Below are 57,671 nucleotides of genomic sequence, written 5' to 3'. Positions count from 1 at the left end.
AGAGGGATCTCGGGTCACGGCGGGGCCACGCGCAGGAGGAAGCCATCCAACCCACCCTCGGATTTCAGCTTTTCCGCGCCGACGTCGAGCTCACCCAAAAACCAGCCCGCGACGAGCGCGAAGCCGTGCGCCGGGGCCGCGACGCCCGTGGCGAACGCTTTGTCCGAGCTCGAAAAGACCTTGCTCCAGCGGGGTTTGCCGTCGCGCTCGAGGATCGCGACGAACGCGTGGTCCGTGCCGGGCGCCGTGGCGGGCGCGCTCGCGCCGAACGCCGAGCCCAGGCTGATCTCGCCGCTGACCACGATGGATTCGTCCGCGGCGATCGCCACGTTCTCGCCTGTCCCGTCCCCGTCGCCGCCGAAGAGGTTTGCCCACGCGAGCTTCCCGCCCGTGTCGAAAGCCCCGACGAGCCCCGTCGAATCGGAGGCATCGAACACCTGATCGCCGATCCGGGTGCTCGCCGTGCCCCTGCCGGCAAACACGACGCGATCGCCGCGCACCGCGAGATCATGCAGTCGATCGACGGCGGCGCCGCTGACGAGCTGCATCCAGCGCACTTCGCCGTCCGCGTCGAAGCTCGTCACGAACGCGTCGGAGCCGGTGGCTTTGATGGGCATCGCCGGCATGGGCAGGCCAAAATCCACCGTGCCCTCGAAATAACCGGCCACGTACACATTCCCGGCCGCGTCCACCGCGGCGGCCGTGCCGCTGTCGTGGCCCAGCCCGCCAATCGACTTCGCCCAGCGGACCGATCCGGACGGCGTGAGGCTCAGCACGAAGAGATCGGATTCACCGACGGCCGTGAGCGTCTTGCTCCCGATGGCCGCGGATCCGTTGAATTGGCCGACCACATAGATGTTTCCGTCCGCGCCCACGGCGATGGCGCCCGGAACGTCCGTGAGCGCGCCTCCGAATGGGACGGACCATTCGAGTTTGCCCCAGCTCGTGAGCTTGAGGATGGCCACGTCGTGCCCGCCGGCGCTGACGAGCGGGCCGCCGCCGAAATCGACGGTCTGCTGGAACTGGGCGAGGACGTACATCGCGCCCTTTGCGTCGATCGCGGCCCGCGTCACGTCTTCGTCGAGTGCTCCGCCGAACGAGGTCGACCAGCGGTGCTGGCCTTCCTGGGAGTACGAGGCGATGAAGACGTCGTTTCCCCCTTTGGACGTCAAATCTTTGTCGCCGAGGTTGAGTGTGCCGTCGAAATGGCCGGTGAGGACGAGCGTGCCGTCGTCGCCCTGGGCGAGGTGGCGCGCCATCTGAAAGCCGGGCCCGCCGAGCTTCTTTTGCCAGGCGGGCGGAACGCTGGCCCCGGGGCCACATTCGTCGTCGTTTTCGCAGTCGATGGGATCCACCGTGGCGCTCTGGCACGTGCCGTCGACGCAGGTTTGGGCCTCGGGGCAAAGCACGCCGGCGCACGCCTGGCTCAGGCGCACGGGGACCCGGAACGAATTGTGCGGCACGAATCGCATGGCCCGACGCGCGATGATGCAGCCGGGTCCGTACGCGGGCGCGACGCAGGCCGTTTCGACGGGCGCGCCGAGGCTGCCGACGACCTTGAAAGCAAATGGCGCTTCCCGCTCGCTCTCGGGCGGCAGGAGCACGATGGATCCGATCTCGCCATTGTTTTGACAGAGCGATGTGGTCGTACCGTACGGACGGGTCTCGATCTCGCCGAGCAGCCCGGCGGTGATGCCCGTGCTGTCGAGGTCACCACAGGAGCTATTCGTCGAGATTTCCACGAAAGCCTCGGTCGGATCGAGGCAGCCGAGAGGAGCCGCGCAGACGAGAGCGGTGAGCCCCGCGCGGAGGAGCCGCGAATGGTTGACCATAGATGTTCACGATATCCCAGATCGTTATCGTGATGGTACAAATAGCGACGGGGAGCGTATCATCGGAGGATGATGTCTCCTTATCGTGTAAGACTCCGAGGATTGACCTTCCCCATCGTCGCCGTGCTCGCGCTGCTCGTCACAGAAAGGCCGGCTCGCGGCGCGGATCCCTGCGGCTTTCCCGAAGAATGCGCGTCGGGCTTTTGCGTCGGCGGCGTCTGCTGCGATACGGCGTGCACCGGTCTCTGCGAAGCATGCACCGCCGCGGCCAAAGGCAGCGGCGAGGACGGGTTTTGCGGACCGGCAAAAGAAGGAACGGTTTGCAAGAAGGCGTACTGCGACGACGCGCTTGCTTTCGTGTCCGCATCACTCTGCGACGCCGCGGGTAGCTGCGTGGACCCGACGACGCCCCCGGAATCGTGCATCCACGACGATCCCTGCAAAATCGATCTGTGCGGGGACAACGGTTGTGAGGTGGTGGTCAAGTTCGACGGGACCGAATGTGGTGCCGGAATGACGTGCCAGGACGGCATGTGCGCAGGCGGTGGCGCGTCGAGCAGCAGCAGCAGCAGCACGAGCGGAAGCGGAGGCGCAGGCGGTAGCGGTGGCGGTAGCGGTGGCGCTGGCGGAAGCGGTGGCGGCAGCGGCGGCGCAGGCGGCAGCGGCGGCGTCGGAGGTGATCCTTATCCGCCGATTCGGGATACCGGCTGCGGCTGTCGCCTCACGGAAACCTCTCCCCTCGGAGGCGCCGCCGCGCTCGTGATGGCCGCGCTCGCGCTCCTCGGACGAACCCGCAAGCTCAGAACTGGAACAACGTCGCGCCCCCGCCCCCGCTCGCCTCGGTCGTGAGCTGCCCCGGCGCGATCGTCCCCGCATGCGGCGCGCGCTCCGTGAACGCCGCGACCGTGACCGCGGCGCCCGCCGCAGCGACCGCGCCGAGCCCCGTCCAGAACCACCAGCGCGTCACGACCGACTTCGCCTCGAGCGCCGCCGTCACCGCCTTGTAGCCGCCGGCCGGGACCACGGCCGAGGTCTCGTACACCCGAAAATCCGGGTGGCGCACGGTGATCTTGTGCGTGCCCTTGGGCACGTTGAGCTCGACGGGCGCGACGCCGATCGGCTTGCCGTCGACGAGCACCTCGGCGGACGGCGCAGACGCGCGCACCGTGAGCACGCCCGTGGTCGCGCGGGAGAACAGCTCGAACCGCACGGTCTCCGCAGCGCCGCCTTCGAGCGTGACCGTCTTCTTCGCGCCGAAATAACCCTCCGCGTCGACCTCGATCTCGGCGGGCCCCGCGACGAGCTTCAGCGGCGCGGCGAGCGGCGATTTGCCGACGACCACGTTTCGCACGACGATCCGCGCGCCTTCGACGTTCGTGACGATGTCGAGCGTGGCGACGCGCTGCCGCAGCTCGGCGATGAGCGTGGGCAGCCGCGGCACGCGCGCCTTGAGGTCGAGCGGTGCCGCGGCGTCGAAGGCCATGAGCTTGTCGAGCGCCTCGGGAAAACGGTTCAACGCTTCGAGCGCACGGCCCATGTTGTAGAGCAGCGCCGGGTTCTTCGTGATCGCGTACGCCTCGCCGTACGCGGCGAGCGCGTCCTCGTACCGGAGCAGCTCCATGGCCTGATCGCCGGCCTTCTTGCGCTCGGCGGCGCGCGCTTGCGGGTCGTCCGCGGGCGCGGCCTGCGGGTCGGCGCGCAGCATCGACGGCGAGAACGAGAACGCGGTGGAGAGCGCGACGACGAGCGTGGTTCGTAGAGCTCTTTGGCGAGGTGAACGCACGGGACGATCCTCCGCGCTTCTGGCGCTCCTCGCAGAATACGCGCGTGGCGCAGGGTGGGAAGAGGCTCCCCTTACCGACGAAGCGTTTCGAGCTGCGAAACGATCACCTCGACGAACCGTGCCGCCGCACCCTCGCTCCAGCGGAAATACAGGCTCGGCTCGGTCAGCTCGAGCTCGATGAGCTGGAGCGCGCCGCCTTCGCCTCGCACGAGATCGACCCGGGCGTAGAGGAGCGGCTTGCCCACGGCCGCGAACGCGGCGCGGGCGACGTGAAGTGCCTCGGCTTCGATCGGCGCGGACGAGATGCGGCTCTGAAACTCCGGCTGCGAACGAAAATCGCCCGCGCACGGCACCTTCCGCACCGCATGGCTCGGCTCGCCGCCGAAAAATACGACGGAAAGCTCGCCCTCCGACTCGATCGAACGCAGGTACGGCTGCACCATCACCTCACCCGACACGACGAGCGACGCGGCATGCGCCTCCGCCTCGTCGGGGTTTTTCCGCGCGTCGATCCGCTTCGCGCCCACCGAGCCCGCCGAGACCGCCGGCTTGATCACGACCTCGGACCAACCACGCGCCTCGATGCGCCGCGCGAGCCCCTCGGCGCGCTCGCCATGCGCGAGCCAGAGCGTCGGGACCACGGGCACGCCGGCCGCTTCGAGCGAGCGCAAGTAGGACTTGTGCGTGTTCTCGCGGATGACGTCGGCCCCGTTCCAGAGCGGTACACGCGCGGCCGTCCGCTCGGCCCACGCGACGAACGCATCCCTGCGGCCGGGCCCGTCCCAGTAGTCCCAAGGATTGCGGAGCAGCGCGAGATCGGCCTCGTCCCAGGGCGCGTTCGGGTCGTCCCAGACGAGGCAACGATGAGCAATCCCTCGCGCTTCGAGGGCCTCGCGGAAGAGCGCGTCGTCGACGTCGAGCTCGGGCAGACGGGCGCACGTCGCGATGGCCAGGCGGGTTTTCGGCATGTCGCTTTCTTGCCTCAAACTCGCATGCGAAGCGAGCGATGCGAGCGCGCCGCCCCCTCTGATGTCAAACCTCCGCCCCCCATGCTGGACGCCGCGCACATCACGCCCGCCGCGCACGGTCCCTCGTTGCGGAGCCTCCTCAATCTCGCGTGGCCGATCATCATCTCACGCTCGGCGCAGGTCGTGGTCAGCGTGTCCGATGCCGCCATGGTCTCGCACCTCGGTCAGGACAGCCTCGCCGCCACGACCACGGGCGGGCTCAACTTGATGGCCTTCTTCATCCTGCCGATGGGTGTGGTCTTCATCGTGTCGAGCTTCGCGTCGCAGCTCTATGGCCGCGGCGATCATGCCGGGGCACGCCGGTACGGGTTTTATGGCCTCGCCGTGGCTGCGATGGCGCAGGTCCTCTACTTCGCGGGCATCCTCGTCATGCCACGCGCCGTCGCGGCGATCGGCTACACGCCCGCCGTTGCGACGCTCATGCAGCAATGGCTCACCGTCCGCCTCTGCACGGGCGGCGCGGCGATCGGGCTCGAGGCGCTCGGCAACTATTACGGCGGGCTTGGCAACCCGCGCCTGCCCATGGCCACGCAGGTCCTCTGCATGGTGCTCAACGTCGTGCTGAACTGGGTGTTCATCTCGGGGCACCTCGGCGCGCCCGCGCTCGGCGTGGTCGGCTCGGCGCTGGGGAGCGCACTCGCGACGTTGACCGCTTTCCTCGTGCTCCTCGGGTGTTTCCTTGCCGGCTTCGGCGAGCACCCGAGCGCCCGCCAAGGCAAGGCGAAGCTCCGTCTCTCGGAGCTCGGTCGCATGCTGCGGTTCGGCATCCCGTCGGGGCTCAACTGGTTCGTCGAGTTCGGCGCGTTCTCCTTGTTCATCAACCTCGTGATCAACGGGCTCGGCACGACCACGCTCGCCTCGTTCATGGCCTCGATGGAGGTGAACCAGGTCGCGGCCATGCCCGCGTTCGGCCTGACGAGCGCGGGGGCGATCCTCGTGGGGCAAGCGATCGGCGCGAAGGATCTCGATCAAGTGCCGAAGACGGTGAAGCTCACGGCCCTCGTGGCGTGCGGCTGGATGGGCTTCGTGGGCCTCGTCTACCTCGTGTTCGCGCGGTACTGCATGCTCCCCTTCGCGCCGCCCGGGGCGGAGCGCGAGGCCTTCCTCGACATCACGGCGCGTATCCTCACGCTCTCGATCACGTGGCAGATCTTCGACGCGACGGTGATGACGCTGGCCGAGTCGCTGCGCGCCGCGGGAGACACGGCCTTCACCGCCTGGGTCCGCGGGATCGTGGCGTGGTGCGTCTTCGTGCCGGGCTCGTTCATTTCCGTACGGGTGCTCGGCGGCGGCATCGGGTGGGTCGTCTTTTGGCTGACGGGGTACATCGCGCTCATGGCCGTCATCCTGCTCTTGCGCTTCCGGAGCGGCGTATGGCGCAGGCTCGATCTCACCGGCTCGGAGCTACCGCCCGTCTGAAGGGTCGTGCACGTATGAAAGGGGCCGTGGGCGCGCGTCGCAGATCCGCAACGCGCGCACCGCCCCGGGCCCTTGGATCTCGCGTCCTCCGTGCCGTGCACGATTTTCGCTTGTCCATTCCGCATGAGCTCCGAGGTTCGCTCCCCGCTGGACGAGCATCCCCTCGCCGCGTTTCGCGCGGCGCTGCTCGGGCGTCGTGACGTCCTGGTCGCACGTGAGATGGAGCGACTGCGGCGCATCCTGCCCTGGCTCGCGCAAGCCCCCGAGGAGTTCCTCGTCGCGCCCGTCACCGAGGACGTGCTCGCGTACGCAAACGCGCTCGCGGCCCCCGATTTCTCCGACCTCGAGACGCGCGCGCGGGGGTGGTGCGAGAGTCAGGTGACGCTCGGCGGAGGCGTGCACCTCGTGCTCCAGCTCGTCGAGGGGTGCCGGCAGGACTACCTCGACGTCGCGATGGACGCGGTCGTCGCGGGCGTGCCCGAGGCCCGGGCCGGCGTGCATCGGCTCATGGAAGCGTTCACCGCGGTGCTCACGGCGGTCGACGCGTTTTTCCACGGCCCGGACGCGCGCGAGGCGGCCGACGCCACGTTGTTCCGTCACTTCGTGGATGCCTCGCCCGACCCGGTCGTGCTCGCGGGCGGCGAGGGGACGATGCTCCTCTACGCGAACACGGCCTTCCAGGAAACGTTCGGCAGCGAAGGAATCCCGGGTCGCATGATGTCGACGCTCGTCCCGGACGAGCAACGAAGCGCGCTCGCAGCGCTCGCGAACACGGCCCTTCGCGAAGGCCGCGCGCGCGGCGAGCTCCATCTGTTTCGTGCGAACGGCGAGCTCTTCGAAGCGGACATCCTCTCGTTCATCGCGCCGGGCCGCAGCGATCGGATGCCCGCGCGCTTCTGGCTCTTGCGCGACAAGGGCCCGCTCATCGCGGCGGAGCAGGCGCGCGGAAAGCTCCAGGAGGAGATCATCGCCTCGCAAGCGGCAGCGATCCGCGCGCTCTCGACGCCGCTCCTGCCGATCGCCGAGGGCGTGATCCTGATGCCGCTCGTGGGCGCGCTGAACGAGCAGCGCACCGAGCAGATGCTCGAGACCTTGCTTCAAGGCATCTCGCGGCGGGGCGCGCGCGTGGCGATCCTCGACATCACGGGCGTGAACGACGTCGACTCGCACGTGGCGCACGGCATCCTGCGCGCGGCCCGCGCGGCGTCGCTCCTCGGCGCGCGTGTGTTCCTGACGGGCATCCGCGGGCCCGTCGCGCAGACGCTCCTCGCGCTCGACGCGAACTTCGGCTGCCTCGTCTCGTGCAGCACGCTGCAGGACGGGGTCGCTCGCGCGCTTCGCGGAACCCACGCCGAGGGGTATGCTCCCCGGCGATGGACCGGCTGATCCTCGCATCCACGTCCCGCTTCCGCCGCGCGCTGCTCGACCGCCTCGGCCTCCCCTACGAAGCCCGCGCGCCTCATTTCGACGAGATCCCGCCCGAGGGACTTTCGCCCCGGGACGTCGCCCGCGCGTTCGCCGAGGGCAAGGCGAAGAGCCTCGAAGCGGCGCCGGGGACGTGGGTCATCGGCGCCGATCAGGTGCCCGAATACGACGGTCACATCCTGCGAAAAACCGAGAGCCAGGACGACTGCCGGGCCCAGCTCGCCGAGCTCTCCGGACGCACGCACATGCTGCACACGGCCGTCGTGCTCTGGTCGCCGTCCGAGGGCCGAATGCTCGGCGAGACGGTCACGGTGGAGCTCACGATGCGGCCGCTTTCGCCGGCGCTCATCGATCGATACGTCACGCTCGACGATCCGGTGGGCAGCGCGGGCGGGTATCTCTTCGAGAAGCGTGGCATCGGCCTCTTCGAATCCGTGCGCGGCGGGGACGAGTCGGCCATCGTGGGCTTGCCCTTGCTCTCGCTTTGCCGCCTCCTGCGCGAAGCCGGGATCGAGCCGCTCGATCTCGCGAGGTGACGAGAATGGCCTCCATGGATCACGCGGAGATTCTGCGCAAAGGCGTCGAGGATTTCCGTCGATTCGTCAATCCGCTCGTCGCCGCGCGGGTCGCCATGACGGGCGAGCCGTATCGTATTGCCGGGACGCGCGACGGAAAACTCGTCGACGAGGGCGGACGGCTCATCGAGGATCTGCATGGCACGCAATCGCTCGGGCACCGTGTCGCGGCCGTGGCCGATGCCGTGCGGGATTGGCTCGCGACCGACGCGCCGTCCTGGTATCCGTCGCGGGTCAATCCTTACGCGGGGCGGCTCGGGCGCGCGCTTTTCGAGCGGACGGGCTACGACAACGCGTTTTTCGGGATGTCCGGCAGCGACGCGGTCGAGGCGTCGATGAAGCTCGCGCGCGCCGCGACGGGGCGCCCGCGCGTGCTCTCGCTGCTCGGCGCGTATCACGGCACCACGATGGGGAGCTGCGCGCTCATGAACCCCGGCATGTTCCGTGATCCCTTCGCGCCCCACCTTCCCGGCGTCTCGCCCGTCCCGCCCGAGGACGTGGACGCGCTCGCGCGCGCGCTCGAACCGGAGGACGTGGCCGCGATCATCGTGGAGCCGATCCAGCTCGAAGGCGGCGTGTTCCCTTTGTCGGACCGATACATAACGTCTCTCTGCGAGCTCACCACGAAGCACGGCACGCTGCTCGTGGCGGACGAGGTGCAGACCGGTCTCGGCCGGCTCGGTCGTTTCCTCGGCACCACGACCTGGCCACGCCGCCCGGACGTGATCGTGCTGGCGAAGGCGCTCGGGGGCGGCCTCTTGCCGTGCTCGGCCATGCTCACGCGCAAGGACACGTTTTTGCGCGCCTATGGCAAGGACATGGCCACGGCGGAGGCGCACAACGTGACGTTCGGCGGCAATGCGATGTCCTGCGTCGCGGCGCTCGCGATGCTCGACCTGCTCTCGCCCGAGGTCTTCGCCGTGGCCAAGGCGCGCGGCGACCATTTTCAAGCGGGGCTCAGGCGCGCACTCGCGGGCTCGCCGCTCGTCGTGGAGGTGCGCGGCGCGGGGCTCATCGCGGGCGTCGAGCTCAGCGCGACGGACCACCCGTGGCTCTCGTTCGAGCATTTCGGCATGGACGAGCTCGACGGGCATTCGCCGATTGGCCTACTCGTCTGCCATCGCATGTACAAGCGGGGCTATTATTGCTTCGTGTGCGGCCACCGTTGGAATACGCTCCGACTCCAGCCGCGGCTCGATATCGAGGAAAACGAGCTCGACGCGTTCGTGACGGCGCTGCGGGAGGAAATCGATACGATCGCGGAGCTCGTGTAACGGAAAAGGCAGCCAAAACGGAACCGGCGGCTCCGGCGCCCTCTTTGCATTCCCCCGCCGTGGGGAAGCCCATGCGCACGCCGCCCACGCCAAGCCTTCCGCGATCGCACGGATTCCGCATTTTGACCGGCGTGCTCTTGGCACTCGCCGCTTGCACGAACCGCGGCTATGCAGATCACGGCACGGACGTCACGCCGCCACGGCTCGCCGCGCCCTCCCCTGCCCCCGAGCTTCTGCGCTTCGACATCATGGCTGGATCCATCACCAATCACTTCTATCGCCGCGGCCCGATCGCGGCGCACCTCCTCACGACCTCCGGCCCCGTCCCCCGCCTCCTCGTCGCTTTTCCCGCGGGGAACGCCGGCATCGTCCTCGGATTCGCGCCCCTCGTGCAGCCTGCTGCATTCGAGCTCGCGCCTCTCACCACGCTCGACGGCGTCGAAGAGCCCGATGGCATGCGCGGCGTCACGGCGCACCTCGTCGCCCGTGCGCCCGCCTTGCGCATCCACCACGCCATGCTGGCCGGCATTCGATTCCTGCGAGACGAGATGGCCGGAGGCCTCGGTCCTGGGGCGCCCTCGCTCGCGCACGAGGTCGATCCCGGACCGCCTTTCGCCCTGCGCCGCACCATGCTGGACGGCCGACGTATCGAGCTCCGCATCGAGCCCCGAGAGGGCTCCACCGTCACACGCGAAAACGACGATATCGTCCTTCATGCGGGCCCCGAAGGCGAGGTTCACTTCCTCGCCACGGCCCTCCAGGACGAGGCGCCGCTCGCGCCGTTTCCCGTCGAGGATCTCCTCAATGTGCATGCGGCAAGCGACGCGCAGGCACGCCGGGCCCTCTCCTTCCTATCTTTTCAAGAAAAGCTCCTCGCCGGCTCCTGGCGCTTCCTGACCTATTTCGGACGCGACACCCTGCTCGCATTGCACATGCTCCTGCCCGCCCTCGAGCCCCCTGCGATCGAAGCGGGGCTCGGCTCGGTGCTCGATCGGCTCGCCCCGGACGGCGACGTCGCGCACGAGGAGGCCATCGGCGAGTATGCGGTGTGGCTCAATGCCATGGCGACCCCGCGGCCCGCGGATCTGCGCGCGCCCGTCCTCGATTACAAGATGGTCGACGACGATTTTCTCCTCGCCCCCATGGCCGCGGCCTATCTGCTCGACATGCCCGCGGGGAGCACGCGTGCCCGAGGATTCCTCGCCTGCAAGACGCCTTCGGGCATGCTTTATCGCGACGTGCTCCGGCAAAACCTCGCGCTGGTCCTCGCCCGCGCGGCCCCCTTCGCGAAACACCCAGGCCCCGAAACGCTGGTCTCGCTGAAACCAGGCCTTCCCGTGGGCAACTGGCGCGATTCGAATCAGGGGCTCGGCGGTGGGCACATCCCATTCGACGTCAACGTGGCCCTCGTCCCGGCCGCCCTGCGCGCCGCCGCGCGCCTCTTCGCGAGCGATCTCCTCGGCCCGGATCCGGCTGCGGCCAGCGAGGCACGCGCCCTCTCCGATGCATGGAAGGGGGTCGAGCGCTTTTTCAGGGTGGAGATCCCCGCGGAGGCGGCGCGCGCGCGCGTGAGCGAATACGCGGCCGCGGTCGGTCTCGACGGCGCTCTTGCGGTCGCATCGATCGACGTCCCGATCCGCTTCTTTGCCCTCGCGCTCGACGCCGCGGGCAAACCGATCCCGGTGATGCATTCGGACACGGCATTCGTCCTGCTCTTCGACGAGCCCTCGCCCGAGCTTCTCACGCTCGTGGCCCACGACCTCCTGCGCCCGTTCCCGGCCGGGCTTCGCACGGACGTCGGCATGCTGGTCGCGAATCCTGCGTATGCAGGCGATCCTGCCCTCGCCGCGATGTTCACGCGCGCCGATTATCACGGGACCGTGGTCTGGTCGTGGCAACAAGCCGCCATGGCCGCGGGTCTGTCCCGGCAACTCTCGCGCAAGGACCTACCGGACGCCACGCGCGAAGCGCTCCTCCTGGCCGAACGCGCGTTGTGGGAGGGCATCGAGGCCACCCACGCGCGGCGCGCCGAAGAGCTGTGGAGCTGGGAGCCCCGGGGCGGCAAGGCGGTGCTCATCCCGTTTGGCCAGGCGCGCGGCCACGTGGATGAATCGAATGCGCTCCAGCTCTGGAGCACCGTCTACCTGGCGCTCCGGCCCCCGTCCAGAAGCGGCCCGCGATAGAGAATCGTGCTCATGAGGGGCTTGTACCCCATGACCTCGTTGAGGTGCCGGATCGGTTCGTTCCCGACGGCGTTCTCCGTCACCAGACGCCGGAAGCCAGCTCGCTTCGCGGCGGCCACCTGCGCCCGCTTGAGCGCGCTTGCAATGCCTCGTCCGCGCCATGCGCGCCGCACACCGGTGAGGCTGTGGAATGCGACGCCGCCTCGACCACGCTGGAGCACCGCATACCCCACCACCTCGGCGCCTTCCATTGCGATGAACGTGAGGTCGTGCGTATGGATGGGCCTGTCCATGTCCGTCGCGAGCCATTCCTCGAACGAACCCACCTCGTCGGCCTCGTCCACGGGGATATCGGGAATGGCTTCCTTCGCGACCTGGTACATGCCGGCCAAGACGTCGGGCCGCTCGGCCCGTGTCACGAGCGTGATGCCGGCCGGCGGCTTCACCTCCGGCATGGGCAACGCATCGAGCTCCAGCACGAGCTCGACCTCTCGCCCGATTTCCTCGTAGCCGCGCCGTTCGAGGTAAACGCGGGCGTCGTGCTGGCTCTCATGGGCCTCGATCTGGAGCTCACGCAATCCGAGCCGCCGCGCGTGCTCCGAGAACGCGCGATGCATGGCCGATCCGAGGCCCTGGCAGCGAAACGCGGGAATCACCCAAAGGCCCGCGATCCCGCACGGCTCCGCGCTCTCACCGCCGGCAGGTCGAACGAAGGCCGCGCCCACGGGGCGCCCATCGAGCCGGAGCACCCCATCCACGCGGCCCGGGTGAAGGCCGCGCAGATGACGCGCATCCTCGAACGAGGGAATCCCCCAGACATCCGCAGCGTCGACGACGTCGACCCAGTCCCGAAGGGCCTCGTCATCCTCGATGATCTCGAGTGTCGCCATGGGGGAGGAAAACGAAGGCGCCTGCTACCGCCGAAGCCCCGGCGCCTCGTGCCCGCTCGTGGCCACGTATTCGAGGTACCCGCCGCCGTACTTGTGCACGCCTTCCGGGGTCAATTCGAGCACGCGGTTCGAGAGCGCCGCGAGGAAATGGCGATCGTGGGACACGAACAGCATCGTCCCCTCGAAGTTGGAAAGCGCCTCCACCAGCATTTCCTTCGTGGCGATGTCGAGGTGGTTCGTCGGCTCGTCGAGCACGAGGAAATTCGGCGGATCGTAGAGCATCCGTGCAAGAACGAGCCGCGCCTTCTCCCCGCCGGAGAGCACGCGGACGGGTTTGTCCACGTCGTCACCCGAGAAGCCGAAGCAACCCGCCAGCGTGCGCAGCGTGCCGAGCGAGGCATCGGGGAAGGAATGGATGAGCGTGCCGACCACCGTGAGCTCCGGGTCGAGCACGTCCATCGCGTGCTGCGCGAAATACCCGAGCTTCACGCTCGCCCCGAGCGACGCTCCGCCCGCGTCCGGCGTGAGCTCGCCGGCGATGATCTTGAGCAGCGTGGATTTGCCCGCGCCGTTCACGCCCATCACGCACCACCGCTCGCGCCGCCGCACCAGGAAATCGAGCCCCTCGTAGACCGCGCGGCTGCCATAACGCTTCACCACGCCGTCGAGCTTCGCGACGTCCTCGCCGGACCGCGGGGGCGCCCGGAAATCGAACATCTGCGGCCGCTTGCTCTTCTTCGGCGGCTCGAGCTTGTCGATCTTGTCGAGCTTCTTCACCCGGCTCTGCACCTGCGCCGCCTTCGCCGCGTGGGTCTTGAACCGCTCGATGAAGCGCATCTCCTTCGCGAGCATCGCCTGCTGCCGCTCGTATTGCGCCTCGGCCTGCTCGGCGGCAATCGCGCGTTGCCGCTCGTAAAAATCGTAATTGCCCGTGAACGTGGTGAGCTCGCCGCCGTCGATCTCCAGGATCTTCGTGCAGAGCCGGTTCATGAAGGCGCGATCGTGGGCGGTGATGACGAGCGCGCCCTCGTACGACTTCAAGAAACCTTCGAGCCAGATGATCGACTCGATGTCGAGGTGGTTCGTCGGCTCGTCGAGCAGGAGCACGTCGGGCCGGAGCAGGAGGATCCTGGCCAGCGCCACGCGCATCTTCCAGCCGCCGGAGAGTGTGCCGACGTCACGATCCATGAGCTCGTTCGAGAAGCCGAGGCCCGCGAGGATCTCCCGCGCCCGCGCGTCGAGCGCATAGCCGTCGAGCTCGCTCCATTTCGCCTGGGCCTGCCCGTATCGTTCGAGCAGCTCCTCCATCTCGTCCGCGCGATCGGGATCCGCGAGCGCCGCTTCGAGCTCGGCGAGCTCGGCCGCGATCTCGGAGACGGGGCCGACGCCGTCCATCGTCTCGGCGACGATGCTCTTGCCCTTCATCTCGCCGACGTCTTGCCGGAAATACCCCACCGTGACGCCACGATCGATGGCGATCTGCCCCTCGTCCGGCGCTTCCTCGCGGGTGATCATGCGGAAGAGCGTGGTCTTGCCCGAACCGTTCGGGCCGACGAGGCCGATCTTCTCGCCGCGGTTGACGGCGGCAGAGGCCTCGACGAAGAGGATCTGCTTGCCGTGGCGCTTGCCAATGGAGTCGAGCCGGATCATGCGGGGCGCCTACTTAGCGGACGGAAGGCCCTAACGCATCCGAAAAAAACACGCCGTCCTCCGGAGGATGGAGGATCGGCAGAAAGCTCACGCGGGGGGCGGCACGCTCGGCTTCCAGCTGCGCCGGCATTCTTCGAGGTAGGCTCGCGCCTCCGCGATTGTCTCGAAGAACCGCAGCGTCGTCGCGCCGCCCGTGAGCAGCTTGGTGGCGCGCGCGATGAGCTCGATCAGGACCCGGATGGAGTAAGGCGCGCCGACGACGGCCACGACGTGCGGCGGCAAGGGCTTCGGCCGGCCGAGCCCTTCGCCTTTTGCCATCCGCGACATGGCCGTGGCCTGCCGGACGTCGGCGAGCACGAAGATCCGGCCGAGCGCGAGGAGCCGCTCGTCGTGGACCCGAAAAATCGCGGACATTTCGCCGTCCTCCACATCGCCATGAAACTCCATCACGAGCAGGTCCTCCTGCTCGAAGTGGAGCATGTGCCTGCCGATGCGGATCTCCTCGTCCATCGATTCAATCGGAGATCAGGGCATCGGGCAGCGCGGATCGCCGTTCTGCACCATCTGGATCTCGTCGTCCGTGAGGGGCAGCGGATCGCAGCCGTGCTCCTTCTCGCAGACGAAGTCAAACTCGGGCAGGGCCTTTTTATGGCAATCGAGGCAATTGCCGCCGAACTGGTTCACAACGTCCGTGGAGCCGCGCTGCACGATCTTCGTGCCCATCTCCGAGACTTCCAGGAAGAAAAACTCCCAGTCGTTCGACTCCGCGGCGAATCCCGGCGCGCGCTTGACCATCGCCTCGAAGGGGACGAGCTGGATCACGGTGCCCACGGGGTAATCCGTCGTGCCGGGGGCATTGGCCGCGGCGAGCGTGGCATCGAGGTTGCCGAGCTTGTTCGTGACGCGGAACGAGCGGACCTTCTCCCAGCCGAGGATGCAATCTAAATCGGCTTCGGTCATGACGAGGTCGTTACCGCCTGCGCCGCCGTTACCGCCACTGCCGCCTGCGCCGCCTGCGCCGCCGGTGCCGCCGCTGCCGCCGGTGCCGCCGGTGCCGCCCGCGCCCGCATTGCCCCCCGCGCCTCCGCTGCCGCTGTTTTCGTCGCCGCACGCGGTAACGGCCGCGCAGACGAGGACCAATCCGAGGATCGAAGCAAAACCGAGGCGGGAATGGATCATGTAGAAGCTCCTCCGTGGGGCCTACGCGCGAACCGCGTCGCCCGGATTCGCCTTCTCTACAGGCTTTCCCGCCCCTTCACAACGACAATTCTCTGCGCGACGAGGCCGCTCAGGGAGTCTTCGCGGCGCGGCGCTTGTCACGGAGCCAGGCGAGGCCCGCGTCGAAGACGACGTCATGGCCGCCCTCGAAGAGCACGAGCGTGGCGTTCCCCGAGGTGCGTGTGAGGTACGATGGGGCGCCGGCGCGCTCGTAGATATCGTCGGAGGAGGTCGACCTTACGCGCCGGGTCGCCGTGGGGGCGAGGAGCTTCGCGAGCACGTCGTCGCCCACGCGATCGGCCGGTTCGGCGAGGTCGTTGAACGCGGAGATCGAATGCCGCGGGGGCACGATGTCGTCGCGAATGCCCGTGGCTACGTAGACCGGCACGCCCGCCTGCTTCGCCCGCGAAAGGAGCGCGCTCGGGCTGCGGCGCGCGCACTCGTGGAACGCCTGCGTGCCGGGACGCGGCGCGCCGCTGCACACGCCCTCGATGAAACGCGCATAATGCCGCTTGGGAAAACCCTTCCGATTGTACGTGTACCAATCGGGGATGTCGTACACCGGCGCCCACGCGACGACGCCCGCCCAGAGGTCCGGATGCCGCCCAGCCATCGCGAGCGCGGTCATGCCGCCGCCGGAGAAACCCGCGAGATAGATACGCGTCTCGTCGACGTGGCCGCGCTGCTTCGCGTACGCGATGGCGTCGAGGATGTCCTGCGCGGCGAGGTCCGAGGCCGCGGCCTCGGGGCGGAGGTACGGTCCCCGGAAATCGGGGTGCACGAAGACCCAGTCGTTCTTCGCGGCAAACATGGCATACGGGATGCCGATGTTCTGCCGCCAGTCGGTGCTCCAGCTATGCAAGACCACGAGGAGTGGTCGCTTTCCAGGCGCGCCCGAGTCGAGAAACATGGCGCGCTGATCGGCGCTGTCGGCCGAGGATTTGATTGTCACGGCCTCGACGCCGGGCACGCGCTCCTTCCAGGCGCCGAGGCCCGAGGCGCCCTCGCCGCCTGGAAATCGGGAGGCGAGCGTGAACGCGGGCTCCACGCGCTTTGCGCCGTCGGCACGCGCGGGCCCCTCCGCGATCGAAAAAAGCGCCACGAGCGCCATGATGGAAAGGAACCGAACACGATTCTGGATGCAATTCATGCGGTCGTCTCTCGGAGCGCGGGTATAGCGGCTCCACCCAGCCGAGGCCATGCATCCGAAACGAATTGCGAGCGCCGTGCTTGCCCGCCCGTGCACGATCGGTGACGAAATGAGGCACGGCGATTGCGTTCCCGCACGGGTGCGGGACGAACGTATCCAGGTGCGGAGGGCCGCGGAGGGAAGGTGCAATGCCGAGCCCCATCGTTTCCATGCTGGTGCTCCTCGCGGGGTTCCTCCTATTTGGATGTCGGGAAACGCCCACGGCACATGCAGAGACCCGCGCACCTCGGCCCACGCCTGCGCCCCCGCAGACGCACGCGCCGGGCGAGCGCGCGCGAGAGCCGCTTTCGCTGATTCCGGAGTTTCCACGCGCGGCCGGCGGCCCCTTCCCGTTCGGCGCGCAGGATTTCTCGGTATGGCGGGCGCGAGTCCCGCGGATCGAGGAGGTCGAGATTTCCTCGTCTCTCGACGGGAACAAGCAACGCGCGCTGTTTTACGATCCGGGCCGGCCCGAGCCGCGCCCCTTGCTCGTGGCGCTCCATAGCTGGAGCGAGAATTACCTGCAGAACATCGGCATTCCGTACGGGATCTTCGCCGAGCGGAACGGCTGGGTGCTCATCCACCCGGATCACCGCGGCCCCTACCGGTCGCCCACGTCAGTGGCCTCCGAGCTCGCGCAAAGGGACGTGCTCGACGCCGTCGACTACGCGAGGCGGCGCGCCAACATCGATCCGACGCGGATCTACCTCGTCGGGTATTCCGGCAGCGCGATGACCTCGCTCGTGCTCGCGGGCCGGCACCCGGAGGTCTGGGCGGGCGTCGTGTCGTGGGTGCCCATTTACGACCTCGTGGACTGGTACGGCTGGCTGCGCGCGAACATGCCCGATCGCCATTACGCGCACGAGGTCGCCGCGGCCTGCGGCGGCGCGCCTCGGCCGGGCACGCCCGCCGCGGAGGAATGCCGGCGGCGGAGCCCACGCTCCCACCTCAAAGGCGCGCGCGGGCGTGTGAACGTCTATCTCGGCGTGGGGATCTGGGACCAGCTCGTCCCCCCGGATCACGCGCTCCGCGCCTTCAATGACCTCGCGGCGCCCGCGGATCGGGTACCGGACGAGGACATCGGGCGAATCGCCAAGACGCGCAGCATCCCCGAGGCCCTCGGCGCCCCGGCGGCGCGCCCGCTTTACGAAGCCGCGAAGGCAAAAGTCGTCTTCGAACGCACGAGCGAACGCGCGACGGTCGTGGTGTTTCTGGGCGGGCACGACGTGATTTACAACGCGGGCCTCTCGTGGCTTGGAAACCAGCGGAAAACCGTGCTTCCATGACCCCGACGAACCCATGACCACCTTGCTCGTCAACATCGACGTCGACGACCTCGACCGCGCGATCCACTTTTACACGCGCGCCTTCGACCTCCGTATCGGCCGCCGCTTCGGCAGCGCCGGCGTGGAGCTCGTGGGCGCGAATGCCGCGATCTATCTGCTCGTGAAGCAGGCGGGGAGCCTTCCCTTCGCCGGATCGACCTCGCCGCGGTCCTATGGCCGCCACTGGACGCCGGTCCACCTCGATTTCGTGGTGGAGGACCTCGACGGCGCGCTCGCGCGGGCCGAGGCCGCGGGGGCTGTCCGGGAAAGCGACATCGCCGCGCACGCCTGGGGCCGGATCGTCATGCTCGCCGATCCGTTCGGGCACGGGCTCTGCCTGATTCAGTTTTCCGAAAAGGGATACGACGCGATCGCCACGAATTCGTGAGAGAGTGTTCCACAGGCTGCTGCACGACTCGATGCGTCGGTCGGCCTCGCTCGACGTACAGTGTACGCCTCGCTCACCCTCCCTAGCCTCGAATCGCTCGCGACGCCTGTGGAACACCCTCTGAGGCAGAGACGTCACTCGACCTCGGCGAGCCGCGCCCCCGCGAGCCTGCGCCAGAGCGAGGGGCGCGCGTCCTCGGGCGCGCGCGGCGGACGAGCGCCCGGGCGCACCCGCGGCGTGCGCTGGGGTTGGTCGAGGAACCGGAAGAGCTCGGAGAGGATCTCCGGTACGGCCTCGCGGTGCGGGTAATGGCCCACGTTCTGGAAACGACGCACGATGGCGCCGTCGACGTAATGGTGCACCTGCTCGGCGTGCTTGACCGGAATCACCGGATCCTTATCGCCCCAGTACACCGCGAGGGGCGGCAGCTCGCGCAGCCGGTACGCATGATCGAGCAGGTGCTCGCGTTGCCCTCGCAGATCGACGGCATTCCGCAGCGTCCGGAAGAGGGCGCGCGCCGTGCCCGGGCGTGCATTCATCTCGATGAGGTGCTTGCGCTCCGCTTCGTCGAAATTGCCGCCGAGCACGCGCACGCCCGCGTTCGTGCCGATGCCCATGAGCACCGGCGCCGCGAGATCGAGCAATCCCATCGACGAGGCGAGGCGCAGCGGCGCGGCGACCTCGAGGCCGAGCCCGCCGGCGGCGACGAGCGCCAGGCGATGCACGCGCCCCGGCTGTTCGAGCAGCACGTGCATCGCGATGCCGCCGCCGAGGGAATGGCCGATGAGATCGAAGTCCGAGAGCCCGAGCGATCGAATCCATTCGACGACGAGGCTCGCGTACCACGAGACGTCATACGAGGCGTCGTATCGGCTCGACTGGCCGTGTCCCGGCAAATCGAGGGCATAAAGCCGCCGATCCCGCGCGAGGGCCGGGGCGATCTTGTTCCAGGTCCGGCAGGTATCCGTGAGGCCGTGCACGAGAACGACAGGTCTCTGACGCTCGTGGGCGAGCCCTCCGTGCGGAGCCCACTCCTCCCAGAACACGTTGCCCCCCCGAAACAAACGGCGATGGCTGCGGCAAGCGACGGACGTCATGGGCGAAGCGACAAGATAAAGCCACGCGCGGCCCGCTGTCCACGATTTCGTCACTTTTTCGACGTGAAATCGTTGCGATGCAAACCGACCTTTGCACCCCGATGGCATGGAGCGAAACGTTATACGCGGCACGCGTGATCCAGCGTGCGGATCACTATCACGATCTCGTCAACCTTCGCTCGGGCCAAACCGCTCCGCGAAGGCGCGCGCGAGCTTTCGTGATTTGCGGGCGGAGACGATCTCGCTGATCTTCGATGTGAGCCGCGTATCGTGCCGGTGGAGCGAGAGCGCCTGGATCGCGTGGATCGCGCGGCTCTCCGGCGCCTCGGCGAGGAGGTCCAGCAAATACGAGAAGGCCTCGTCGGTGCGGAGCAGGGCCACGCCGAGCAGCACGGTCTTCTCCATCTCCGGATCCGCGCGCGAGACGGCCTCCTTCAGCACCAAAAGAGCCTCCGGCAAGCGCGACTCGCCGAGCGCGAGCGCCGCCGTTTCGACCCCGGCTTCGAGCGCAGCCGCGACGACGGGCAAATACTGGCGCGGTTCGAGCGCGAGCATTCCGCGATAACACGCACCGAGCACGTCGGGCTCGGGATCCCCCACGATCACCCGCGTATGCAGCACGGCCGCGCAGACGACCTCGCACGTGTCGCGCAGCGCTTCGGCCGCGGCGACGCGGGCCTCGGGCATTTCGTCGAACAGGAGCGGGGTCACTTCGAGCGCAGCCCGCGGAAAGTTCGTCCGGACGAGCGCATGCGCCGAGATGCCGCGAACGAGCCCGGCCGTATCCACGGGCGGGCCCACGGTGACCTCGATCTGCACGTACCGGAGGCCTTTTCGATACGTGTCCCACACGTCCGCTTCGAGCGTGACGAGCGCCTCCAGGACCTTCTGTTTCGCGTGACAGCCTCGATCCGCCATCGCAGGCATGCCGAGGAGCCGGTCGAAAGCCGCGACGAGGTCGGGTACGAGCGCGCGGAGCTCGAGCTCGGCCACGACCTTCGCCGCCTCCCCCACGAGGAACGGGGTCGGATCGGCGAGCAGCCGGCCGAGATCGGGCGTGGCGGCCGCCTTTGGCTCGGCGCGGGCGAGTGTGCGAATGCGCGCGAGTTTGTCGTCGAAGGTGTTTTTCCGGGCCGCCATCAGGACTCCGTCGCCTGCGAGGGCGCCGCGAGCGCCTTGTCGAGGGAGCGGCGTGCGATCCGCGAGGTGACGACGAGCGCGCCGAGCGTCACGACAAACCCGAGCACGAGCGTGATCCAGCCGAGTGATCCCGGCGCCTTGGCCTCGCCCGAAAGCAGCGCGGCCGCGCTCTCCACGCTCGCGCCGACGTAGACGTGAAAGAGGGTGGCCGGCAAGAGGCCGAGGAACGAGCCCGCCGCAAAAGCACGAAGTGAGAGGGGCGTGGCCGAGAGCATGTACGTGCCGATGTTCTGCGGGAAGGCGAAGGTGACACGCAGGAGGAAGGTGATCTTGAAGCCGTCGGCGCGGACGGCGCGCTCGACGGCGCGCCAGAAATGGGCCTCGCCCGCGCGCGCCGAGAGGAGCTTGCCGATGGAGGCGCGGCCGAAGAGGAAGCAGAGGCAGACGCCGAGCGTCACGGCCGGCCACGCGATCAAGATTCCCTTGCCGAAGCCGTACGCGTACCCCGCGAGGCCCGACATGACCCAGAGGGGCGTGGTGATCGCGAGGGCAAAGACCTCGACGCCGAAGAACAAAAGCGCGCCGGCCGCGCCCGCCTCGCGCATGAACCCGACGAGCGAGACGAGCGCGTTGCGCACGGCCGGCAGGCGCAAAAGCACGAGCGGAAGGGCGAGCAGCCCGAGGAGCAGGAGGACTCGTTCGAGGCGACGCCGCATCGGGCGCGCAGCCTACCACACACCCGAGGTGTTCGGCCTAGGCCGAGGCAGGCGCCACCGTCATGCCGAGTCCGCGCCGCGTCCGCGGGCCTCGGAACCCTTCGAGGAAGGCAGAGGCGCCCTCGGGGCCGCGGAAGATCCGCCATTGCAAGGCAGGATCGTCGAAGTTCGAGGCGAACGCGTCCGCGATGCTCTGATCCCGCGAAGCCGCCGAGAAGATCGCCATCGTGTGCGGCGGCGGCGGCGAGAGGAAGGCGTTCGTCCAGTGCATCGAGGGGCCGACGAGGGACCAGAGCCGCTCGTCCATGCCCTCGCAGAACCGGCGATCGAGAGGACGACCGAGCGTGACCGCCTGGACAATCGCCTCGCCAAGCGCCCACGCCCCACGCGAGGCCGCGTTCGCGCCCTGCCAGAGCACGGGATCGTGCGTCGCGAAGGCATCCCCGACCGCGATGGCATAACGGCCCTCGCCGAGATCGACGTACGCGCGGCGCGCCGTCGGGACGATCGCGGCCTGCATGCAATCGCCCGGGCTCGTGAGGTGAAAGATCTGCCGATCGACGCGGTCATGGACGCTCGGCGCGTTCGCCTCCAGCAAATCGAGCACGAGGCTCTCGACCACGTGCGGATCGTCGTCGCAAGGGACACGCGTGGCGGCGTCGAGGACGCCGCCGGGGATGGCCTCGAACAGGAGGCAAGTGACCGGCCCCTCCGCCGTGAGGAGCTGGCTCTCGAAGATCTCGCCGTGCCCCGGGACGATCTGGAAGAGCAGGCCGAGCTCCTCGGGGAAATCGATGCCCCGAAAGAGGCCCGCGAAAAGCCGGCGTTGCGGTTCGAGCCAGGGGGAACGGTCGAAATCCCGGGGGAACATCGTGCTGAGATCGCTCCGGCCGCTCGCCACGACCACGAGGTCGTGCTTTTGGCCGAGGCGCTCGACGTCCGATCGAGCGAGCGCTCCGGCGCGGACGACACGGCCGCCACGCGCCTCGAAATCCTCGAGGAGGCGGGGCAGGTAAAGGCGCATGTCGATGAAGAGCGCGGGCGGATCGATCCGGCCCCGCGAGGAGAGCTCGGGCAATCCTTTGACGCGGACGTCGACGTAAAAACATCCGAACGCGTCGTCATCCCAATGGTTGGTGCCGAGCTCGCGATCCCGCCTGCGCGTCGACCCGAGGAGCGCCGCGGTGCTCGGCAGGCGCGAAGATCGGATCTCGTCGCTCGATCGATCTGTATAAAGGGTGCAGGAGATGCCATGCCTGCGGAGGAACAATCCGAGTTGCAACCCCGCGATGCCGGCTCCCACGATGCCAATGCTGCTCATCGAAGCCCCTTTCCAAGCTGGATGGCTGCGCTCGAACGAGCCGAGCAGCGCCCCCAAAGCGTGACCCGTCGAGAACGGACGATATACCTCTCAGCGGCGGCGGTCCATCGCCCAAACGTCGGGGTATTGCTGACTTCTGGCCAAGGACACACCGCACGACGTGTACGAACAAGACATGGTGCGCACGAATTCCACGGTGACCCGACGGATCGCATGTGTCCTCGCATGCCTGCTCGTCGGATGCGCGCCGGTCCGAAGCACGACGCCTCCGCCGGAAGGACCGCCACTCGGCACCGCCGCGGAATGGATCGCTTCTCTGGATCAGGGACACGCAAAGAATACACCGCCACAAATCGAGCATTTCCTGCAATCCGCCAGAGCTGTATGTCCAGCTCCCCCGGGGATAGGAAGTGCGCGAACGCTATCACGTGGGGCACTGGCACTCGGTGAAAAGCCCCAGCGAGGTTGCCGGGGGCTGCCGCTCGCGCAGGAGCTCGTCCTCATGGAGCGGCTGCTCCGCGCGACGCCGAAGGAGCACGCGGACTGGATCCGCATCGTGGATCGGATGGCCCTGACGGCATTTTTGATGGAGTACGAGGCGTTCCGGGTCTGCGGCGAGATCGAGCGTTCGCCGCCCAAGGATCAAAGCCGGCTCGAGGAGGGAGAGCGCACGCTGCGCGTGGTCGCGGACGCGCTCGCGCACGCCCGGCGCACGACGAGGTTCGCCTGCGAGATACTGGCGCGGCACCCGAGCCACCGAGCGAACGCGCCCTGCGACTGGGCGCTGCCGCCGCCGCCCCTCACGAAACCCGCATCCGTGTGCGTGGAGACGAACGCGTCGTTCCCGGCCGAACCGAAGGCGCCGGGCTGCGAAGCGACCACGCCCTGAAGCGCACGGGCCGGCGCGGCATGGATTGCCCATCCCCGCCCCCTTTGTCATGATGCGCGCCCCCGAAGTCGGGGGCCCTTGCCCATGACCATCGCCGTCGTCGCCGAAAAGCCGTCCGTGGCCCGGGACATCGCCCACGTGCTCGGCGCGACGAAGGCGAGCGAAGGCGCGCTCGAAGGCGCCGGATACGTGGTGACCTGGGCGATCGGTCACCTCGTGGCCCTCGCGCAGCCGCACCAGATGGACCCGGCCTGGAAGCGCTGGGACCTGCGCACGTTGCCGATGCTGCCGCCGACCTGGCCGCTCTCGGTGCTGGAGGAGACACGCAAGCAGTTCGAGGTGGTGAAGAAGGTCCTCCACCGCGCGGACGTGGAGGGGGTGGTCTGCGCGACGGACGCCGGGCGGGAAGGCGAGCTGATCTTCCGCTACATCTACGACGCTGCGGGCTGCAAGAAGCCGGTGCGGCGGCTCTGGATTTCGTCGCTGACGCCGGACGCGATCCGCATGGGCTTCCGGAAGCTCCGGGACGCGCGGGATTACGACGCGCTGGCGGACGCGGCACGGGGGCGGAGCCGGGCGGACTGGCTCGTCGGAATGAACCTTTCGCGGGCCTACGCACTGTCGCTCGGGCAGGACTTTTCGGTCGGACGGGTGCAGACGCCGACGCTTTCGATGGTGGTCGAGCGCGAGCAAGCGATCCGGGCATTCGTGCCGGAAGATTACCTGGAAGTGCGGGCGACGTTCACGCCGGAAGGAGCGCCGGACGGGCCGGACGGGCGTTACGAGGGGATCCTGCTGGATGTCCCGGAAAAACCGGGTGGTCCGGAAAAACCGCGGCGATTGCCGCCGGACGGGGAAGAGGCGGGGCGGATCACGCGGCGGGTGCTCGGGGGCAGAGCGGCGATCACGAAGGTGTCGGCGGAGACGCGCCGGATTCCGCCGCCGCTTTTGTACGATCTGACGGAGCTGCAGCGGCACGCAAACCGGCTGTTCGGGTGGAGCGCGCAGCGGACGCTCGACGTGGCGCAGGCGCTTTACGAGCGGCACAAGCTGATCAGTTATCCACGCACGGACAGTCGGCATCTGTCGACGGACGTGGCGCAGACGCTGCCGTCGGTGGTGAAGACGATCGAGGGGAATTACCAGGGGCTTCTGGCGCCCGGGACGGGGCAAAGGCCACTCGGGCGGCGATTCGTGGACGATACGAAGGTGACGGACCACCACGCGATCGTGCCGACGACGACGGCCGCGCGCGGATCGTTGTCGTCGGAGGAGCAAAAGCTCTACGACCTGGTTTGCCGGAGGCTGCTCGCGGCGTGGCACGACGATTTGATCGAGCGGACGACGACGGTGATCACGGAGGTGACGTCGTCCGAAGCGGTGGATCGATTCCGGTCGGCGGGGACGGTGGTCGAGCAAGTGGGCTGGAAGGTGCTCGACCTCGGCGGGGCCGGTACGAAAGAAGGGCCGAAAAAACGAAAGAAGGGCCCGGCGGAAGGGGCCGACGCGGAGGAAGAGGCGGAGGCGCAGAAGCTGCCGCGGGGGCTTTCGGAAGGAAAAACCGCGCGGGTGCTGGGGGCCAAAGCGGAGAAAAAGACGACGAAGCCGCCGAGCCGGTTCACGGAGGCGACGCTCTTGACCGCGATGGAGACGGCCGGAAAGACGGTGGAGGAGAAAGAGCTGTCGGACGCGATGAAGGACACGGGGCTCGGGACGCCGGCGACGCGGGCGGCGATCATCGAGACGCTGATCAAGCGGGAATACGTGGTCCGGATGGGGAAGAGTCTGGCGGCGACGGACAAGGGGATTTTGCTGGTGGGGGCGGTTCATCCGCATGTGAAGAGCGCCGCGATGACGGGGGAATGGGAGGCGCGATTGGCGCGGCTCTCGCGGGGTGAGGGGGATTTGAAGTCGTTCATGCGGGGGATCGAGGCGTATGTGAAGTACGTGGTGGGCGCGGTGCAGGATGGGGACGATCGGCCCGCGGGCGGCGTGGCTTTGGAGGGCCGGGGCGGTCCCCCCGAACTCGGGCCCGCAAAGCGGGCCCTCAAACAACAGGACCCCCCACCCCGGCCCTCCAAAGCCACGCCGCCCGCAGGCCTCGAATCACGGGCGTCTCGGGCCAAGGGGGCTCGGAAGGAGAAGGAGGGGGGGAAGACGGGGAAGGTCGAGCCGAAAGGGGCGGCAGCGTTCGCCTCGGCGGGGGTGGTGAAGGGTATGGCAGGACAAGCGAGGGTGTTGCAGGGGCAGGCGGAGTTACCGCTGGCGGAGCGGCGAGAGGTGCGAGCAGGGGCGACGCTCGGAGAGATTTTGCGGGAGCGATTTGGTTTTTCTGGGTTTCGACCTTATCAAGAGGCGGTTTGTCGGGCCGTGACCGAGGGGCAGGATGTGCTGCTCGTGATGCCGACGGGGGCCGGGAAGTCGCTTTGTTATCAGTTGCCGGGGATTGCACGAAGGGGGACGACGCTCGTGGTGAGTCCCCTCATTGCTTTGATGGAAGATCAGGTGGGGAAGCTCCGGGCGCAAGGGTTTGCCGCGGAACGAATTCATTCGGGGCGGGATCGGCTGAGCTCACGGGCGGCTTGCGCGGAGTATTTGGCGGGGCGGCTGGATTTTCTATTTATCGCGCCGGAACGGCTCAGGGTGCCGGGGTTTCCCGAGATGCTGGCGAAGCGGAAGCCGACGCTGGTCGCCGTGGACGAGGCGCATTGCATTTCGCACTGGGGGCATGATTTCAGGCCAGAGTACCGGATGCTGGGGCAGCGGCTGCCTTCGCTCCGGCCGGCGCCGGTGGTGGCGCTGACGGCGACGGCGACGCCGATGGTGCAGGACGATATCGCGCGGGAGCTCGGGCTCTCGGAGGCGTCGCGGTTCATTCATGGGTTCCGGCGGACCAATATCGGGATCGAGGTGGTGGAGCTTTCGCCCGCGGCGAGGGTGGAGGCGGTGCGGAAGCTTTTGGAGCCGAAGGAGCGGCGGCCGGCGATCGTGTATGCGCCGACGCGGAAACACGCGGAGGAGACGGCAAAGGAGCTTTCGGAGCTCGGGGCGGCGGCGTACCACGCGGGGATGGAGACGGGGACGCGGGATCGGATCCAGTCGGCGTTCCTGGGCGGGGAGCTCGAGGTGGTGGTGGCGACAATCGCGTTCGGAATGGGGGTGGACAAACCGAACGTGCGGACCGTCGTTCATATGGCGCTGCCCGGGAGCGTGGAAGCGTATTACCAGGAGATCGGGCGCGCCGGGCGGGATGGTTTGCCTTCGCGGGCGATCATGATGCATTCGTTCACGGACCGGCGGACGCACGAGTTTTTCTTCGAGCGCGATTATCCCGATCCGGCGCTGCTCTCGGCGCTGTTCGGGGCGCTCGGGTCGCGGCCGCAGACGAAGGAGGCGCTCTCGCCGCGGGTGGAGTCCGATCCCGAGAAGTTCGAGAAGGTGCTGGAGAAGCTCTGGATCAGCGGCGGCGCGATCATCGACGCGGATGGGGGGATCCGGCGGGGGCGCGAAGATTTCCTCGGCGAGTACGTGGCGCAGCGCAAGCACAAGCAGGAGGACCTCGCCAAAATGGCCCGGTACGCCGAAGGGCACGGGTGCAGGATGCTGCACCTGGTGCGGCATTTCGGTGACCAGGAGGACGACGGGCGGCCCTGCGGGGTGTGCGACGTGTGCGCGCCCGATGCGTGCGTCGGGAGGAAGTTCCGCGAGCCGAGCCGCGCCGAGACGGCGGCGATCCAGAAGATTTTGGACGCGCTCGCCGAGGAGGACGGGCAGCCGATGGGGCGGCTGCATCGCGAGACGTTCGGCGACGCGCTCGATAGGCGGTCGTTCGAGCACCTCGTGAACGGGCTCGTGCGCGCGGGGCTCTGCGAGGTGCGGTCGGACTCGTTCCAGAAGGGCGGGGAGTGGATCGAGTTCCAGCGGGTGTCGCTGACCGAGGAGGGACAAACGCACGGCGGCGAGGCGCCCACGCGGTTCGTCACGCTCGACGAGGAGCCGAAGAAGAAGGCGCGCGGGAAGGCGAAGGGGAAGAGCCGCGGGAGCTCGAAGGCGTTTTGGGCCTGGAAGGCGCGACAGAAAAAGGGTGGGTAAGGATGTGGCCGCCAAAGGGCGCGGTCTGTTAGAGTGACACCGACCTCATGACAGGAGGGCACGCGGGCGCGCGCAAGGTCGGTCGGTACGCCCTCTACGGCGAGATCGCGTCGGGAGGCATGGCCACGGTCTATTTCGGGCGCCTGCTCGGGCCGTCGGGGTTCGCCCGGACCGTCGCGATCAAGCGGCTGCACCCGCAGTTTGCCAAGGACCCCGAGTTCTCGACGATGTTCCTCGACGAGGCCCGCCTCGCCGCGCGGATCAAGCACCCGAACGTGGTGCCGATCCTCGACGTGATCTTCGAAGGCGGCGAGCTGCTCCTCGTGATGGACTACGTGCACGGCGAGAGCCTCGCGCGCGTGCTCAAAAACTTGGAGCGCGAACGATCGCGGCCGCCGCTCCGGATCGTGTCGGGCGTGGTGGCGAGCGCGCTGCACGGGCTGCACGCCGCGCACGAGGCCGTGGACGAACGCGGCGCGCCGCTCGGGATCGTGCACCGCGACGTGTCGCCGCAGAACGTGCTCGTCGGCGCAGACGGGACGACACGCGTGCTCGACTTCGGCGTGGCGAAGGCGATGGGCCGCGCCCAGGTGACGCGCGAGGGCGAGCTCAAAGGAAAATACGCGTACATGGCGCCGGAGCAGATCCGCTCCGGGAGCACCGTGGATCGGCGCGTCGACGTGTTCGCCGCGGCCATCGTGCTCTGGGAGATGCTCGCCGTGCGCAGGCTGTTCAACGGCGACAGCGAGCTCGCGATCATCGCGCAGGTGACGATGAACGAGATCCCGCCGCTGAAGCAGATCGGCGTGGAGGTGCCGCCCGAGCTCGAAGCGGTGGTGATGCGAGGGCTGTCGCGTGATCCAGCCCATCGCTTCCAGACCGCGCGGGAGATGGCGATGGCGCTCGAAACCGCCGTGCCGCCGGCGCCCGCGTGGGAGGTCGGCGAGTGGCTCGCGCAGGTGGCGCCCGACGGGATCACGCGGCGCGCGCGCGAGGTGCAAGCGATCGAGAACGCGTCGATGTCGGACGCGGACGTGCCGCCGCTGTCTTCGCTCGACGGGAGCGTGGAAGCGGGGAGCGTGGCGGCGGCGATGCGATCCTCGCAGGTCTCGGGGATCGCCGTGTCCCATCGGCCGCAAGCGGTGGCGCTGCCCCGATCGGTCGTGGTGATCGCGGCCGCTGTGCTCGTCGCCGCGCTCGGAGGCGCGGCCCTGCTCTGGCTCGATCGAGGCCGCGAGGAGCAGGCGACGGGGATCCAGCCGGTCACGCCGACGGTCACGGCGACGACGGCGAACACGCCTGCAAAGCCGCCCGAGCCCACGGTCGCGCCCACGCCGCCGGAGACGAGCGCGGCGACCACGAGCACGCCCGTCGCGACGACGACGACGACGGCGGCGACGCCACGCCCGACGGCGAAGGGCGCGGCGACCGCGACGACGACGAGCGGTAAAACGGCGCCCCGCGCGGACGGCTGCAGCCCTCCGTACACCATCGACGCGAAGGGCATCCGCCGCATCAAGCCGGAGTGTTTGTGAAGACCCGAGCCCTTGTTTTCCTGGCCGCGGCGACGATCCCGCTCGCGGCCCCCGCCTCCGCCACGACGAAAAAAGAGTGCGTGGCCTCGTACGAGCAAACGCAGTCGCTGCGCAAGGAAGGCAAGCTCGCGTCGGCGCAGGAGGCGGCGCTCGTCTGCTCGCACAACGACTGCCCGCGCGTCGTGCGCAAGGACTGCACCGAGTGGCTCGCCGAGATCGAGAAGAGCCTGCCGACCGTGGTGCTCGTGGCGCGCGACGAGAAGGGCGACGAGACGGCCGACGTGCGTGTGTTCGAGGGTGACAAACTCGTGCGCGAGCGGCTCGACGGCAAGGCCATGCCGATGGATCCCGGCGAGCACGTGCTCCGGTTCGAGCGAGACGGCGCGGAGCCCGTGACCCGCAAGGTGATCGTGCACGAGGGCGATAAGCTCGTGCGGATCGAGGCGTCGTTCAAGAAGGAGCCGAAAGCCCCGGAAGAGAAGCCCGCCGAAAAGGGGAGCGGCGTGCCGATCGCACCGATCGTGATCGGCGGCGTGGGGATCCTCGGGCTCGGCGCGGCAGGCGTGATCGGCCTGCTCGGGCTCTCGGCGAAATCGGATCTCGAAGCGTCGTGCGCGCCGCGCTGCACGGACGCGGCGGTGGATCCCATTCGCACGAAATTCCTGGCCGCGGACATCACGGCGGCCGCGTCGGTCGTCCTCCTGGGAACGGCGGCGGTCGTGTATTTCACGTCGGGGTCACGCGACGAGCAGAAGAGCGCGATGCCCCGGATCGAGTTTGCCCCGACGATCGGCGGCGGATTCTTGAGCCTTCGAGGAGCCTTCTGATGAAGACGCACCTTTTCGCGGCGTTCTTCCCCCTCGCCTCCCTCACGCTGGGCTGCTCGGCGCTCGTCGATCTCGACGCGCTCTCGTCGGGTGGCGGAAGCGGAAGCGGGCCGATCGAGCTGCCGGACGGAACGTATGAATTCGTGGACGACGCGTTCGAAGGCGAATTCGAGCTCGGGTCGTTCACCGACATGGAGTGGGCCGGGGGGCGATTGCGGCTCGAGTCGGAGGCGTATGACGGCGTGTTCCGTTCGCGTGTCTTCGACGCGGGCGAGGCCGTCGACTGGACCACGTTCGCGTGGACCCCGGCGGGGCCGTACCTGAAAGCATTGCCGGATTCCCGGGGCAAGGAGACGGGGTATGCGGAGGGGTCGAGCGACATGTCCGCGAACGTCCTCTTGCTCCACCTCGACGGCACGGGCGCGCTGACCTCGGGGGCCGAGGCGATGGATACGTCCGGCGGGAAAAGCAACGCCGTCGTGAGCGCGCCCTCGGGTACGACGCTCTCGTTCGAGGAGGGTCCGATCGGGCAGGGCCTCGCGGACAAACTCAATACGCACGTCGCGATCGATACGATCATGGGTGATTACGATTTCGATTTCGACGAGGGCGATTTCACCTGGGCGCTCTGGGTCAAGACCTCCTCCAGCTGCGTGGTCAACCGGGTCTTCCTCGGCGTCGACACCGGGTTCGGCGGCCCGCACCTCTGGCTCGGCTGCGCGGACGGGGACGCATTCAACGCCTGTGGCTCGGGCTCGGCCGAGGGCCGCGCGGCGGGCACCTTCAAGTCGAACAGCGACGACGCGTCCGACGGCGTGCCATTCTGCGGCACGACCCAGATCAACGACGGGAACTGGCACCACCTCGCGGCCGTCAAAAAGGGCCACGCGCAGAGCCAGGTCATTCTCTACGTCGACGGGATCGCCGAGGCGACGCTCGGGACCACGTTCCACACGCCCATCTTCCTGACCGGCAGCGACTTCGCGCTCGGCGCTCTGCTCAACGGTGGCTATCAGGCCGAGGGGACGTACGACGAGGTCGCCGTGTGGAAACGCGCGCTCGAGCCGGACGAGGTCATGGCCATGTATCGGCGTGGCGGGGCGCGGCTCGCGTTGCGGGTGCGCACGTGCAGCGACCCGGCCTGCGCGGAGGGCGATCCCTCGTTCGTGGGCCCGGGCGGCGGCGACGGGTGGTTCGTCGATCCAACGGGCACGCTGGGCCCGCCCGGGGACATGCAGCTCGACGTGCCGAGGGCGCGTTACTTCCAGTACGAAGCGAACTTCGAGGGTCTCCGCGAGGGCGACGGCCCGGGCCTCTTCGCCGTGAAGGCCCGCGCGCAGCGCTGATTTTCCCTTTCGCCCGCCGGGGTGTCTAGAAGCGCGGACGAGGTGAGAGAACGCGCCGGAGGGGCGCGCGTCCCGCCCTCGTTCGAATGACGATCCTCCGCCCCGCGTGGAGGATCGAAGGGAGAGATCTCGGCATGAAATGGCTTCGTTACACGCTCTCGAGCCTCGTCTTTTCTTCGGCCCTCGCGCTCGCCGGCTGCGGCGGCAATCCCGAGCCCGAGCCCGTGAACTCGACCGATCCGATCGTCGACGAGGAGATCGTCGACCTCGGTGATCTCCTCGCGCAGGACCCGGACGCGGCCGCGGCCGCGGAGGTGATCGGCGATCCCGCGACGTTGCTCGCCGAGGGCAAGAAGCAGGGCGACAAGGCGCGCAGCGACGTCGCCGCGGTGATGAGCTTCATCAAGGAAGCGGCCCAGGGCGAGCCGGCCAGGAAGGGCGTAACGGCGGACGGCCGGGCGTATGCGCAATGGGTGAAGACGATCCAGGGCGTGGAGATTACGTTCTCCGCCGTGCGCATGACGCAGGATCGGCTGCGGTACCTGGTGCAGGGCAAGGCCACGGACGGCGCGAAGAAGCCGCTGCTCACGGGCATCTTCGTGAAGAAGGGCCCGAAGACGGGCGGCGGTCGGTTCCACGTGAACCTGACGAACGTGAGTGATCTCTACAATGCCCCGGGCGCGGACGGGTCGGTCCATTTCTGGTTCGCGAATCACAAGGGCGACAAGCGCGGCCGGCGTATCGCCTACGTGAACGTGGTTCGTCGGGACGACCCGCAGATGCAAAAGGTCAATTACGGCGCGGACCTCGTGCGGCTCGTGGGCGTGGGCGGCCGGTTCCGGGCCGTGGGCGTGGGCGACGTGAGCGCGGATCTGCCGGGCCAGGAGGCGATCGGCCTCAGGATCCTGTGGAAGGGCGGCGAAGGCGGGCGCGCCGCGGCGGCCGTGGCCTCGCTCGGGCCGAACCCGAAGCTGCTCGGCACGGCGCACGAGTGCTGGGACAAGGACGGCCTCCGCACGGCGTACAAGGATGACAACCCGAACAACAACGCGATGAACCCCGACGAGGGCGACCTCGCAATGTGCGCCGGTTTCGCGGAGGAAGCGCCGCCGGATCAGGGCAACGTGAGCGCGGACGGGCAGGATACGGACCCGGAGCTCGATGCGCTGCTCGAGGAATCGGGCGCGATGGACATCGACGTCGCCGAGGCGGACGCGGCCGACGCGATCGGCCAGTGACGGCATGATGTGGGCGCGCGCCGTGCTCGTGTTTGTCCGGGTATCCCTCGCGATGTTCGTGGCCCTTTCGTTCACGCCGGAAGCCTGGGGCTACGAGCACGGGCGATCCGAGTACGGCGCGCGCCTTCATTTGACTTCGCTTCCGGCACGGGTGCGTCTTGCCACACCCGTGCCGGGTTTGTCCGACGGGGGCCGGGGGGCGATGCTCCGGGCCATGGCGACGTGGTCGCGCGTGGTTTGCGGGGCGAGCGGGTTCTCGTTTGTCGAAGCGAACGCGGGGGAGGATGCGCCGATCGAGGTGCGGGCCGTGCTTTCGGGGTGGCGTCACGGCCCGGCGATTGGAGCACATACGGATGTCGAGAGTGACAAGTTCACCGGGAACATCCAGCGCGTGGTGATCGAGCTCGACGCGACGCGACGGTGGAGCGACGCGGAGAATGTTCCGGCGGATGCGCTCGATCTGGAGACGGTGCTGCTCCACGAGCTCGGGCACGCGGCGGGGCTCGCGCACAGCGGGCAAACCTCGGCCGTGATGCGCGCGGGGCTCAAGCCGGGGCATGCGCCGAGGCGCGCACTCGATCCGGATGACGTGGCGGGGATTTGCGCGTCGTATGCCGCTCCCTCATGGGTAAAGAAGGACGAACGGTTGGTCCCGACGATCCCGCGGGCCCTCGCCCTTTTCGCAGCGATCGGCGCGCTCGGCGCGGGGATCGCCGCATGGAAACGGGGGCGAAAAGCTCGTGTGCTCAGCCGTTCGGATCCGGAATCAGCCCGCGCAGACGCTTGATGCCGTGGTGAAAGTTCACCTTCGCGCTGTCCTCGCTGCAATCGGCGAGGACCGCGATCTCGCGGAAGCTGAGCTCGTGGAAGAGGCGTAGCTCCACGGTGAGGCGCTGCTTCGGCGGGAGCTCTTCGAGCCGTTGCGCGACGCGGCCCCAGACCTCGGCGGCGACGAGCCGGCTCGTTTCGAGGGAGTTCGTGAATGCGGGCAGATCGTCCATGTCGGCGAGCGGGCCTTCCCGCGAGGAGCCGCGGACGTGGTTCAGCGCGACGTGGACCGCGATCCGATACAGCCAGGTGCGGAAGCTCGATTCACGGCGAAAGTCAGCGAGTTTTTCGAACGCATTGAGGAACGCCCGCTGCGCGACGTCCTCGGCGTCCTCGGGGCGCCGGACGTAGCGGCGAACGAGGCGCAGGATCCCGGGTTGGTGCGCCTTCACGAGCGTATCCGCCGCGCTCCGATCCCCCGCGAGGACCCGCTCGACGAGCGAAACGTCGCCCTCTTCTGCCGCGTCGCTCATCGATGTCCTCCTCCGCGCCTGTTCGACGCTCGGGGCTCCGGGTCGCCTGACGGCGCCCTTCGCCCCGAACCCCACGACGCTTGTTCGTTCATGATCCCGCGCCGCAGAATAGCGGAATCGTGCCGCTTTGGCCACGCGAGCTCGACCAGGTCGCACGGGCGCTGCCGTCGAACGTGATGCGGATGTGGATGTCGAGAGCCTTCTTCTCGTGGACGATCTCGCCGCCGGCCGCGGGGCATTCGCCGGCGCAGCGTGCCAGGCCGCTCACCACGGTATGGAAAGCCCGCGCGCCGACGATGGTCTCCCAATCACCGTCGAACGTGACGCATTTCTCCGTGGCATTCCAGGTGACCGTGTAAGAGCCTGCGCGCTCGATTCGATGCCCGCGCGGGCCCACGCCCTCGCCACTCGCCTCGACCACGAGCCGCCGCGTCTCGCCGTCGGCGTCGAGCGAGTAAAACCCCTCGGAATCGATGTCGAGGATCGCCCGCGAAGCGTGCAGATCCCGCGCGGACGCGAGCGCGTGCAGACCACTCGCGCCGACCGAGAACACGACGTCGAACGTGCCGTCGAGATTCGCCGTCTTGAACGGGCCGATGCAACCCGAGAGCAGGTACTTCACCGTGTTGTCTTTGCGCGTCGCCGTGACGCAATCCGTGGGGCGGAAGACGAGGCCCGCCGTCGCCGCCGCTTTCACCGCGGCGAGGTCGGGATAGGCGCTCTTCGGATCGAGGCGCGCGATCGAGGCGACGACGAGCGCCGCTTCGTGCTGCGAAACGTCGAGCGCGTCGAGGGCCTGCTCGACATCGACGCTCTCGTCCTCGCTCTCGGCAGGGCCACACGCGGCTGCCGCGAGGAGGAGGGAGGCGATGGACACACGAGTCGCTCGAGAGGGAAAGACAGAATGTGTCATACCCCTGCTCCCCGCGCCGGGGCGAGTCTCGGCGCGCTCGGAAGGCGTGGTATCTTATCGCGGAATGCGCCTTCTCGCTCGCTTCGTTTCTCGAAAAAGTGCTGGCCTCGTCGTGTCCACGCTCGCGCTCGTCGTCGCGCCGGGACAGGCGGGGATCGCGGCGGCGCAAGCCGAGGAGCGCGCGGTCACGACGGAGGATCGCGCAGCCGCCACGCGCGCATTCGAGGAGGGCGAACGCGCGTATCGAGCCGGTGATTTTTCAAGAGCAGCCGAACGTTTCGAGGAGGCGTACCAAAAAGCCCCGCACCCGGCGCCGCTCTGGAACGCGGCGAGGTCGTGGGACAAGGCCGGCGAGGTCGCGCGCGCGGCGAACGCATACGCGCGGTATCTGCGCGAGGCGCCGGAACGCGCGCCGGATCGCGACGCGGCAGGCAAGGCGCTCGCCGAGCTCGCGACGAAGCTCGGGCGAATCGAGGTGTTCGCGCCCGAGGCCGAGGAGGTGCGGGTCGATGATCAGCCGCTCGAAGGGACGAGCGTGTACGTGCACCCCGGGACGCACGTGATCAAAGGTCGCGTGCGTGGGGTCTCGGTGCAGCGGACGGAGGCGCTCGAAGCGGGTGGCGTGCGCAGCGTGGCGCTCGTCGCGGAGAATATCGGTTCGGCGCCGAAGGAATCGCCGAAGGAGCCGCCGCGTCCGATCGCGAAAGCGCCGCGCCCGCCGGCCACGATCACGACGGCGCCGCGCGAAGGCAAACCCTGGCTCGTGCCGGCGCTCGTCGCGAGCGGGGCCGCGACGCTCGTGAGCACGGGGCTCATGGTGTGGTCGGGGGTCGATACGTTGAGCGCGCGATCGGATTTCGACGCGGCGCCGTCCTGGGACAAACTCGACGAAGGTCGGGACAAACAGTTCCGCACGAACGTGCTGATCGGTGTATCGCTCGGCCTCGGCGCGATCACGGGCGTACTCGGATCGATCTGGCTCGCGGGCCAGCGCGGCAAGGATGTGAAGGTGGGGTTTGGAGCGAAGGACGCCGTCAGGCGATCCGAAGCCCCAAGCGTCGAACTGAAGATCACGCCGCCCGTGCTCGGAGGCCCGGCGTTCGTCGGGGCCACGGGGAGTTTTTGAATGGCGCGATCGATCGAGCGGATCGGTCCGTACGAGGGGATCGCCGAGCTCGCGTCCGGCGGCATGGCGACGACGTACCTCGCGCGAAAGACGGGCGAGGTCGGCTTCGAGCGGCTCGTCGTGCTGAAGCGCGTGCATCCGCATCTGCTGAAGGAGCCGAACCTGAGGGACATGCTGGCCGACGAGGCGCGCGTGGCGGCGTCTATGCGGCATCCGAACGTGGTGCCGGTCGAGGACGTGGTCGACGCGTCGGGCGAGCTTTGCCTGGTGATGCCGTACGTCGAGTCGCTCTCGCTCGGCGCGCTGCTCGACGCGGCCCGGCGCGGAGGCGAGCGGCTGCCGCCCGCGGTGGCGAGCCGGATCCTGCTCGACGTGCTCGCCGGCCTCGACGCGGCGCACGAGGCGAAGGATCTGCGCGGCGAGCCACTCGAGATCGTGCACCGCGACGTGAGCCCGCGAAACGTGCTCGTCGGCACGGATGGGCAAGCACGGCTCATCGATTTCGGCGTGGCCAAAGCGGCGCGGCGAATCACGCAGACGAAGAGCGGGATCATGAAGGGGACGATCGCGTACATGGCGCCGGAGCAGCTCCGGCGTCGCGAGCTCGATCGGCGCGCGGACGTGTTCGCCGCAGGCGTGGTGCTCTACGAGGCGATCACGGGCGAGCGGCTCTTCGATGGGCGAGACGAGGCGGACGTGTTGATCGGCGTGCTCGCGGACGAGATTCCGCGGCTGTCGGAGACGGCGCTCGGCCTTTCGCCCGCGGTCGACGAGGTGCTCGAAGCGGCGCTTTGCCGCGATCCCGAGGAGCGCTTCGCGTCGGCCGCGGCGTTCGCGGAGGCGCTCGAACGCGCGCTCCCGCCGGCACCCGCGCGCGAGGTTGCGGCGATCCTCGCGCGGCTCGGAGCGGCGGAGATCGAACGGCGGCGGGAGGCGGTGCGGGTTTTTCTGGACCAACCGAGGATCGAAGGGGCCATGGAGAACGCGCCGCGGCGGCGATCGTCGTCGCGGGCGATCGTGGTGCTCGCTTCGGCGGCGGCACTCGCGGGAGGCGGTTTCCTCGCGGCTTCCGCGATGCGACGGGCGGCGCCGAGCCCGACGCGGGCGAACGCGGGCGTGGAGGCGCGCGTGGCGTGGGCGCGGGAGGTCGTGGTTGTCTCGACGAACACGGCGCTCACGGAGGCGCCGGGCGGGAGCGGGGCGGCGGCCGCGCCTTCGGCCGAGGCGAGGCCGGCGGCGGGCGCTGCGACCGGTTCGGCGCGGCCGAAGGCGCCCGCGTCGCGATGGGATCTGCACGCGAATCCGTATCGGGCGGGGGAGATCGGCGACAATCGCCGTTGATGCGTGGAAAACTTTTCGCTTGGCTCCTCCTCGGGCTCCTCGGATGTACCGTGTTCGATGGGCTCACGGTGCCCCCGGAAGCGAACGCGCTGCCCGGTTACCTCTCGATCGAGGAGGGCGCGCGGGCGTGTAGCCTGGTCTTTCGTTGTCCGAGGCTCTCCGAGGCCATCGCGCGGTCGATCGGTGTGCCTGCAAGCGCGACGCGGTTCTCGACGTGCCTCGGGTGGCTTTCGGGCCCGCTTCCGCCGAGCCGATTCGGGCTCTCCGCGCAGGCGAGCCTGCTCGGCTGCGTGAGCGAGGCCGGGGGATGCGAGGAGGCGCTCGCGTGCGCCTTCGTCGAGCCGCTGGGCGAGGACGATACGCGGTGCGTGGGCGTGGCGGGCGACGCGTGCGCGTCCGCGGGGATGCTCGTCGATTGCACGAGCCGGTACGCCGAGCGTTGCGTGACGCCGCACTGGGGCGCCGGAAGCGAGTGCAGGCTCGGGCTCGGGAGCGAGGGGCGATGCGCGCTGAGCGGGTGCCTGCCCGAGACCGCGGCGCCGCCGCGCTGCACGTCGGGGGTTTACGTGCGGTGTGATCCGGCGACGAACCTGAAGGTCGCGAAGGATTGCAATACGGTGGGGCTCACCTGCCCGGAAGGCGCCGAGGGCGCGGACGCGCAATGCGCGACCGAGGACGGGGTGTTTCCGTGCGACGAGCCGGGCGCGACGTCATGCGCGCCAAAGGAGGCGCGGGTGCGCGTCTGCGACGGCTCGCTCGCCTCGGAGTTCGATTGCGCGGCGATGGGCGCCGCGTGCATCGCGGAGGACGGGGGCGCGCGGTGCGCGCGGTCCGGGGAGGCGTGCTCGCCGCTCGATCCCGGGATCGACGAATGCAATGGGACGACGATCTCGGTCTGCGTGGCTGGATCGAGGGTCACGCTCGATTGCGCGACCCTCGGGCTCTCGTGCGTGCCGCCGGACGGGACGTCGAGCGGGCGTTGTGGATAGTCAAGGAATACGGAGAATGGCGGCGGCGCGGACGCGGGCCTCGTAGGTGACGAATTCGTCGAGCAGGCGCGAGGCATCGCCGCGGCCGATGAGGTTGGGGGAGAGAATTTCGAGCGCCCTGAGGCGCGAATCATCGAATGCGAGGCGCGCGATCAGATCGTGCGCTTGCCCGACGGTGACGGCGCGATTCCCGAAGACCTCGGCCAGGAACGCGAGGCGGCTGCGTTCGTCTTGCAAGGCCTCCATGTCGGCGATCGTGGTACGGAACTGGATGGCCGAGAGGGGCCGTTCGAGCTCGAACGCGGGCGGCGGATACGCGTTGTGCGAGGGCGGCGGCGGGACACGCTCGACGATCGGGGAGCCGTGGCGGTCGAGGGAGAGGGCCACGACGCCGGGCGTGGCCTGGACATGGCCCTGCCAAACCCTCCGGTCGCCGCGGGTCATGACGACGCCGTAGGCGCGCCCCTCGGGGACGAACATGACGCCGGGGCGCCCCTCGATCGAGCCGATGAGGGTGTTGCCGTCGTAGATCCAGGCGATCCCGCCGTAGGCCGGCGCGATGCGGAGCTCGGTGTAGCGGGGGTAGACGTTCGCGTAACGCCGCGGGGTGGGGGCGGGGCCATATTGCGGGCGCGGGATCGATCGAGGGCCGTAAGGCCGCTCCGCCGGGGGTGCCGTCTGGACTTGCGGCGGCATCTGGACGGGCGTCTGCCATTGCGCTTGCATCTGCGCAGGCGTCCTCATCTGGACCTTTCCGAAGAACGACGCATCGAGCGACGCGTCGATCCCGCCGTCCGCTCGCGCCTCCATCACAGGCCCGAGCAGAGGGGCGCAAAAAGCCAGGATCGTCGCGTACTTCTTCATTTCGAACCTCCACGCAGCCATCACGTCGGCAGCGATTCTTCGACGCGACGCAGCGCGGACGATTCACGCTCGGCAGGACGATTTCGACGTGGACACGCGGATCGTCTGGCGGGAAAAACGAGACCGAATCGAAAACGCGGAGAGGATGGAGAACGGCCGGGCGGGATCTACCGGGGAGGCCTTTGGGGTTGGTCCGCGATATCCACGGGCGGCTTGGGGATCGAGGGGCTCAGGCGCTCGATGTTTTTCATGACCTCTTTCGGGCTGGCAGGCTGGACGACCTGTTTGTCTTGTCGTTTCTGAGGCCATCCGTCGGCGCGGCACCAGTCGTAGTCGATCTCCATGCGAGAGCCGTCGCTGAGCTCGATCTTGGTAATGACGGTCGATTTGCAGGTGTTGACCGTGGCCGCGGCCTCGAACGAGGGCGCGCCGCCCCCGATGAGCTCGCTCTTCGAGATGTAGAAGACCGGATTCAGCTCGTACACCACGCGCTTGATCGAGTCCTTCTGTGCTTCGGGGACGTCGAGCGAGAGCAGGACGTCGAAGAGCGTGCCGCCGTGCGTGTCCGGGCGCTGCACGACCTTCGCGCGCGGCGTCGGGCGCAATCCCTCGGGGACCTTGCCTTCTTCGGCCAGCACGACGCTCTCGGGGGCCTCGGCGGCGGGGGGCGCCCCTGCCGCCGCCCCGGCGGTGGCGGGGGGCGCTGCTGTCCGCTGGCTGCGCAGGTATGCTTCGAGGTCCTTTTTCCGATCCTCGAGGCGGCGTGTCTCGTCTTCGAGCTTCTTCCGCGATTTCTCGACCGCGTCGAGCTTGGCCTGCCCCTCGTTGAGCCTCTGATCGAGCTCGTCCTTGGCCCTCCGCGTGTCGTAGATCTCCACGTTCTTCCGAGAAATGTCGATTGCGAAGTAAACGACGATGAGCGCCGTCAGGAGGACCGGGACGAGCGTCACGAGCATGCTCCTCTGACGCTGCGAGCGCGCGCGCTCCTCGAGCGCCGAGAGCTCTGCTTCCAACCTTTCTTTTTCATCCATGGTCATGGCTCGCCCTTCAAATGAGCCGGTGGAATCGCTCGTCGAGCACCCGCACGAGCTCGTCGTCGCGGTGCGACGCGCAACGCTGATAGCCGTCTTTCAAAAAATGGAGCCTGTCGATCGCCTCGCGATACGACGCGAGCCGCATCGGCAATCCGATCGAGCCCGCGAAGAGGAGCGCGAAGCCGCCCGATACGGAGAGGACCGGGGGCAGCGTGCGGTAGAGGTAGGCCGCGAGGGCCATGCCGAGGACGACGGCGGCGCCGACGCTCACGAGCTGCACGCGGAGCGTGGTGCGGTGCGAGTCGATCGCGCGTTCGAGGTGCTGGATCTTGACGGCGATGCGGCCCTTGCGGGTGAGGCTCGGCGGCGAGGGCTCCTCGGGCGGAGGTGTCTTCGGCAAGGGCTCGGGCCGCGCGCCCGAGGAGACGGCCGCATCCGCAGGGCCGAACCGAAGGGCCTGGGTGTCCTCGCCGCGGCCCGCGTCGGCCCATTCCATGGTTTGCGGGTCGTATTCACGGCGAATGCGGCGCCCGCGGGTCGGGCCCTCGACGACGAGGATCTGGTAAGCAATGGGGAGCGCCCATTCCTTGCGGCCATACTCGGCGACGCCCGCGCTCGCGCAGGCGGCGATGGCGAGGAACCAGCCGTCGAGCTCGCGTACGTCGTGCCAATCGACGTGCTGGTGGCCGTGGAGCGCGAGCTGGAATCGCTCACGCGCAAGCCAGCGCCGCATGCCGCCCGCGTCGGTCATGACGCTGTAATCGGTGCGTCCCACGCCCGCGGGGCTCTCCAGGTGGTGATGGACGACCGCGATCCGAAAGTGGCCCTTGCTCCGCGTGCGCCGAAGGAGCCCGTCCGCATGGTCGCGCTGGCCAATGCCCACGGACCCGTGCTCCTTCTGCGCGCTCGCTTCGAGCTCCTCGCAGGAGTTGAACGCGACGACCTCGACGTCGAGGTCCTCGAAGACGTGGTGATCGACGCGCTTGTGCGGCGGCGTGCCTGCCGCGAAGGGCGGGCGCGTATCGCCATAGAGGGCGCCGCGGATGCGATCGTACAGGGCGTAACGGTCCGCGGGATCACCGCCGCGCAGGACGTCGTGGTTTCCCGGGGCGATCACGATTCGCGCGGCAGGGAGGCCGAGGCCCTCGGCGAGGGTCTTCAGGAACGTGACGACGGGCTCGATGCCGGTCTCGCTGCCGCGGTCGAGGAGATCGCCCGAGACGACGACGAGGTCGGGCGTGAGGCCTTCGTTGCGCAGGTCGTAGAGCAGGCTGCCGAGGAGCCCGCGGCGGTTGTGGGGCGCGACGGCGAGCTCGGTGGCCTCGGTGTTCCAGTAGTGTCCACGCGCCTCGGGCGCGCAGAAATGCAGGTCCGAGATGTGGAGCACGCAGAGCCTCGGCCCACCCGACGGCATGATGCCCATGAAACGCGGGCGGCGGGCGGACGTCAAGGCCCCCCGCCCTGCTCAATCCGCGCAGCAGAGCACGCCGCCGCCCTCGGGGCCGAGCTTGACGACGGCGTGCGCCTCGTCGTACCCGTCATTGGGTCCGCCGCACCACCACGGACCGCCGATCGCGCTGCACACGTTGCCCGAGGTCATGGTGAGCACCCCGCAGTTGCCGTCGTTGGGAATGCCGAGTGTGCCGCAGCCGAAGAGGTCGTTCGCCGTGACGTCGCTCGGCGCGCAGTCCGCGACGCAACTTGCGGCCGTGCAGATGTTCGGATCGGTCTCGGTGCCGAGGGCGCATATCGCGCAGCCGGTCGAGCCCTGCCGTGTCGCAAAGAAGAGGTTCGGTTCGAGGCCCACGCCGGCGCAGCCCCCGGGCGCGTGGGCGGCGGCGTCGTCCGCCCCCTTGCAGACGTGGAAGCCCGGCGCGCAGAGATCTTCCGCGCGGCAGCCCTTGCCGGCCGGGTTCGCGCTCGTGTTCCCGGCGATGCGGTTGCACTCCGGGTCGAACGTATAGATCACGCCTGGGCGGTCCCATCCGCCGGAGCAGCCCGCGATTTGCGGAAATTGTTGCTCGTCGACGAACCCCTCGCGCGTGCCGTCGCTGCAGCCGTTCAGCTTGGCGCAGGCGTCGTCGATGATGCCATTGCAATCCTCGTCGATGCCGTTGCCGCAAATCTCGGGTTGCGGGGCCACGTCCGAGGCGCACGCGAGGGCGCCTCCGGTGCAGACGACGGTGCCGTCCTTGCAGATGCCGGGCAGATCCGTGATGCAATCGGCGCCCGCGTTCTGGCTGTCCTCGTCGATCTGACCGTCGCAATCGTCGTCGACGCCGTTGCAGAGCTCCACGGTGCAGACGGGAGGCCCGCCGCCCGTGGCGCCCGTGCCGCCGCCCGTGCCGCCGCCGCCGCCGCTCCCGAGATCGAACTCCGCGGGATCGGAGCGGGCGCCGCAGGCGAGGAGCAGGGCGGGCACGGCGACGACTGTGACGAAGAGGGACACGCGCATGGGGAAGGCTTGCAGGATGCCTGGATCGTGGGGGGGCCGCAAGAATGCGGGAACCTGGCGCGCGCGGCGGTGTCCACGATCGAGCCGCTCGCCCGAGGCCCACGCATGGACACCCCGCCGCCCCTCCCCCCCGTGAAGCCGTTCGTCCCCGTGCTCTGCCACGGCTTTTCCTTGGCCGCGCACGTGCTGCTGCTCGGCGGCGCGGCGTTCTTCGGGCCGAGGAATTCGTACACCGAGACGCGGATCGAGGAGCACGTCCCGCAGACGCGCATGCTGCTCGTGACCGCGGCGCCGGGGGAGACGGTAACGGAGGAGCGAGGCGGCGAGCGCAAGGTGAGCGGGCCTTGCGACGAGGGCACGATGGAGGCGGTGCGGGAGGATGCTGCGCCCGCAGCGTCCGCCGGGGAGCGCGCCGAGGCAGTCAAAACGGATCTGTTCGGAGACAATCTGCCGGCGGATATGTACGATCCCTACGCGGACACTCCGGGGATCACCCCGTCGAGCTGGTTCGGCGGAATCGGCGGCGGCACGGGAGGGAAATGGGACCACGTGAAGGTCGACCGCGGCAATCGTCTCGATCCAGCGCCGCCGGCCCAGCGTCGCGAGCGCGGGGAGGAGGCGGCCACGAGCCCCGCGGGCGAGCCGCCCAAAACGCGGTTTTGCCCGCCCTCGAAGCACGGCGAGAATGTGGTCTTCTGTCGCGCCACCCTCGCGACCGCGAAGACGCGCTGAGGCATCACGGATGCACGGAGACGTTCAGCCTGGCCCCTTTTCCTCCTCGCGAAGGGCGAGCACCACGCGGCCGTGGATCGTCCCTTCCGCCATGCGCGCGAACACGCTGTTGATCGCCTCGAGCGGCTGCACCTCGGTGGTGGGCCGGATCTTGTCGTGCGCGGCGATCTCCAGCGCTTCCTTCAGGTCCATGCGCGTGCCCACGATCGATCCGCGCAGCGTGAGGCGCTTGAGCACGACGTCGAAGATCGGCGTGGGGAAATCGCCGGGCGGCAGGCCGACGAGCACGCACGTCCCGCCGGAACGAAGGGTCCCGAGGGCCTGACGGAAGGCGCCCGGCGAGACCGCGGTGACGAGCGCCCCATGCGCGCCCCCGATCTGCTTTTGGACCTCGGCCGCCGGGTCGACGTGCAGCGCGTCAATGGCGATCTCCGCGCCGAGTTCGCGGGCCAGATCGAGTTTGTCAGCGCCCACGTCCACGGCCACGACGCGCAGGCCCATCGCCTTCGCATAAGGAATCGCGAGATGCCCGAGGCCGCCAATGCCCGAGACGACGACCCATTGCCCCGGGCGCGCCTCCGTTTCCTTGAGGCCCTTGTAGCTGGTCACGCCGGCGCAGAGGATCGGCGCGGCGTCGACGAAGCCGAGCGCGTCCGGAATCCGTCCCACGTACGCCGCAGGCGCGACGACGTATTCGGCATGCCCGCCGTTGACCGAATACCCCGTGTTTTGCTGCGACGGGCAGAGCGTCTCCCAGCCGGTGATGCAAGGGTCGCAGGCGCCGCACGCGTTGTGCAGCCAGGGGACGCCGACGCGGTCGCCCTCCTTCAGCGTGGTGACGCCGGCGCCGAGCGCGGCGACGTAACCGACGCCCTCGTGGCCGGGGATGAAGGGCAAGGCGGGTTTGACCGGCCAATCGCCGTTTGCCGCGTGGAGATCGGTATGACAAACCCCGCTCGCCACGACACGGACGAGGACCTCGCCCGCGCTCGGCACGGGGACGGGGACCTCTTCGATGGAAAGGGGCTGTCCAAACGCTCGAACGACCGCGGCCCTCATCGTACGTTGCATCATCGCTCTCCAGGTGCGGGTGCCTTTGGAACGATGATCTTGGCAAGGGCCATGCCATCCCCACGAATGCCTGGTTTCGTGGGGTGATGGCCGAGCCTGCGGTTCGGGACGTGCGCCTCTTGCGTGGCGGGCGCAGATGCTGCGTCTCCCGTGGAAGCGGGCTACTCGAAGTTCATCGAAGGCGCGGGGCGCAGGGTCTCCCGCTCCTTGAGCCAGCGTTCGGCGAGCTCGATCTCCTTCGCGCGCTGGTCATAGCCGTCCGGCGGCGTCGCATAACCGTACGCGAGGAAGCTCGCGACGATCTTGCCGAGGGAGGTGGTGAGCGGCTCGTGGCGGAAGCCGAGCTCGGCCTCGGCTTTCGAGGGATCGAGCATCGACATCCATTTGCTGCTGAACGGCGAGACGTCGCGGAGGTTGAGCCCCGCGGCGATGACGTCCGCGGACGGGACGGGTGCGAGCTTCGCCCGGGATCCGAGCATTCCTTGCAGGATCCCGAGAAGCTCCACGAGGGACGGCGTCTCCCGCTGGCAGACGTTGTACGCTTCGCCAAATGTTTGCTGGCGACCGAGGATTTCCACGAGGAACCGCGCGACCTCGCCCGCATAGACGTGACGAACCGGGTGCGTCCCGCCATCCGGGACGATGACCGGACCGCCGTCGACGAGGCGGAGAAGATAACGGTCGAGGCGGCGATAATGGTCGCGCTCGCCGTTCACGATGGGGATACGAACACGCGTGGAGGGGAAGCGCGATTTCTGGAAGGCTTCGACGAGCGCGTCCTCGCAGTCGCGTTTGCCCATGCCGTATTCCCAGTTCGCAAGCTCGTCCTCGTCCGTGGGGCGGGGCATGACCGGGCCGGCATAATCGATTTCCCGCGAAGGCCGCGGGGCGCCGTCGCGCACGAGGTAGACCTGGCCCGTGCTGATGAAAACGTAGTGCCCCACGCGGCCGCCGAGCGCATCCACCGCGCCGCGCGTGTCCTCCCAGCGATAGGCGGCGAAGTCGACGGCCGCGTCGAAGGTGCGGTTTTGCATGAGCCGGGCCAGATCGGCTGTCGTTCGATCGCCCTGCAGCCGCTCGATCCGCGCGCCGAAGGGATCCGGCAGGGTCCCGCGATTGAACAAGGTGACCTGGTGCCCCGCCGCGAGGAGGCGGTGCACGAGGAGCGGCCCGACGAACCGCGTCCCGCCGATGACGAGAACGTGCATGGCCCCCCTTCTAGCAGCGAAACCGAAGACGAGACAACGGAACGGCGGTCGAGAGGTGGATCATCGGTGATCCACCCTGCCACAATTTCGTCGAATTCATTCCACGACTCCTCCGCGGCGACGGCAGAGGTGCGCCAAACCGGCGCGATACGGAAAGGAGGTCTGGCGCGGCCCGTGGCCGCCACACCGGAGGAAAGATGGAAGCCCACGCCTCGTACGTCGATGCCCTCGCGGGCGACGCCCCGCCCGAACCCCAAGGGACCACGCCCCCGCCGCCCTCGTCCCACGCCGCCCCGGAGATGCCCGCAGACGAGGGCGCGCCGTCATTCGCGAAATCGCTGCTCGGCGACGGGCCGGAAGGCGCCGCGGGCGCGCTGCGCGACGATGCGCGGAGGTTCGCCACGGCGCTCGCGCTGTCGGCGCTGTATGGACTCTCGATCGGGACGCGGGACGGCGGGCTTTCGATTTTGAAGCACGCGGCCGCGGTGCCGCTCGCGCCGCTCGCCGTGGCAGGGCTCGGCGTGCCCGCGCTGTTCATCGTACTCACCCTGTTCGATGCGCCGGTCGATCCTCCGGCCGCGGTGAAAGCCGCGGCGCGCGGAGCGGCGACGACAGGCCTCGTGCTCGGCGGGCTCGCGCCCGCGATGGCGCTCTTCGTGACGACGTCGAGCTCGCGCATCGGCGCCGCGTTTTCCGCGGGGCTCGGTTTGATCCTCGCGGGGGCCTTCGGGCTGCGCGCGTTTCTCGGGGCGATCGGGACGCCGCTCGGGCGCGCGCCTGCGGGCGTGCGGACGATGAGCGGGTTCGCGCTCGCCGGCTTCGCGATCTTCGCGACGGCGCTGTCGGCGCGGGTCTGGTGGAGCACGCTGCCGATCTTCGGAGGTGGCCAATGAGCGCCACCGTCCTCGCCCGTTTGCTCCGCGCGCCCGGAGAGATCGCCCGCTCTTGTCGCGACGACGATCCGGAGGTGCGCGCCATCGGCGCGACCTCGCTCGCCTCGATCGCGCTCGGCGCGGCCGCATTCGGTGGCGTGCTCGGGAGCTTCCGCGGCGGCATGCAGATCCTCTACGGAGCCGCGAAGGTGCCGCTTGCCGTGCTCGCGACGCTCGCGCTCGCGGCGCCGGCGTTCCACGCGCTCGCCGCGGTGCTCGGCAGGCCCTGGCCGATGCGATCGATCGTGGCGCTCGCGCTCGCGTCGGCGGGTCGATCGTCGCTCGTGCTGCTCGCATTCGCGCCCGCGCTCTGGCTGATGCTCGATCTCGGCATGGGCTATCACACGGCGGCGATCGTCGCGTCGGGCGCGTACGGCGTGGCCGGGTTCGCCGCGCTGTCCTTGCTCGTGCGGGGGCTCGGCGAAGGGAAAGGGCGGATCACGACGGCGATTGCGTTCATCAGCGTGTTCATCGCGGTCGGCGGACAAACCGCGTGGATCCTGCGTCCGTACCTGGTGCGTCCGCGCGCGATCAACGTGCCGTTCCTGCGAGACCGCGAGGGCAGTTTTGCAGAGGCCGTGCTGACGAGCCTGACGTCGGCCGCGATTTACAGCGATCGGCCGTATCGGATCGATGCGCCCGCGGAGTCCGACGCGTGGGAGCGCGGCAGGAGCACGCGGTCACGCGAGGTCGAGGAGGATTTCGAGGAGGAGGGCGGGCAATGAGCCTGCGGGATCTGTCGGTGCTCTACCTCGTCGCGGGTATTTGCTGCGCGGTGGCGATCTACCGATCGTCGCCCGCGGGAGGCTCGCGCGCGGCGATGTCGGCCGCGCTGGCCGTGCCGCTCTGGCCGCTCTGGGCGCCGATCGCGCTGACCGCGAAGCGCGCTGCGGAGGCGCCGAAGGGCGCGGCGGGCAGTGCGCTCGCGAGGGTGAAAGCCGCGCTCGCGGAGGCGGTCGCGGCGTCGCGGGGGACGCCGCTCGCGAGTGTGCTGCCGGCGGAGGCCGCGGCGCGGATCGAGGCGGAGGTCGAGCGGCGCGTCGAGCGGCACGCAGAGCTCGAAGCGCTCCTCCGCAAGGACGCGTTTGATCTCGGGCGGGCCGAGGCGCGCGTGCGCGAGCTCGAGCACGCCTCGGGATCGAGCCGGGCCCTCGCGACGGCGCGGCTCGACCTCGACAACGTCCGCCGTCTGTCGTCGCTGCGCGACCGGGACGCGCGCGCCCTGGAGGAGCTCTGCGCGCTCGCCGAGGCGCTGCGCACGCAGGTCACGGTGGCGCGCTTCAGCGGATCCTCCGCGGCGGACATCGGTGGTATCGTCTCGGAGGTGCAGGCGCGGGTCGAGGGCCTCGGCGCTGCCCTCGAAGCCGAAGAGAGCCTCCGCGCCGAGGAGCCGATCGAGACGTGAGCAAGCACATCCTGGTCGTCGACGACGAGGCGCGCATCCGCGAGGTCCTGCAGTACGCGCTTCGCAAAGAGGGCTACGAGGTCTCCGTGGTGACCGACGGCCGCGAGGCCATCGAGGCCGTCGCGAAGGGCGGCATCGACCTCGTCATCCTCGACGTGATGCTCCCCGAGGTCGACGGCCTCTCCGCGTGCCGCCACATCCGCACCGAGAGCCGCGTGCCGATCCTCTTCCTGTCCGCGCGCAGCGACGAGATCGATCGTGTGCTCGGCCTCGACCTCGGCGGCGACGACTACCTCACGAAGCCGTTTTCCGTGCGCGAGCTCGTGGCGCGCGTAAAAGCCCTCTTCCGCAGGCTCGAAGCGCCGGGCGAGGCCGCGCGCAAGGTACTCACGCACGGGCGGATCGAGGTCGACGTGGAGCGGCACGAGGCGCGGCTCGACGGCGCGCCCGTGACGCTCACGGCGACGGAGCTCGGCTTGCTCGGCGCGCTGCTCGAACGACCTGGCATCGTGCTCTCGCGCAGCCAGCTCATGACGCGCGCGTACCGCTACGACAACCTCATCACCGAGCGCACGATCGACACGCACGTCCGCAGGATCCGCGCGAAGTTCCGCGCCGCGGGCGGCGAGGACCCGATCGCGACGGTGCACGGCGTCGGGTACAAGGTCGCCGGTGCGTAGGCTGCTCGTCCTGCTCGGCCGCATCCGCGTGCGGCTGCTCGTCGTGAACCTGCTCGTGCTGTTCGTCCCCGCGATCGGGCTCGAATTCGCGCGGATCCACGAGCGAGAGCTGCTCGACGCGCTCGAACGCGACATGTCGAACCAGGCGATCCTCGTGCGCTCGCTCGTCGAGCACAACCTCGGCGCGGGCCGCGCGCTCGGGGATCCGGAGCACGAGAAGATCCTCGCGACGGCGGCCAAGCGGACGCGGACGCGGATCCGGCTCGTGGACAAGGCCGGCGAGGTGGTGGCCGACTCGCACGCGGACGGGCCGCCCGAGGGGCCGGAGCCGCCGCCGCCGCTCCGGCTGCCGCGCGCGCGGGATGTGCGGTGGGCGCTCGACATGCGCGCGGCGGAGAAGTGGCCCTTGCTCGCGGAACGCTTCGAGGTGCGCTCGGCGCTCGCGGGCACGAAGGCGACACGCACGCGCGTACGCGACCGCGACCCGGGCGTGATCCTCTTCCTCGCGGAGCCCATCCGCACGGGCGGCGTGGTGACGGGCGTGGTGTACGTGGCGCGATCGACGCAACCCGTCCTCTTCGAGCTCTACCGCATCCGCTCGGGCCTCGGGCGTGTGCTCGCGGTCGCGCTCCTCGGCACGGGCCTCGTGACGCTCGTGCTCGCGTGGAGCATCTCGCGGCCCCTCGGACGGCTCTCGCGCGCGGCCAAGCGCATCGCGGCGGGCGAGCGGGACGTGGTCGTGCCCATCGGCGGCGGCGGCGAGATCCGCGAGCTCGGCGAGTCGTTCGCGTCGATGAAGGAGCGGCTCGACGCGCGCATGCGGTACATCTCGGAGTTCGCCGCGGACGTGGCGCACGAGTTCAAGTCGCCGCTCACCTCGATCCGCGGCGCGGCGGAGCTGCTCGGCGAAGGCGCGCACGACGATCCGGAGGCGCGCGTTCGTTTCTTGCGGAACATCGAGCTCGACGTCGAGCGGCTCGATCGACTGGTCTCGCGCCTGCTCCAGCTTTCGCGCATCGAGGCCTCGGCCGAGCCGATGCGCGTGTGTGACCTTTCGGCGCTCGCGCTCGCGGCGAAGGAGCGCGCTTCGGCGCCGGATCAGCCGGTGATCCTCGAATACTTGGCGAGCGAACGAGATGTGTTCTGCCGGCCCGTGGACGTCGAGACGGCGCTCGGCAACTTGCTCGACAACGCCGTTCGATTCTCGCCGCCGGGAGAGCCGGTGCGGATCCGCGTCGAGGGGGGTCCGCCCGAGGCCGTGATTCGTATCGCCGTGAAAGATCGAGGTCCGGGCGTGCCGCCCGCGATCTTGCCGCGCATCTTCGACAGGTTCTTCACGACCGACGCGGATCGCGACGGCACGGGGCTCGGGCTCGCGATCGTGAAGAGCGTGGCGGAGGCGCACGGCGGGCGGGTGATCGTGGACAATCGACCGGGGGAAGGTGCCACCTTCACCCTGGAGATCCCTCATCGAAGGCGCGCGGCACCTATTCCTTGACGCCGGCCCGTCGATTCATTGAGGTATGCCCGCTCTTCGCTTGCAGAGGCCCTCGGGTACGCGTCTCGGCGCAGGCGTCGGGCGAGACATCGCTAACCATTGGGAGCGAAGAATCGCGCATGACGAGGCTAACGAGGCACGTTGGTATGGCGCTCGTGATCGGCCTGGGATCGTTCGGATCCATGGGCTGCGAGCTGATCGCAGCGGTCGATCGGAGTGATATTCCGCAAGGACAAGGCGGGTCCGGTGGCACCGGAGGCCAAGGCGGCCAGGGCGGCGTAGGCGGCCAGGGCGGCGTGGGGGGCGAAGGCGGCCAAGGCGGCCAAGGCGGCCAAGGCGGCCAAGGCGGCCAAGGCGGCCAAGGCGGCCAAGGCGGCATGGGCGGCCAAGGCGGCATGGGCGGCCAAGGCGGCATGGGCGGCGCGGGCGGCCAGGGCGGCGCGGGCGGCTCGATGGACGTGTGCGGCGACGGCGCGATCACCGGCGCCGAGGCCTGCGACGACGGCAACACGACGGCTGGCGACGGCTGCGACGCCACGTGCGCGCAGGAAGCAGGCTTCATGTGCACCGGCGAGCCCAGCGTGTGCACGACGACCTGCGGCGACGGCATCCCCGCGGGCGCCGAGGCCTGCGACGACGGCAACACGACGGCCGGCGACGGCTGCGACGCCTGCGCCCCGGAGCTCGGCTACACGTGCACGGGCGCGCCGAGCGTCTGCGCGACGACCTGCGGCGACGGCATCAAAGCCGGCACGGAGCAGTGCGACGACGGCAACACGAAGGACCTCGACGGCTGCAGCTCGACCTGCGTCGTCGACACGTTCTCGGAGACCGAGCCGAACAACGGGTCCGCCACGGCGAACGGCCCGTACACGGCGCCCGTCCTCGTGAGCGGCTCGATCAACCCCGGTAGCGACGCCGATTGGTACGAGATCGTCGTGCCCAAGACGGTCGACCTGCACATCGAGACGTACGACGGCTCCGGCCCGTCGAGCTGCTTGAACATCGACACGCTCGTCACGCTCTACGCGCCCGACGGCACCACGGTGATCGGCTCCGACGACGATGGCGGCACGAACGCGTGCTCGCGCCTCGACGGCACGACGAACGCGGCGCTCAGGCACCTCGCGGCGGGCATCTACTACGTGAAGGTCGAGGAGGCCGGAAACGACAAAGCAATCCCGAGCTACAAGCTCGTCGTGACGTACGACGCGGTCTGCGGCGACGGCAAGGTCGAGGGCACCGAGGAGTGCGACGGCGGCGCGGGCTGCGATTTCACCTGCGATCGCATCCCGGTCTGCGGCGACGGCAACGTCGACGCGCCCGAGACGTGCGACGACGGCAACACGATGGACGGCGACACGTGCAGCGCGACCTGCGAGACGTCGATCCTCATGGAGACGGAGCCGAACGAGACGAGCGCGCAGGCCTCGGGTGGCTTCGCTCCGCCGGCGCTCTACCAGGGCGCGATCAGCCCGGCCACGGACGTCGACTACTACGCGATCAAGCTCGACCAGACGAGCGACCTCACGGTCGAGTCGTTCGACGCGAACGGCCCCGGCTCGTGCGTCGGCGTCGACACGTTGCTCCGCCTCTACGGCACCGACGGCACCACGCTCCTGCTCGAGCGTGACCTCGGCGGCCTCGGCGCTTGCGGCAAGATCGACGCGAAGAAGCCCGGCGACGGCGCGGCCCGGCACCTGCCGGCGGGCACGTATTACGTCTCCGTCGAGGACTTCCTCAACAACACGGAGATCCCCGGCTATCGCCTGCAAATCACGCTCGACGCGACCTGCGGCAACGGCAAGGTCGAGGGTGCCGAGGAGTGCGACGGCGGCGCGGGCTGCTCGATGACGTGCGATCGCAACGCGGTCTGCGGCGACGGCAAGATCGACGCGCCCGAGACCTGCGACGACGGCAACACGACGCCGGGCGACGGCTGCGATGCTACGTGCACGAAGGAATCGACGCCGGAGACGGAGCCGAACGACACGAGCGCGACGGCGGGCGGCCCCTTCACGCCGTACACGATCGTGAGCGGCGCGATCACGCCGGGCAGCGACCTCGACTTCTACAGCTTCACGCTGAGCGCGACCTCGGACGTCCGCCTCCAGACGCACGACGCGAACGGCCCCGGGACCTGCGCGCTGCCGCTGGACACGGTGATCACGCTGTACGGCACGGACGGCACGACCGAGCTCGCGCAAGCGGACGACGGCGGCGTCAACATCTGCTCGCGCATCTCGGGCAAGACGCACGCGGGCGCGCGGCACCTCGCCCCGGGCACGTACTTCGTCAAGGTCGAGGACTACGAGAACAACACCGTCATCCCCGGCTATCTGCTCGAGATCGCCGTCGAAGCCGTCTGCGGCAACGGCGTGGTCGAGGGCAGCGAGGAGTGCGACGGCGGCGCCGGCTGCGAGGCGACCTGCGATCGCATCCCGGTCTGCGGCGATGGCTTCCTCGACGGCGCGGAGACCTGCGACGACGGCAACACGAGCGCGGGCGACGGCTGCAGCGACGTGTGCGCGCTGGAGACGGGCGCCGAGGTCGAGCCGAACAACACGACGGCCGAGGCGGACGCCGCCGGCGTGACGCTCACGGGCAGCGCCAACGTGACGGGCTCGATCGCCGCGGCGGGCGACGTCGACCTCTTCCGCTTCGACCTCGCGTCGGACGCGGTGCTCGTGCTCGAGACGCTGAACGCCACGGGCATCGGCTGCGGCTTCACGTCCACGCTGCGCCTGCTCGATTCGACCGGGCAGCTCCTCGAAACGGACAACGTGAGCGGCGAGGGCTCTTGCTCGGCGCTGACGATGAACCTCGCCGCGGGCACGTATTACGTCGGCGTCGAGGAGGCGAACAACGACGGGACCATCGCCTCGTACATGCTGCGGGCGAAGGTGCTCACGGAGAGCGGCCCGGAGAACGAGCCGAACAACCTGGTGGCCGACGCCCACCCGACGGCGGGCTGGGACACGGTCGTCACGGCCTTGCACATGTCCTACGACGATGACGATTACTTCGAGATCACGGTCCCGGCGGGCAAGTCGCTGCGGGCCGAGATCATCGAGGGAACGGCGGCGGAGTCGTGCGCGAACGGGGCGGATCCCATCGATAGCTACCTGACGCTGTACGACGCGGCGGGCGTGGAGCTCGGCGCGGACGACGACGGCGGCCGTGGTTATTGCTCGGCGATCGACGGCCTCGGCGCGACGGCGCCGCACGCGTTCGCAAAGAACCTCGCGGGCGGCACGTACTACCTGCTCGTGCAGGCCTCGCCGTTCTCGGCGATGCCGGGCAACCCCATCGCGGTCTTCGATTACAAGCTCGCGGTGACGGTGCGATAGTCTCCCCAGGTGGGGGGCGAAGGCCCCCCACTCCCTCCCCGTCGGATTCACGCGCGTCCTTCCTTTCCGCCACTTGCACGCCCCCGCATGCGGGGGGGTCGAGCGTGGTCATGGCCGCATGGCATTGCGCCTGCTCTGTCACGGACGTGTGCGTCGTGGGCACAATCGACGATTGGCCCGAGGCAGGAAGGACGAAGATCCATGTACCGATCCACCACTCTCGCCGCCGTTGCGATCACGACCCTCATGGGGGTCCAAGGCTGCGCCCCTGCAGACGAAGCGGGTGTGGATTCAGCCGAAGGTCCGGAAAACACAATCGAGGTCGAGCAGGCATTCCGCGAGGGTCGTGAATCCGCCAGATTCGTCAATGGATACAAGCTACGTTACAAGCACAACTCGTGTCTTTCATCGCACCGCGAGCACCACCTGCTGCATATCGAGCACTATTCGCTTCATGATTGGGCTGGCGATTACAGCCTCTACGACTCCAAAGCCCTCATGCCGGAAGAAAGCGTCGAATCCTGCGACGAGCATGCACTACGGACCAAGGTCGTGATTTCTGCCGCTTTCTCACCAAACTGCTACGATTACGAATTTGAATTCTGGGATTGTTCGTAGCGTGAAAATGACAGGGCGTGAGACGCGGTCACCCTCCGGTGAGCCGCCGGGATGGGGGCGGCAGCCCGCCCCCATCCGTCCCGCCTCTCTCCTTCCTCCAAGCTTGACGCCATCACGAAGTACGTGACAACTGGGGCATGCTTCCCCGGTTCGTCGCGCTCTCCGCGTTCGTCCCGCTTTTCGGCTGCGCGCAAGGCACCGAGCCGCCCGATTTCACGTCCGGGGCAGGCGCCTCGCTCGCCGCGAGCAGCTCGTCCTCGTCGTCGTCGTCGTCCGCGAGCAGCAGCTCCGGGACGGGCGGCACGGGCGGCACGGGCGGCGTCGGCGGTATGGGCGGAAGCGGTGGCGCGGGCGGTAGCGGAGGCATCGGCGGAAGCGGAGGCACGGGCGGAAGCGGTGGCGCCGGCGGAATGGGCGGCGCGGGTGGAATGGGCGGTTCCGGTGGAATGGGCGGCTCCGGCGGGGGCAATCCCACGGGCACGCTGCTCGTGCTCGCGGGCCCGGACGCAGGGGAAGCCCATTACGATCCGGCTGCGGGCTGGGGCACGGGCTCGCTCAACCTCCAGTTTTCCGCGGCCGGGCTCGCGCCGAAGCCGGAGGGCGTGGTCGCGGTCTTGCGCCGCCAGAGCGCGAATGCAGCCGAGAACAACGAGCTCTTCTGGGCGACGTGGACGAAGGCCGGGGGCTTTGGGGCCGTGCAGAAGGTCGGCAGCTTCGGATTCGCGAAGGACGGCCCGACCGCGTCGCCGCTCGGCGTGGCCACGCTGATGACGTTCCTCGGCACGGACAACAAGCATTATTTCTCGCAATACGAGGCCGGCGCGTTCAGCCCGTTCAGCCCGATGCCCGCCGGCATGGCGCAGTTCCAGGCGTTCGGCCCGAGTGCCACGGCGCTCGCGAGGGACGGCGCGGCGGGGGCGTATGCGGTGTACGCGGGCGATGATGCGCACATCTATTACCTCGCGAAGAGCGGACCCGGGAGCGCGTGGACGCTTTCTGCACAGGCGCCGACCTCGCTCGTCGCGAACTGGCTCAGGCCGTTTGCGCTCGTCGACGCGGATCAGGATTTGCGTGTTTTCTACGTGCGGCAAGCCGACAATCGGATCTGCACGGTCAAGCTGATCACGCCGCAGAACTCGTGGACCGCGGAGGAAACCGTAGGCACGGCGACGACGGGGCTTTCGCCGTCGGTGGCTGCGACGGCGGCGGGGGATTTCGTCGTCGCGTATCGAGGCGTGCTGAACGAGGGGATCTATTTCGTGCGAGGGAAGGACGGGGCGTGGGGCGCGGCCACGACGGTCGAGGTCCCGCAAACGACGTCGTCGACGCCGGTCGCGCTTCCGGGATTGTCAGGGGCCGAGGCGGAGATCGTGTATGCGACGGGGGGGACGCTGAAGCATGCGCGCGTGAATGGGGCGCAGGCGACGGTGGCGACTGTGCCCGGGGTGGCGAATGTGACGAATGTGGCGGCGGCGATCGTGCCTTGATCAGGCAGGGGTGCCGAGGGCGCGAAGTACGATGAACGGGGGGTGCTGCGACTCCCAGGCTCGTATGGAAGCGTAGAGCTGTGTCGTCACGAAAAGCCCCTCGTCGTACGCGAGCACCAGCATCCGCTCGACCATCGGCCCGTCGAACGCGCCAGCGTCGTTCGTTCCCCATGCCTTACGCAGGGCGAACGCGAGGATCTCGGTCAGGTGATGCCCGCAGCAGACGTGCAAGGGATCATGGCCGTCGTCGTACAGGGCCGCGAGTCGGGTGAGGAGAACGTCGTTCTTGAGGTCCGGACGCTGCGAGTGATTCGCGACGACCTTGACCATCTCGGCCGGGTCGAGGAGGAGCGTCTTCTCATCGACGAATTTGCCGAATTTGAGCTCTTCGAACTTGAGATTGAGCCTGTCCTTCCGCGAGAGCCAGAGCATGTAACCGAGATGTTTTGCGCATCGGAGAAGACATGCGCGAAGGTCACCATACTGCCCACGAAACTTGTCTACCTTCTCCTCGCTCCCAACCTGCAACAGCACTTTCTCGAATGCAGGCGAGGCGAGAAGCATGGTCTCGAGGTCGTGCGTGTCCGTGAAAATGACGCTGATGGAGGGCGGCTTCCGACCTTCTATGGCATCAAAATCGGCATCGATGACGAAGAGGACGCCATCGAAGGATGGAACCTGCAAGCGATGAAACGCGTCGAGCGCCTTGTCGCGGCCATATGCCACGACGATCTTGCACTTGTTCTTGTCGATGAGCCAGTCGAAGAACCGCTTGTCGCTTACCCCCTCCACGACGAGGAAGGAGCCCGCGTGCTGGGAGCGCTCCATCCGGATCTTGTTGGCGATGTGCGCGCCATTGATGGCATCGAGCATCGCGTTTTTCATTCGGCGGCCTTTGCGGGTAGCTCCGGGCCCTTCAGCTCGACGGTCAGGTCCCAGCGATCATCGATGATGGATGGTGAGTGGGTCGCGACGAGCACGTCGTAGCCTCCAAGCTCGACCATTTGCAGAAGATCGCCAAGGAACTGGTTTTGCCAGGCTAAATGGAGGGAGATCTCGGGCTCGTCGATGAGGACCAGAGAGCCAGGCTTCACATGGAACAGAAGCTCATAAAGCAGGACGACCTCGTGTTGCTCGCCGGAGGAGAGCCGGTCCGAGGGGACGCTCCGACCGTCGACCAAGGAACGGAAGACGAACCCTTCTCCCCTAGATACGCTCATCCGCTTGTAGACAAAGCGCCTGTTGACGGCCTCTGTGAGGAGCTCGATGCGCCACGCGAGGTCCTCGAGCATACCGAGCTTGCTTTCCGTGTCCTCGATGTACACCGTGAGCACATCGCGTTTTGATTCTTCGAGCCGTGGGGTTTTCTTGTGCGACTCGCGCTCTGGGTCGAGTACGCCCAGCTGGACGAGCCTTGCTCGCTTGTCATCGAGCCCGCGCAGCCTCACCTCGATCTCTTCGATGGGCAACTCCGTTTGCGGAGTCTGCCGGAAGAGACGATCAAGGAATGTGCTATCAAGCTCCTGCGCGCGGCTGGCATACCTCGCAAGCGTCGCCTCGATTGCCTGCACCAATTCATCCGAATATGTCAAGACGGCGGACCGGTTCCCCAAAAACTGACTGTGACGCGAAACTTCATGAACGAGCCGGTGGGTCTCGATCATCCGTGGCTGCAATTCTCCGCAACTCGCTGCCAACCAGCCAATCAGCCGCTGTGTGACCGTCGCCTTGATCCCATCCAAGTGAAAGAGGATCGATGTTATCTGGTCCCTCTGTGAGTCCCACGAAAAAACGGCGGGGTCGTGGAGCGGCGAACCATGGCAAAAGAACACAAGGCCCTTGAGCGCTTCCAAGAATGGAGACGGCACGTCGCCCTCGGGCTCACGTTTAACGCCGAGGACCATTCCGTTTTCGAATTCGACCGAAAAGCTATCGAAGGGGACCGCGCCGATGGTCTCCCACTGCCCCCTGAACAACGCATCCAGCATCCGCAGAACGATCGTCTTCCCATACCCATTCGGCCCATGCAGGATCGTGATCCGCTCATCCATGTTGAGCGGAATCTCATGGTCGAAGATCCCGAACAGACCCTTCACCTTGATCCGCCGTACCCGCGGGCTGGTCGTCATGGTGGACGCCAGCCTACCCGGATCATCCCCCCACCGCTACCTTGCGCCGCTTTCGCCTCGCCTCCCCTCCCCCGACCTCTACATCGACGCCCCCGACCTCCTTCGAGACGCCCCCTCGCCGTACATCGACGCCCCGAACCTCCTTCGAGACGCCCCCT

The 57,671-nt window shown here is 68.6% G+C and carries 49 protein-coding genes; 27 read left to right on the top strand and 22 right to left on the bottom strand.

Annotated elements, in window-relative coordinates; genetic code table 11:
- Positions 1-14: 14 nt before the first annotated feature.
- Positions 15-1,832, bottom strand: coding sequence for an NHL repeat-containing protein (locus tag KEG38_RS47380; protein WP_272427501.1), 1,818 nt, complete (start codon positions 1,830-1,832; stop codon positions 15-17).
- 102 nt (positions 1,833-1,934) lie between these two features.
- Here KEG38_RS47380 and KEG38_RS47375 point away from each other — a divergent pair, with 102 nt between their 5' ends.
- Positions 1,935-2,681: an MYXO-CTERM sorting domain-containing protein gene (locus KEG38_RS47375; RefSeq protein WP_272427500.1), complete on the top strand. Its 747-nt coding sequence runs from the start codon at positions 1,935-1,937 to the stop codon at positions 2,679-2,681.
- On the opposite strand, the gene KEG38_RS47370 is transcribed toward KEG38_RS47375, so the two are convergent.
- Together KEG38_RS47370 and KEG38_RS47365 are read right to left on the bottom strand one after the other, a co-directional pair.
- Positions 2,632-3,615, bottom strand: coding sequence for a PEGA domain-containing protein (locus KEG38_RS47370; protein WP_272427499.1), 984 nt, complete (start codon positions 3,613-3,615; stop codon positions 2,632-2,634). The genes KEG38_RS47375 and KEG38_RS47370 overlap by 50 nt on opposite strands.
- A gap of 71 nt (positions 3,616-3,686) precedes the next feature.
- Positions 3,687-4,583 (bottom strand): ATP-grasp domain-containing protein, encoded by an 897-nt coding sequence (locus tag KEG38_RS47365; RefSeq protein WP_272427498.1) that lies wholly within the window; start codon positions 4,581-4,583, stop codon positions 3,687-3,689.
- Between the two features lie 81 nt (positions 4,584-4,664).
- Here KEG38_RS47365 and KEG38_RS47360 point away from each other — a divergent pair, with 81 nt between their 5' ends.
- The 5 genes from KEG38_RS47360 (at position 4,665) to KEG38_RS47340 (ending at position 11,519) form a co-directional block, all read left to right on the top strand.
- A complete protein-coding gene (locus KEG38_RS47360; protein ID WP_272427497.1) occupies positions 4,665-6,062 on the top strand; it encodes an MATE family efflux transporter in 1,398 nt (465 codons plus the stop codon).
- Between the two features lie 123 nt (positions 6,063-6,185).
- Positions 6,186-7,448, top strand: coding sequence for an STAS domain-containing protein (locus KEG38_RS47355; RefSeq protein ID WP_272427495.1), 1,263 nt, complete (start codon positions 6,186-6,188; stop codon positions 7,446-7,448).
- The gene (locus tag KEG38_RS47350; RefSeq protein WP_272427494.1) at positions 7,436-8,023 is read left to right on the top strand and encodes a Maf family protein; all 588 of its coding nucleotides are present in this window, start codon (positions 7,436-7,438) and stop codon (positions 8,021-8,023) included. The genes KEG38_RS47355 and KEG38_RS47350 overlap by 13 nt, the downstream gene beginning before the upstream one ends.
- A 14-nt stretch (positions 8,024-8,037) precedes the next feature.
- The gene (locus KEG38_RS47345) at positions 8,038-9,336 is read left to right on the top strand and encodes an aspartate aminotransferase family protein (protein WP_272427492.1); all 1,299 of its coding nucleotides are present in this window, start codon (positions 8,038-8,040) and stop codon (positions 9,334-9,336) included.
- Positions 9,337-9,407: 71 nt separating this feature from the next.
- Complete coding sequence (locus KEG38_RS47340; RefSeq protein WP_272427490.1) at positions 9,408-11,519, top strand: glucosidase family protein; 2,112 nt, start codon at positions 9,408-9,410, stop codon at positions 11,517-11,519.
- Here KEG38_RS47340 and KEG38_RS47335 read toward each other — a convergent pair.
- From KEG38_RS47335 to KEG38_RS47315, 5 genes are all read right to left on the bottom strand, one after another.
- Positions 11,477-12,409: a GNAT family N-acetyltransferase gene (locus tag KEG38_RS47335; RefSeq protein WP_272427489.1), complete on the bottom strand. Its 933-nt coding sequence runs from the start codon at positions 12,407-12,409 to the stop codon at positions 11,477-11,479. The two genes, KEG38_RS47340 and KEG38_RS47335, sit on opposite strands and share 43 nt — an antisense overlap.
- Before the next feature lie 24 nt (positions 12,410-12,433).
- On the bottom strand, positions 12,434-14,059 hold the full coding sequence (locus KEG38_RS47330; RefSeq protein ID WP_272427487.1) for an ABC-F family ATP-binding cassette domain-containing protein: 1,626 nt from the start codon (positions 14,057-14,059) through the stop codon (positions 12,434-12,436).
- Between the two features lie 87 nt (positions 14,060-14,146).
- Complete coding sequence (locus KEG38_RS47325; protein WP_272427485.1) at positions 14,147-14,569, bottom strand: STAS/SEC14 domain-containing protein; 423 nt, start codon at positions 14,567-14,569, stop codon at positions 14,147-14,149.
- A gap of 15 nt (positions 14,570-14,584) precedes the next feature.
- Positions 14,585-15,238, bottom strand: coding sequence for a hypothetical protein (locus KEG38_RS47320; protein WP_272427484.1), 654 nt, complete (start codon positions 15,236-15,238; stop codon positions 14,585-14,587).
- 109 nt (positions 15,239-15,347) lie between these two features.
- On the bottom strand, positions 15,348-16,427 hold the full coding sequence (locus KEG38_RS47315) for an alpha/beta hydrolase family protein (RefSeq protein WP_272427482.1): 1,080 nt from the start codon (positions 16,425-16,427) through the stop codon (positions 15,348-15,350).
- Between the two features lie 188 nt (positions 16,428-16,615).
- On the opposite strand from KEG38_RS47315, the gene KEG38_RS47310 reads away from it, so the two are divergent.
- A complete protein-coding gene (locus KEG38_RS47310) occupies positions 16,616-17,752 on the top strand; it encodes an alpha/beta hydrolase family protein (protein WP_272427481.1) in 1,137 nt (378 codons plus the stop codon).
- 13 nt (positions 17,753-17,765) lie between these two features.
- Positions 17,766-18,179, top strand: a complete 414-nt coding sequence (locus KEG38_RS47305; RefSeq protein ID WP_272427479.1) for a VOC family protein — start codon at positions 17,766-17,768, stop codon at positions 18,177-18,179.
- 134 nt (positions 18,180-18,313) lie between these two features.
- On the opposite strand, the gene KEG38_RS47300 is transcribed toward KEG38_RS47305, so the two are convergent.
- From KEG38_RS47300 to KEG38_RS47285, 4 genes are all read right to left on the bottom strand, one after another.
- On the bottom strand, positions 18,314-19,276 hold the full coding sequence (locus KEG38_RS47300) for an alpha/beta fold hydrolase (RefSeq protein ID WP_272427477.1): 963 nt from the start codon (positions 19,274-19,276) through the stop codon (positions 18,314-18,316).
- 168 nt (positions 19,277-19,444) lie between these two features.
- Entirely contained in the window at positions 19,445-20,416 is a 972-nt protein-coding gene (locus tag KEG38_RS47295) for a HEAT repeat domain-containing protein (RefSeq protein WP_272427475.1), read from the bottom strand.
- Positions 20,416-21,132 (bottom strand): TVP38/TMEM64 family protein, encoded by a 717-nt coding sequence (locus KEG38_RS47290; RefSeq protein ID WP_272427473.1) that lies wholly within the window; start codon positions 21,130-21,132, stop codon positions 20,416-20,418. The genes KEG38_RS47295 and KEG38_RS47290 overlap by 1 nt, the downstream gene beginning before the upstream one ends.
- A 37-nt stretch (positions 21,133-21,169) precedes the next feature.
- Positions 21,170-22,453 (bottom strand): styrene monooxygenase/indole monooxygenase family protein, encoded by a 1,284-nt coding sequence (locus KEG38_RS47285; protein WP_272427471.1) that lies wholly within the window; start codon positions 22,451-22,453, stop codon positions 21,170-21,172.
- Between the two features lie 502 nt (positions 22,454-22,955).
- Here KEG38_RS47285 and KEG38_RS47280 point away from each other — a divergent pair.
- From KEG38_RS47280 to KEG38_RS47250, 7 genes are all read left to right on the top strand, one after another.
- Positions 22,956-23,342: a hypothetical protein gene (locus KEG38_RS47280; protein WP_272427470.1), complete on the top strand. Its 387-nt coding sequence runs from the start codon at positions 22,956-22,958 to the stop codon at positions 23,340-23,342.
- An 84-nt stretch (positions 23,343-23,426) separates the two neighbouring features.
- Complete coding sequence (locus KEG38_RS47275; protein WP_272427468.1) at positions 23,427-27,434, top strand: DNA topoisomerase 3; 4,008 nt, start codon at positions 23,427-23,429, stop codon at positions 27,432-27,434.
- A 47-nt stretch (positions 27,435-27,481) separates the two neighbouring features.
- Positions 27,482-28,969, top strand: a complete 1,488-nt coding sequence (locus KEG38_RS47270) for a serine/threonine-protein kinase (protein WP_272421159.1) — start codon at positions 27,482-27,484, stop codon at positions 28,967-28,969.
- The gene (locus tag KEG38_RS47265; RefSeq protein WP_272421160.1) at positions 28,966-29,796 is read left to right on the top strand and encodes a hypothetical protein; all 831 of its coding nucleotides are present in this window, start codon (positions 28,966-28,968) and stop codon (positions 29,794-29,796) included. Before KEG38_RS47270 ends, KEG38_RS47265 begins: the two co-directional genes overlap by 4 nt.
- Entirely contained in the window at positions 29,796-31,142 is a 1,347-nt protein-coding gene (locus tag KEG38_RS47260; RefSeq protein ID WP_272421161.1) for a LamG domain-containing protein, read from the top strand. Before KEG38_RS47265 ends, KEG38_RS47260 begins: the two co-directional genes overlap by 1 nt.
- A gap of 134 nt (positions 31,143-31,276) precedes the next feature.
- Complete coding sequence (locus KEG38_RS47255; protein ID WP_272421162.1) at positions 31,277-32,380, top strand: hypothetical protein; 1,104 nt, start codon at positions 31,277-31,279, stop codon at positions 32,378-32,380.
- Positions 32,381-32,384: 4 nt separating this feature from the next.
- The gene (locus KEG38_RS47250) at positions 32,385-33,167 is read left to right on the top strand and encodes a matrixin family metalloprotease (protein WP_272421163.1); all 783 of its coding nucleotides are present in this window, start codon (positions 32,385-32,387) and stop codon (positions 33,165-33,167) included.
- Here KEG38_RS47250 and KEG38_RS47245 read toward each other — a convergent pair.
- Both KEG38_RS47245 and KEG38_RS47240 read right to left on the bottom strand, forming a co-directional pair.
- On the bottom strand, positions 33,127-33,681 hold the full coding sequence (locus KEG38_RS47245) for an RNA polymerase sigma factor (RefSeq protein WP_272421164.1): 555 nt from the start codon (positions 33,679-33,681) through the stop codon (positions 33,127-33,129). The two genes, KEG38_RS47250 and KEG38_RS47245, sit on opposite strands and share 41 nt — an antisense overlap.
- 88 nt (positions 33,682-33,769) lie before the next feature.
- Complete coding sequence (locus KEG38_RS47240; protein WP_272421165.1) at positions 33,770-34,558, bottom strand: hypothetical protein; 789 nt, start codon at positions 34,556-34,558, stop codon at positions 33,770-33,772.
- Positions 34,559-34,658: 100 nt separating this feature from the next.
- On the opposite strand from KEG38_RS47240, the gene KEG38_RS47235 reads away from it, so the two are divergent.
- The 3 genes from KEG38_RS47235 to KEG38_RS47225 are packed head-to-tail and all read left to right on the top strand — an operon-like array spanning position 34,659 to position 38,050.
- Positions 34,659-35,720, top strand: coding sequence for a tetratricopeptide repeat protein (locus tag KEG38_RS47235; RefSeq protein ID WP_272421166.1), 1,062 nt, complete (start codon positions 34,659-34,661; stop codon positions 35,718-35,720).
- The gene (locus tag KEG38_RS47230; protein ID WP_272421167.1) at positions 35,721-37,061 is read left to right on the top strand and encodes a serine/threonine-protein kinase; all 1,341 of its coding nucleotides are present in this window, start codon (positions 35,721-35,723) and stop codon (positions 37,059-37,061) included.
- Complete coding sequence (locus tag KEG38_RS47225; RefSeq protein ID WP_272421168.1) at positions 37,061-38,050, top strand: hypothetical protein; 990 nt, start codon at positions 37,061-37,063, stop codon at positions 38,048-38,050. The genes KEG38_RS47230 and KEG38_RS47225 overlap by 1 nt, the downstream gene beginning before the upstream one ends.
- Here KEG38_RS47225 and KEG38_RS47220 read toward each other — a convergent pair whose 3' ends face one another.
- From KEG38_RS47220 to KEG38_RS47205, 4 genes are all read right to left on the bottom strand, one after another.
- The gene (locus KEG38_RS47220; protein WP_272421169.1) at positions 38,051-38,914 is read right to left on the bottom strand and encodes a DUF4476 domain-containing protein; all 864 of its coding nucleotides are present in this window, start codon (positions 38,912-38,914) and stop codon (positions 38,051-38,053) included.
- A gap of 167 nt (positions 38,915-39,081) precedes the next feature.
- Positions 39,082-39,951, bottom strand: a complete 870-nt coding sequence (locus KEG38_RS47215; protein WP_272421170.1) for a coiled-coil domain-containing protein — start codon at positions 39,949-39,951, stop codon at positions 39,082-39,084.
- Positions 39,952-39,961: 10 nt separating this feature from the next.
- Complete coding sequence (locus tag KEG38_RS47210; protein WP_272421171.1) at positions 39,962-41,398, bottom strand: metallophosphoesterase family protein; 1,437 nt, start codon at positions 41,396-41,398, stop codon at positions 39,962-39,964.
- A 15-nt stretch (positions 41,399-41,413) separates the two neighbouring features.
- Positions 41,414-42,403 carry a MopE-related protein gene (locus KEG38_RS47205; protein WP_272421172.1) on the bottom strand — a complete coding sequence of 330 codons (990 nt, stop codon included), beginning with the start codon at positions 42,401-42,403 and terminating at the stop codon, positions 41,414-41,416.
- A gap of 132 nt (positions 42,404-42,535) precedes the next feature.
- Here KEG38_RS47205 and KEG38_RS47200 point away from each other — a divergent pair, with 132 nt between their 5' ends.
- Positions 42,536-43,135 carry a hypothetical protein gene (locus KEG38_RS47200; RefSeq protein WP_272421173.1) on the top strand — a complete coding sequence of 200 codons (600 nt, stop codon included), beginning with the start codon at positions 42,536-42,538 and terminating at the stop codon, positions 43,133-43,135.
- Between the two features lie 24 nt (positions 43,136-43,159).
- On the opposite strand, the gene adhP is transcribed toward KEG38_RS47200, so the two are convergent.
- Together adhP and KEG38_RS47190 are read right to left on the bottom strand one after the other, a co-directional pair.
- Positions 43,160-44,206 (bottom strand): alcohol dehydrogenase AdhP, encoded by a 1,047-nt coding sequence (gene adhP / locus KEG38_RS47195; RefSeq protein ID WP_272421174.1) that lies wholly within the window; start codon positions 44,204-44,206, stop codon positions 43,160-43,162.
- Positions 44,207-44,367: 161 nt separating this feature from the next.
- Complete coding sequence (locus KEG38_RS47190; protein WP_272421175.1) at positions 44,368-45,414, bottom strand: NAD-dependent epimerase/dehydratase family protein; 1,047 nt, start codon at positions 45,412-45,414, stop codon at positions 44,368-44,370.
- Between the two features lie 197 nt (positions 45,415-45,611).
- Here KEG38_RS47190 and KEG38_RS47185 point away from each other — a divergent pair, with 197 nt between their 5' ends.
- From KEG38_RS47185 to KEG38_RS47150, 8 genes are all read left to right on the top strand, one after another.
- A complete protein-coding gene (locus tag KEG38_RS47185; protein WP_272421176.1) occupies positions 45,612-46,307 on the top strand; it encodes a hypothetical protein in 696 nt (231 codons plus the stop codon).
- Positions 46,304-47,071, top strand: a complete 768-nt coding sequence (locus tag KEG38_RS47180) for a hypothetical protein (RefSeq protein WP_272421177.1) — start codon at positions 46,304-46,306, stop codon at positions 47,069-47,071. Before KEG38_RS47185 ends, KEG38_RS47180 begins: the two co-directional genes overlap by 4 nt.
- Positions 47,068-47,751 (top strand): hypothetical protein, encoded by a 684-nt coding sequence (locus KEG38_RS47175; protein WP_272421178.1) that lies wholly within the window; start codon positions 47,068-47,070, stop codon positions 47,749-47,751. The genes KEG38_RS47180 and KEG38_RS47175 overlap by 4 nt, the downstream gene beginning before the upstream one ends.
- Positions 47,748-48,431 (top strand): response regulator transcription factor, encoded by a 684-nt coding sequence (locus KEG38_RS47170; RefSeq protein WP_272421179.1) that lies wholly within the window; start codon positions 47,748-47,750, stop codon positions 48,429-48,431. Before KEG38_RS47175 ends, KEG38_RS47170 begins: the two co-directional genes overlap by 4 nt.
- On the top strand, positions 48,424-49,929 hold the full coding sequence (locus tag KEG38_RS47165; protein WP_272421180.1) for an ATP-binding protein: 1,506 nt from the start codon (positions 48,424-48,426) through the stop codon (positions 49,927-49,929). The genes KEG38_RS47170 and KEG38_RS47165 overlap by 8 nt, the downstream gene beginning before the upstream one ends.
- Positions 49,930-50,048: 119 nt before the next feature.
- Positions 50,049-53,279, top strand: coding sequence for a DVUA0089 family protein (locus KEG38_RS47160; protein ID WP_272421181.1), 3,231 nt, complete (start codon positions 50,049-50,051; stop codon positions 53,277-53,279).
- Positions 53,280-53,480: 201 nt separating this feature from the next.
- Entirely contained in the window at positions 53,481-53,897 is a 417-nt protein-coding gene (locus KEG38_RS47155) for a hypothetical protein (RefSeq protein ID WP_272421182.1), read from the top strand.
- A 137-nt stretch (positions 53,898-54,034) separates the two neighbouring features.
- Positions 54,035-55,384 carry a hypothetical protein gene (locus tag KEG38_RS47150; protein ID WP_272421183.1) on the top strand — a complete coding sequence of 450 codons (1,350 nt, stop codon included), beginning with the start codon at positions 54,035-54,037 and terminating at the stop codon, positions 55,382-55,384.
- Here the strand turns inward: KEG38_RS47150 and KEG38_RS47145 are convergent, their stop codons facing one another.
- Both KEG38_RS47145 and KEG38_RS47140 read right to left on the bottom strand, forming a co-directional pair.
- Complete coding sequence (locus KEG38_RS47145) at positions 55,385-56,269, bottom strand: DUF4435 domain-containing protein (protein WP_272421184.1); 885 nt, start codon at positions 56,267-56,269, stop codon at positions 55,385-55,387.
- Entirely contained in the window at positions 56,266-57,513 is a 1,248-nt protein-coding gene (locus KEG38_RS47140; protein WP_272421185.1) for an AAA family ATPase, read from the bottom strand. The genes KEG38_RS47145 and KEG38_RS47140 overlap by 4 nt, the downstream gene beginning before the upstream one ends.
- Positions 57,514-57,671 lie beyond the last annotated feature (158 nt).

It is taken from the genome of Polyangium jinanense (assembly GCF_028435265.1).
Taxonomy (GTDB): domain Bacteria; phylum Myxococcota_A; class Polyangia; order Polyangiales; family Polyangiaceae; genus Polyangium; species Polyangium jinanense.
The sequence above is the reverse complement of the archived record's forward strand: the minus strand, read 5'-3'. Positions and strand labels throughout refer to the sequence as shown.

Coding starts and splice junctions, on each gene's coding strand:
- KEG38_RS47380 (WP_272427501.1), bottom strand. CDS start 1,832: ATGGTCAACCATTCGCGGCTCCTCCGCGCGGGGCTCACCGCTCTCGTC.
- KEG38_RS47365 (WP_272427498.1), bottom strand. CDS start 4,583: ATGCCGAAAACCCGCCTGGCCATCGCGACGTGCGCCCGTCTGCCCGAG.
- KEG38_RS47360 (WP_272427497.1), top strand. CDS start 4,665: ATGCTGGACGCCGCGCACATCACGCCCGCCGCGCACGGTCCCTCGTTG.
- KEG38_RS47355 (WP_272427495.1), top strand. CDS start 6,186: ATGAGCTCCGAGGTTCGCTCCCCGCTGGACGAGCATCCCCTCGCCGCG.
- KEG38_RS47350 (WP_272427494.1), top strand. CDS start 7,436: ATGGACCGGCTGATCCTCGCATCCACGTCCCGCTTCCGCCGCGCGCTG.
- KEG38_RS47345 (WP_272427492.1), top strand. CDS start 8,038: ATGGATCACGCGGAGATTCTGCGCAAAGGCGTCGAGGATTTCCGTCGA.
- KEG38_RS47340 (WP_272427490.1), top strand. CDS start 9,408: ATGCGCACGCCGCCCACGCCAAGCCTTCCGCGATCGCACGGATTCCGC.
- KEG38_RS47335 (WP_272427489.1), bottom strand. CDS start 12,409: ATGGCGACACTCGAGATCATCGAGGATGACGAGGCCCTTCGGGACTGG.
- KEG38_RS47330 (WP_272427487.1), bottom strand. CDS start 14,059: ATGATCCGGCTCGACTCCATTGGCAAGCGCCACGGCAAGCAGATCCTC.
- KEG38_RS47325 (WP_272427485.1), bottom strand. CDS start 14,569: ATGGACGAGGAGATCCGCATCGGCAGGCACATGCTCCACTTCGAGCAG.
- KEG38_RS47320 (WP_272427484.1), bottom strand. CDS start 15,238: ATGATCCATTCCCGCCTCGGTTTTGCTTCGATCCTCGGATTGGTCCTC.
- KEG38_RS47315 (WP_272427482.1), bottom strand. CDS start 16,427: ATGAATTGCATCCAGAATCGTGTTCGGTTCCTTTCCATCATGGCGCTC.
- KEG38_RS47310 (WP_272427481.1), top strand. CDS start 16,616: ATGCCGAGCCCCATCGTTTCCATGCTGGTGCTCCTCGCGGGGTTCCTC.
- KEG38_RS47305 (WP_272427479.1), top strand. CDS start 17,766: ATGACCACCTTGCTCGTCAACATCGACGTCGACGACCTCGACCGCGCG.
- KEG38_RS47300 (WP_272427477.1), bottom strand. CDS start 19,276: ATGACGTCCGTCGCTTGCCGCAGCCATCGCCGTTTGTTTCGGGGGGGC.
- KEG38_RS47295 (WP_272427475.1), bottom strand. CDS start 20,416: ATGGCGGCCCGGAAAAACACCTTCGACGACAAACTCGCGCGCATTCGC.
- KEG38_RS47290 (WP_272427473.1), bottom strand. CDS start 21,132: ATGCGGCGTCGCCTCGAACGAGTCCTCCTGCTCCTCGGGCTGCTCGCC.
- KEG38_RS47285 (WP_272427471.1), bottom strand. CDS start 22,453: ATGAGCAGCATTGGCATCGTGGGAGCCGGCATCGCGGGGTTGCAACTC.
- KEG38_RS47280 (WP_272427470.1), top strand. CDS start 22,956: ATGGAGCGGCTGCTCCGCGCGACGCCGAAGGAGCACGCGGACTGGATC.
- KEG38_RS47275 (WP_272427468.1), top strand. CDS start 23,427: ATGACCATCGCCGTCGTCGCCGAAAAGCCGTCCGTGGCCCGGGACATC.
- KEG38_RS47270 (WP_272421159.1), top strand. CDS start 27,482: ATGACAGGAGGGCACGCGGGCGCGCGCAAGGTCGGTCGGTACGCCCTC.
- KEG38_RS47260 (WP_272421161.1), top strand. CDS start 29,796: ATGAAGACGCACCTTTTCGCGGCGTTCTTCCCCCTCGCCTCCCTCACG.
- KEG38_RS47255 (WP_272421162.1), top strand. CDS start 31,277: ATGAAATGGCTTCGTTACACGCTCTCGAGCCTCGTCTTTTCTTCGGCC.
- KEG38_RS47250 (WP_272421163.1), top strand. CDS start 32,385: ATGATGTGGGCGCGCGCCGTGCTCGTGTTTGTCCGGGTATCCCTCGCG.
- KEG38_RS47245 (WP_272421164.1), bottom strand. CDS start 33,681: ATGAGCGACGCGGCAGAAGAGGGCGACGTTTCGCTCGTCGAGCGGGTC.
- KEG38_RS47235 (WP_272421166.1), top strand. CDS start 34,659: ATGCGCCTTCTCGCTCGCTTCGTTTCTCGAAAAAGTGCTGGCCTCGTC.
- KEG38_RS47230 (WP_272421167.1), top strand. CDS start 35,721: ATGGCGCGATCGATCGAGCGGATCGGTCCGTACGAGGGGATCGCCGAG.
- KEG38_RS47225 (WP_272421168.1), top strand. CDS start 37,061: ATGCGTGGAAAACTTTTCGCTTGGCTCCTCCTCGGGCTCCTCGGATGT.
- KEG38_RS47220 (WP_272421169.1), bottom strand. CDS start 38,914: ATGAAGAAGTACGCGACGATCCTGGCTTTTTGCGCCCCTCTGCTCGGG.
- KEG38_RS47215 (WP_272421170.1), bottom strand. CDS start 39,951: ATGACCATGGATGAAAAAGAAAGGTTGGAAGCAGAGCTCTCGGCGCTC.
- KEG38_RS47205 (WP_272421172.1), bottom strand. CDS start 42,403: ATGCGCGTGTCCCTCTTCGTCACAGTCGTCGCCGTGCCCGCCCTGCTC.
- adhP (WP_272421174.1), bottom strand. CDS start 44,206: ATGCAACGTACGATGAGGGCCGCGGTCGTTCGAGCGTTTGGACAGCCC.
- KEG38_RS47190 (WP_272421175.1), bottom strand. CDS start 45,414: ATGCACGTTCTCGTCATCGGCGGGACGCGGTTCGTCGGGCCGCTCCTC.
- KEG38_RS47185 (WP_272421176.1), top strand. CDS start 45,612: ATGGAAGCCCACGCCTCGTACGTCGATGCCCTCGCGGGCGACGCCCCG.
- KEG38_RS47180 (WP_272421177.1), top strand. CDS start 46,304: ATGAGCGCCACCGTCCTCGCCCGTTTGCTCCGCGCGCCCGGAGAGATC.
- KEG38_RS47175 (WP_272421178.1), top strand. CDS start 47,068: ATGAGCCTGCGGGATCTGTCGGTGCTCTACCTCGTCGCGGGTATTTGC.
- KEG38_RS47160 (WP_272421181.1), top strand. CDS start 50,049: ATGACGAGGCTAACGAGGCACGTTGGTATGGCGCTCGTGATCGGCCTG.
- KEG38_RS47155 (WP_272421182.1), top strand. CDS start 53,481: ATGTACCGATCCACCACTCTCGCCGCCGTTGCGATCACGACCCTCATG.
- KEG38_RS47150 (WP_272421183.1), top strand. CDS start 54,035: ATGCTTCCCCGGTTCGTCGCGCTCTCCGCGTTCGTCCCGCTTTTCGGC.
- KEG38_RS47145 (WP_272421184.1), bottom strand. CDS start 56,269: ATGAAAAACGCGATGCTCGATGCCATCAATGGCGCGCACATCGCCAAC.
- KEG38_RS47140 (WP_272421185.1), bottom strand. CDS start 57,513: ATGACGACCAGCCCGCGGGTACGGCGGATCAAGGTGAAGGGTCTGTTC.